Origin of the sequence: Pseudomonas sp. CC120222-01a (assembly GCF_003097235.1) — a bacterium.
Lineage (GTDB): Bacteria > Pseudomonadota > Gammaproteobacteria > Pseudomonadales > Pseudomonadaceae > Aquipseudomonas.
In genome coordinates this window covers 1-54,519 of sequence record NZ_QEQQ01000026.1, presented here as the reverse complement: position 1 = coordinate 54,519, position 54,519 = coordinate 1, and the positions used below count along the sequence as shown (strand labels likewise).

General features: G+C 63.5%; 57 protein-coding genes (1 of these 57 only partly in view). 28 read left to right on the top strand and 29 right to left on the bottom strand.

Annotated elements, in window-relative coordinates:
• On the top strand, positions 1-1,473 hold the 3' portion of the coding sequence (gene ggt, locus N430_RS24935) for a gamma-glutamyltransferase (protein WP_110639464.1). The gene continues 195 nt to the left of window position 1, outside the view; 1,473 of the gene's 1,668 nt are visible here — the last part of the coding sequence; its start codon lies beyond the left edge, outside the window; its stop codon occupies positions 1,471-1,473.
• Between the two features lie 130 nt (positions 1,474-1,603).
• On the opposite strand, the gene N430_RS24930 is transcribed toward ggt, so the two are convergent.
• Both N430_RS24930 and N430_RS24925 read right to left on the bottom strand, forming a co-directional pair.
• Complete coding sequence (locus N430_RS24930; protein WP_110639463.1) at positions 1,604-3,523, bottom strand: methyl-accepting chemotaxis protein; 1,920 nt, start codon at positions 3,521-3,523, stop codon at positions 1,604-1,606.
• Positions 3,524-3,721: 198 nt separating this feature from the next.
• On the bottom strand, positions 3,722-4,615 hold the full coding sequence (locus N430_RS24925) for a neutral zinc metallopeptidase (RefSeq protein WP_110639462.1): 894 nt from the start codon (positions 4,613-4,615) through the stop codon (positions 3,722-3,724).
• A gap of 187 nt (positions 4,616-4,802) precedes the next feature.
• Here N430_RS24925 and pcaH point away from each other — a divergent pair, with 187 nt between their 5' ends.
• Together pcaH and pcaG are read left to right on the top strand one after the other, a co-directional pair.
• Entirely contained in the window at positions 4,803-5,522 is a 720-nt protein-coding gene (gene pcaH, locus N430_RS24920) for a protocatechuate 3,4-dioxygenase subunit beta (RefSeq protein WP_051100860.1), read from the top strand.
• 10 nt (positions 5,523-5,532) lie between these two features.
• Entirely contained in the window at positions 5,533-6,138 is a 606-nt protein-coding gene (gene pcaG / locus N430_RS24915) for a protocatechuate 3,4-dioxygenase subunit alpha (protein ID WP_110639461.1), read from the top strand.
• A 41-nt stretch (positions 6,139-6,179) separates the two neighbouring features.
• Here pcaG and trmA read toward each other — a convergent pair whose 3' ends face one another.
• The 3 genes from trmA to N430_RS24895 all read right to left on the bottom strand — a co-directional run bounded on the left by trmA (position 6,180) and on the right by N430_RS24895 (position 10,047).
• Positions 6,180-7,265, bottom strand: coding sequence for a tRNA (uridine(54)-C5)-methyltransferase TrmA (gene trmA / locus N430_RS24910; protein WP_110639460.1), 1,086 nt, complete (start codon positions 7,263-7,265; stop codon positions 6,180-6,182).
• Positions 7,262-8,557: an NCS2 family permease gene (locus N430_RS24905; RefSeq protein WP_110639459.1), complete on the bottom strand. Its 1,296-nt coding sequence runs from the start codon at positions 8,555-8,557 to the stop codon at positions 7,262-7,264. Before N430_RS24905 ends, trmA begins: the two co-directional genes overlap by 4 nt.
• Positions 8,558-8,826: 269 nt before the next feature.
• Entirely contained in the window at positions 8,827-10,047 is a 1,221-nt protein-coding gene (locus N430_RS24895) for an MFS transporter (RefSeq protein ID WP_110639458.1), read from the bottom strand.
• A gap of 345 nt (positions 10,048-10,392) precedes the next feature.
• Between N430_RS24895 and N430_RS24890 the strand changes: the two genes are divergently transcribed.
• The 3 genes from N430_RS24890 to N430_RS24880 are packed head-to-tail and all read left to right on the top strand — an operon-like array spanning position 10,393 to position 13,005.
• Positions 10,393-11,829 (top strand): cytochrome ubiquinol oxidase subunit I, encoded by a 1,437-nt coding sequence (locus N430_RS24890; protein ID WP_110639457.1) that lies wholly within the window; start codon positions 10,393-10,395, stop codon positions 11,827-11,829.
• Positions 11,830-11,832: 3 nt separating this feature from the next.
• Positions 11,833-12,840 carry a cytochrome d ubiquinol oxidase subunit II gene (gene cydB, locus N430_RS24885; protein WP_079226526.1) on the top strand — a complete coding sequence of 336 codons (1,008 nt, stop codon included), beginning with the start codon at positions 11,833-11,835 and terminating at the stop codon, positions 12,838-12,840.
• Positions 12,841-12,849: 9 nt separating this feature from the next.
• A complete protein-coding gene (locus N430_RS24880) occupies positions 12,850-13,005 on the top strand; it encodes a DUF2474 domain-containing protein (RefSeq protein ID WP_060508707.1) in 156 nt (51 codons plus the stop codon).
• Between the two features lie 31 nt (positions 13,006-13,036).
• Here N430_RS24880 and N430_RS24875 read toward each other — a convergent pair whose 3' ends face one another.
• Positions 13,037-14,161 carry a methyltransferase gene (locus tag N430_RS24875; protein WP_110639456.1) on the bottom strand — a complete coding sequence of 375 codons (1,125 nt, stop codon included), beginning with the start codon at positions 14,159-14,161 and terminating at the stop codon, positions 13,037-13,039.
• A gap of 93 nt (positions 14,162-14,254) precedes the next feature.
• Entirely contained in the window at positions 14,255-14,965 is a 711-nt protein-coding gene (locus tag N430_RS24870; RefSeq protein ID WP_110639455.1) for an autoinducer binding domain-containing protein, read from the bottom strand.
• A gap of 213 nt (positions 14,966-15,178) precedes the next feature.
• On the opposite strand from N430_RS24870, the gene N430_RS24865 reads away from it, so the two are divergent.
• Entirely contained in the window at positions 15,179-15,955 is a 777-nt protein-coding gene (locus tag N430_RS24865) for a ferredoxin--NADP reductase (protein WP_110639454.1), read from the top strand.
• Between the two features lie 32 nt (positions 15,956-15,987).
• On the opposite strand, the gene mscL is transcribed toward N430_RS24865, so the two are convergent.
• The gene (gene mscL / locus N430_RS24860) at positions 15,988-16,407 is read right to left on the bottom strand and encodes a large-conductance mechanosensitive channel protein MscL (RefSeq protein ID WP_110639453.1); all 420 of its coding nucleotides are present in this window, start codon (positions 16,405-16,407) and stop codon (positions 15,988-15,990) included.
• 176 nt (positions 16,408-16,583) lie between these two features.
• On the opposite strand from mscL, the gene radA reads away from it, so the two are divergent.
• Positions 16,584-17,951, top strand: coding sequence for a DNA repair protein RadA (radA, locus tag N430_RS24855; protein WP_060485566.1), 1,368 nt, complete (start codon positions 16,584-16,586; stop codon positions 17,949-17,951).
• Positions 17,952-18,128: 177 nt separating this feature from the next.
• On the opposite strand, the gene N430_RS24850 is transcribed toward radA, so the two are convergent.
• Together N430_RS24850 and N430_RS24845 are read right to left on the bottom strand one after the other, a co-directional pair.
• Entirely contained in the window at positions 18,129-19,646 is a 1,518-nt protein-coding gene (locus N430_RS24850; protein WP_110639452.1) for a nucleobase:cation symporter-2 family protein, read from the bottom strand.
• A 260-nt stretch (positions 19,647-19,906) separates the two neighbouring features.
• Positions 19,907-20,272: a PilZ domain-containing protein gene (locus N430_RS24845; protein ID WP_110639451.1), complete on the bottom strand. Its 366-nt coding sequence runs from the start codon at positions 20,270-20,272 to the stop codon at positions 19,907-19,909.
• A 166-nt stretch (positions 20,273-20,438) separates the two neighbouring features.
• On the opposite strand from N430_RS24845, the gene N430_RS24840 reads away from it, so the two are divergent.
• The 3 genes from N430_RS24840 to yjiA all read left to right on the top strand — a co-directional run bounded on the left by N430_RS24840 (position 20,439) and on the right by yjiA (position 23,772).
• Positions 20,439-22,505 (top strand): carbon starvation CstA family protein, encoded by a 2,067-nt coding sequence (locus N430_RS24840; RefSeq protein ID WP_110639450.1) that lies wholly within the window; start codon positions 20,439-20,441, stop codon positions 22,503-22,505.
• A 13-nt stretch (positions 22,506-22,518) separates the two neighbouring features.
• Positions 22,519-22,716, top strand: a complete 198-nt coding sequence (locus tag N430_RS24835; RefSeq protein WP_054887128.1) for a YbdD/YjiX family protein — start codon at positions 22,519-22,521, stop codon at positions 22,714-22,716.
• A 78-nt stretch (positions 22,717-22,794) separates the two neighbouring features.
• Positions 22,795-23,772, top strand: a complete 978-nt coding sequence (yjiA, locus tag N430_RS24830; RefSeq protein ID WP_110639449.1) for a GTPase — start codon at positions 22,795-22,797, stop codon at positions 23,770-23,772.
• Here yjiA and N430_RS24825 read toward each other — a convergent pair.
• Positions 23,732-25,219: a methylenetetrahydrofolate reductase C-terminal domain-containing protein gene (locus N430_RS24825; protein ID WP_110639448.1), complete on the bottom strand. Its 1,488-nt coding sequence runs from the start codon at positions 25,217-25,219 to the stop codon at positions 23,732-23,734. The two genes, yjiA and N430_RS24825, sit on opposite strands and share 41 nt — an antisense overlap.
• Before the next feature lie 229 nt (positions 25,220-25,448).
• Between N430_RS24825 and N430_RS24820 the strand changes: the two genes are divergently transcribed.
• Entirely contained in the window at positions 25,449-26,258 is an 810-nt protein-coding gene (locus N430_RS24820; RefSeq protein ID WP_110639447.1) for a 5-methyltetrahydropteroyltriglutamate--homocysteine methyltransferase, read from the top strand.
• On the opposite strand, the gene N430_RS24815 is transcribed toward N430_RS24820, so the two are convergent.
• Complete coding sequence (locus N430_RS24815) at positions 26,259-27,437, bottom strand: acetyl-CoA C-acetyltransferase (protein ID WP_110639446.1); 1,179 nt, start codon at positions 27,435-27,437, stop codon at positions 26,259-26,261.
• Positions 27,438-27,614: 177 nt separating this feature from the next.
• Between N430_RS24815 and N430_RS24810 the strand changes: the two genes are divergently transcribed.
• The gene (locus N430_RS24810; RefSeq protein WP_110639445.1) at positions 27,615-27,881 is read left to right on the top strand and encodes a PepSY domain-containing protein; all 267 of its coding nucleotides are present in this window, start codon (positions 27,615-27,617) and stop codon (positions 27,879-27,881) included.
• Between the two features lie 116 nt (positions 27,882-27,997).
• Here N430_RS24810 and N430_RS24805 read toward each other — a convergent pair whose 3' ends face one another.
• The 4 genes from N430_RS24805 to N430_RS24790 are packed head-to-tail and all read right to left on the bottom strand — an operon-like array spanning position 27,998 to position 32,132.
• On the bottom strand, positions 27,998-29,107 hold the full coding sequence (locus tag N430_RS24805) for an agmatine/peptidylarginine deiminase (protein ID WP_110639444.1): 1,110 nt from the start codon (positions 29,105-29,107) through the stop codon (positions 27,998-28,000).
• 3 nt (positions 29,108-29,110) lie between these two features.
• The gene (locus N430_RS24800) at positions 29,111-30,196 is read right to left on the bottom strand and encodes an extracellular solute-binding protein (protein WP_110639443.1); all 1,086 of its coding nucleotides are present in this window, start codon (positions 30,194-30,196) and stop codon (positions 29,111-29,113) included.
• Between the two features lie 2 nt (positions 30,197-30,198).
• On the bottom strand, positions 30,199-31,095 hold the full coding sequence (aguB, locus tag N430_RS24795) for an N-carbamoylputrescine amidase (RefSeq protein WP_110639442.1): 897 nt from the start codon (positions 31,093-31,095) through the stop codon (positions 30,199-30,201).
• Positions 31,092-32,132, bottom strand: a complete 1,041-nt coding sequence (locus N430_RS24790) for an agmatine/peptidylarginine deiminase (protein WP_110639441.1) — start codon at positions 32,130-32,132, stop codon at positions 31,092-31,094. Before N430_RS24790 ends, aguB begins: the two co-directional genes overlap by 4 nt.
• Before the next feature lie 135 nt (positions 32,133-32,267).
• Between N430_RS24790 and N430_RS24785 the strand changes: the two genes are divergently transcribed.
• From N430_RS24785 to N430_RS24770, 3 genes are all read left to right on the top strand, one after another.
• Positions 32,268-33,128, top strand: coding sequence for a LysR substrate-binding domain-containing protein (locus N430_RS24785; protein WP_110639440.1), 861 nt, complete (start codon positions 32,268-32,270; stop codon positions 33,126-33,128).
• A gap of 249 nt (positions 33,129-33,377) precedes the next feature.
• The gene (gene fabV, locus N430_RS24775; RefSeq protein WP_110639439.1) at positions 33,378-34,589 is read left to right on the top strand and encodes an enoyl-ACP reductase FabV; all 1,212 of its coding nucleotides are present in this window, start codon (positions 33,378-33,380) and stop codon (positions 34,587-34,589) included.
• Between the two features lie 78 nt (positions 34,590-34,667).
• A complete protein-coding gene (locus tag N430_RS24770; protein ID WP_110639438.1) occupies positions 34,668-35,576 on the top strand; it encodes an alpha/beta fold hydrolase in 909 nt (302 codons plus the stop codon).
• A gap of 45 nt (positions 35,577-35,621) precedes the next feature.
• Here the strand turns inward: N430_RS24770 and N430_RS24765 are convergent, their stop codons facing one another.
• The 4 genes from N430_RS24765 to N430_RS24750 form a co-directional block, all read right to left on the bottom strand.
• Positions 35,622-35,963 carry a HopJ type III effector protein gene (locus N430_RS24765; protein WP_165837383.1) on the bottom strand — a complete coding sequence of 114 codons (342 nt, stop codon included), beginning with the start codon at positions 35,961-35,963 and terminating at the stop codon, positions 35,622-35,624.
• On the bottom strand, positions 35,956-36,252 hold the full coding sequence (locus N430_RS24760) for a DUF1244 domain-containing protein (protein ID WP_054884724.1): 297 nt from the start codon (positions 36,250-36,252) through the stop codon (positions 35,956-35,958). Before N430_RS24760 ends, N430_RS24765 begins: the two co-directional genes overlap by 8 nt.
• A gap of 9 nt (positions 36,253-36,261) precedes the next feature.
• Positions 36,262-36,954 (bottom strand): dihydromonapterin reductase, encoded by a 693-nt coding sequence (folM, locus tag N430_RS24755; RefSeq protein WP_110639436.1) that lies wholly within the window; start codon positions 36,952-36,954, stop codon positions 36,262-36,264.
• 76 nt (positions 36,955-37,030) lie between these two features.
• Positions 37,031-37,591, bottom strand: coding sequence for an antibiotic biosynthesis monooxygenase (locus tag N430_RS24750; RefSeq protein ID WP_110639435.1), 561 nt, complete (start codon positions 37,589-37,591; stop codon positions 37,031-37,033).
• Between the two features lie 199 nt (positions 37,592-37,790).
• On the opposite strand from N430_RS24750, the gene N430_RS24745 reads away from it, so the two are divergent.
• Complete coding sequence (locus N430_RS24745) at positions 37,791-38,723, top strand: MerR family transcriptional regulator (protein WP_110639434.1); 933 nt, start codon at positions 37,791-37,793, stop codon at positions 38,721-38,723.
• Here the strand turns inward: N430_RS24745 and N430_RS24740 are convergent.
• Both N430_RS24740 and N430_RS24735 read right to left on the bottom strand, forming a co-directional pair.
• Positions 38,708-39,328 carry a hypothetical protein gene (locus N430_RS24740; protein WP_110639433.1) on the bottom strand — a complete coding sequence of 207 codons (621 nt, stop codon included), beginning with the start codon at positions 39,326-39,328 and terminating at the stop codon, positions 38,708-38,710. The two genes, N430_RS24745 and N430_RS24740, sit on opposite strands and share 16 nt — an antisense overlap.
• A 60-nt stretch (positions 39,329-39,388) precedes the next feature.
• The gene (locus N430_RS24735) at positions 39,389-39,817 is read right to left on the bottom strand and encodes a PAS domain S-box protein (protein ID WP_110639432.1); all 429 of its coding nucleotides are present in this window, start codon (positions 39,815-39,817) and stop codon (positions 39,389-39,391) included.
• 105 nt (positions 39,818-39,922) lie between these two features.
• On the opposite strand from N430_RS24735, the gene N430_RS24730 reads away from it, so the two are divergent.
• Positions 39,923-40,378 carry a flavodoxin gene (locus N430_RS24730; protein ID WP_110639431.1) on the top strand — a complete coding sequence of 152 codons (456 nt, stop codon included), beginning with the start codon at positions 39,923-39,925 and terminating at the stop codon, positions 40,376-40,378.
• A gap of 66 nt (positions 40,379-40,444) precedes the next feature.
• Here N430_RS24730 and N430_RS24725 read toward each other — a convergent pair whose 3' ends face one another.
• Positions 40,445-41,323 carry a LysR family transcriptional regulator gene (locus tag N430_RS24725; protein WP_110639430.1) on the bottom strand — a complete coding sequence of 293 codons (879 nt, stop codon included), beginning with the start codon at positions 41,321-41,323 and terminating at the stop codon, positions 40,445-40,447.
• A 99-nt stretch (positions 41,324-41,422) separates the two neighbouring features.
• Between N430_RS24725 and N430_RS24720 the strand changes: the two genes are divergently transcribed.
• The 4 genes from N430_RS24720 (at position 41,423) to N430_RS24705 (ending at position 44,585) form a co-directional block, all read left to right on the top strand.
• The gene (locus tag N430_RS24720) at positions 41,423-41,809 is read left to right on the top strand and encodes a CidA/LrgA family protein (RefSeq protein ID WP_110639429.1); all 387 of its coding nucleotides are present in this window, start codon (positions 41,423-41,425) and stop codon (positions 41,807-41,809) included.
• On the top strand, positions 41,799-42,485 hold the full coding sequence (locus N430_RS24715) for an LrgB family protein (protein ID WP_110639428.1): 687 nt from the start codon (positions 41,799-41,801) through the stop codon (positions 42,483-42,485). The genes N430_RS24720 and N430_RS24715 overlap by 11 nt, the downstream gene beginning before the upstream one ends.
• 176 nt (positions 42,486-42,661) lie before the next feature.
• Entirely contained in the window at positions 42,662-43,567 is a 906-nt protein-coding gene (locus N430_RS24710; RefSeq protein WP_110639427.1) for an alpha/beta fold hydrolase, read from the top strand.
• Positions 43,568-43,682: 115 nt separating this feature from the next.
• Positions 43,683-44,585: an SDR family oxidoreductase gene (locus N430_RS24705; protein ID WP_110639426.1), complete on the top strand. Its 903-nt coding sequence runs from the start codon at positions 43,683-43,685 to the stop codon at positions 44,583-44,585.
• A gap of 209 nt (positions 44,586-44,794) precedes the next feature.
• Here the strand turns inward: N430_RS24705 and N430_RS24700 are convergent, their stop codons facing one another.
• Positions 44,795-45,577, bottom strand: a complete 783-nt coding sequence (locus tag N430_RS24700; protein WP_110639425.1) for an IclR family transcriptional regulator — start codon at positions 45,575-45,577, stop codon at positions 44,795-44,797.
• A 114-nt stretch (positions 45,578-45,691) separates the two neighbouring features.
• Here N430_RS24700 and hmgA point away from each other — a divergent pair, with 114 nt between their 5' ends.
• The 3 genes from hmgA to maiA are packed head-to-tail and all read left to right on the top strand — an operon-like array spanning position 45,692 to position 48,932.
• A complete protein-coding gene (hmgA, locus tag N430_RS24695; RefSeq protein WP_110639424.1) occupies positions 45,692-46,993 on the top strand; it encodes a homogentisate 1,2-dioxygenase in 1,302 nt (433 codons plus the stop codon).
• A 2-nt stretch (positions 46,994-46,995) separates the two neighbouring features.
• Positions 46,996-48,288 carry a fumarylacetoacetase gene (fahA, locus tag N430_RS24690; protein WP_110639423.1) on the top strand — a complete coding sequence of 431 codons (1,293 nt, stop codon included), beginning with the start codon at positions 46,996-46,998 and terminating at the stop codon, positions 48,286-48,288.
• 11 nt (positions 48,289-48,299) lie between these two features.
• Positions 48,300-48,932, top strand: a complete 633-nt coding sequence (gene maiA / locus N430_RS24685; RefSeq protein WP_110639422.1) for a maleylacetoacetate isomerase — start codon at positions 48,300-48,302, stop codon at positions 48,930-48,932.
• Here maiA and N430_RS24680 read toward each other — a convergent pair.
• Positions 48,926-49,732: a SirB1 family protein gene (locus N430_RS24680; RefSeq protein WP_110639421.1), complete on the bottom strand. Its 807-nt coding sequence runs from the start codon at positions 49,730-49,732 to the stop codon at positions 48,926-48,928. The genes maiA and N430_RS24680 overlap by 7 nt on opposite strands.
• Positions 49,733-49,856: 124 nt before the next feature.
• Here N430_RS24680 and N430_RS24675 point away from each other — a divergent pair, with 124 nt between their 5' ends.
• Positions 49,857-50,876, top strand: coding sequence for a Glu/Leu/Phe/Val dehydrogenase dimerization domain-containing protein (locus N430_RS24675; RefSeq protein WP_110639420.1), 1,020 nt, complete (start codon positions 49,857-49,859; stop codon positions 50,874-50,876).
• 18 nt (positions 50,877-50,894) lie between these two features.
• On the opposite strand, the gene N430_RS24670 is transcribed toward N430_RS24675, so the two are convergent.
• On the bottom strand, positions 50,895-51,770 hold the full coding sequence (locus tag N430_RS24670) for a WYL domain-containing protein (RefSeq protein ID WP_110639419.1): 876 nt from the start codon (positions 51,768-51,770) through the stop codon (positions 50,895-50,897).
• 332 nt (positions 51,771-52,102) lie between these two features.
• Between N430_RS24670 and N430_RS24665 the strand changes: the two genes are divergently transcribed.
• Positions 52,103-52,360: a hypothetical protein gene (locus N430_RS24665; protein ID WP_110639418.1), complete on the top strand. Its 258-nt coding sequence runs from the start codon at positions 52,103-52,105 to the stop codon at positions 52,358-52,360.
• Between the two features lie 85 nt (positions 52,361-52,445).
• Here the strand turns inward: N430_RS24665 and N430_RS24660 are convergent, their stop codons facing one another.
• Positions 52,446-52,712, bottom strand: a complete 267-nt coding sequence (locus N430_RS24660; protein WP_110639417.1) for a YebG family protein — start codon at positions 52,710-52,712, stop codon at positions 52,446-52,448.
• Between the two features lie 295 nt (positions 52,713-53,007).
• Between N430_RS24660 and N430_RS24655 the strand changes: the two genes are divergently transcribed.
• Positions 53,008-53,478: a phosphate-starvation-inducible protein PsiE gene (locus tag N430_RS24655; protein ID WP_054884705.1), complete on the top strand. Its 471-nt coding sequence runs from the start codon at positions 53,008-53,010 to the stop codon at positions 53,476-53,478.
• Positions 53,479-53,481: 3 nt separating this feature from the next.
• On the opposite strand, the gene N430_RS24650 is transcribed toward N430_RS24655, so the two are convergent.
• Entirely contained in the window at positions 53,482-53,772 is a 291-nt protein-coding gene (locus tag N430_RS24650; protein WP_110639485.1) for a DUF3509 domain-containing protein, read from the bottom strand.
• Positions 53,773-53,896: 124 nt separating this feature from the next.
• On the bottom strand, positions 53,897-54,244 hold the full coding sequence (locus N430_RS24645; RefSeq protein ID WP_110639416.1) for an HPF/RaiA family ribosome-associated protein: 348 nt from the start codon (positions 54,242-54,244) through the stop codon (positions 53,897-53,899).
• Positions 54,245-54,519: the final 275 nt, after the last annotated feature.

The following is a 54,519-nucleotide window of genomic DNA, read 5'->3' as shown; positions in this document are numbered from 1 at the left end:
ACCTACCCCGAGGCGGGCAACATCGGCGGCGGTGGCTTCATGACCCTGTTCGTCGACGGCAAACCATACTTCCTCGACTACCGCGAAGTGGCGCCCAAGGCCGCCTCGCGCAACATGTACCTGGATGACAAGGGCGAGGTGATCGAGAACCTGAGCCTGGTCGGCGTGCGCGCCGCAGGCGTACCTGGCACGGTGATGGGCCTGTGGGAAGCCCACCAGAAGTTCGGCAAGCTGCCCTGGAGCGAGTTGCTGACCCCGGCCATCGGTTACGCGAAAAACGGCTTCAAAGTTGCCGAAAAGCAGTACCAATATCGCAACGATGCCCAGGGCATGTTCAAGACTGCGACTAACTTCAACGACTATTTCGGCAACATGAAGGTCGGTGAACTGTTCAAACAACCGGAAATGGCCCAGACCCTCGAACGCATCGCCGACAAGGGCGTGAGCGAGTTCTACCAAGGCAAGACCGCCGACCTGCTGGTGGCGCAGATGCAAGCTGACAAGGGCCTGATCACCAAGGAAGACTTGAAAGACTACAAGGCCGTGTGGCGCGAACCGATCGCCATCAGCTGGCGCGGCAATGTGGTCTACACCGCGCCACCACCAAGCTCCGGCGGCGTGGCCCTGGCCCAGCTGCTGGGCATCAAGGAAGACCGAGCGGCGGATTTCAAGGGCGTGGCGCACAACTCGGCGCAGTACATCCACCTGCTTTCGGAGATTGAAAAGCGCGTGTTCGCCGACCGTGCCGACTACCTCGGCGACCCGGCGTTTACCAAGGTGCCGGTCGACCAGCTGGTGGCCAAGGACTACCTGGCCAAGCGCGCCGCGCAGGTCAACCCGAAAGCCATCTCCGAGACCGACAAGGTCAAGCCGGGCCTGGAACCGCATCAGACCACGCACTTCTCGATCGTCGACAAGCAGGGTAACGCCGTCAGCAACACCTACACCCTCAACCTCGATTACGGCAGCGGCGTGGTGGTCAAGGGCGCGGGCTTCCTGCTCAACGACGAGATGGACGACTTCAGCGCCAAGCCTGGCGCAGCGAATGCCTTTGGCGTGGTTGGCGGTGACGCCAACGCCATCGAGCCGGGCAAGCGCATGCTGTCGTCGATGAGCCCGAGCCTGATGACCCGCGATGGCAAGGTCGAACTGGTGATCGGTACCCCGGGTGGTTCGCGGATCTTCACCTCGATCTTCCAGGTGATGAACAACCTGTACGACTACGGCATGCCGCTGGAGAAGGCCGTGGCGGCGCAGCGTGTGCACCATCAGTTGCTGCCCAAGGACACCATCTACTTCGACAGCTACGCGCCGCTGACCGGGCCGGTGGCTGATGAACTGAAGAAGATGGGCTATGTGCTGGAGGATCAGGGCTGGGAGATGGGCGATATCCAGGCGATCCGGGTCAACGGCGCGCAGCTTGAGACCGCTTCGGATCCGCGTGGGCGCGGGGTGGGGATGATCGTCAAATAATATTCGAGATTGCCGGGAGGGCTTTGCCCTCCTTTCGCGACACAAGGCCGCTCCTACAGTGAAACGCGATTTCCTGTAGGAGCGGCCTTGTGTCGCGAAAGGGCCGCAAAGCGGCCCCAGGATCTGAAAGTCAGACGCGGAACTGGCTGACCAGCATCTGCAACTGACCACCCAGGCGCGCCAGCTCGACGCTGGACGCTGCCGTTTCATCACTGGCCGCTGCAGTCTGTTCGGACACATCCCGCACATTCAGGATGCTGCGGCTGATCTCTTCAGCCACCGCGCTCTGCTGCTCGGCCGCCGCCGCGATCTGCTGGTTCATCGACTGGATGCTCGATACCGTACCGGTGATGTTCTCCAGAGAGGCACCGGCCTTGCGCGCCAGCTCGACGCTGCTGTCGGTCAGCGTGCGGCTGCCCTGCATGGCATTGGCCACCTGCTGGGTGCCGTGCTGCAGGCTGGCCACCAGTTCTTCGATCTCTTCGGTGGACTTCTGCGTGCGCTGGGCCAGGCCACGCACTTCGTCGGCGACCACGGCGAAACCACGGCCGGCTTCACCGGCACGGGCCGCTTCGATCGCGGCGTTGAGCGCCAGCAGGTTGGTCTGCTCGGCCACCGACTTGATCACGTCCATCACGCTGCCGATCTTCTGGCTTTCCTGCTGCAGCAGGTTCATGGCTTCGGTGGAACGGTGCACTTCTTCGGCCAGGCGTTCGATCTGGCTGATCGCCTCGCCCACCACGCGGTCACCGGCACGGGCCTCGTCGTCGGCACCGGTGGCAGCATGCGAAGCCTGCTCGGCGTTGCGCGCCACTTCCTGAACGGTGGCCGCCATTTCGTGCATGGCGGTGGCCACCTGGTCGGTCTCGACCTTCTGGCTGTTGGCGCCGGCGCTGGTCTGTTCGGTCACCGCCGACAGCTCTTCGGCGGCGCTGGCGATCTGGGTGACGCCGTCATGGATGCCGCTGATCAGCTCGCGCAGGGTGGTGCCCATGCGCGCGATGCCTTGTTGCAGCACGCCGATTTCGTCGCGGCGGGTGACGCGCAGGTCGTGGGTCAGGTCGCCACCGGCGATGCGTTCCACGGCTTGCAGGGTATCGCGCAGCGGGCGGGTGATCTGGCGGGTGATGACCACGGCCGCAATCACGCCAGCCAGCAGTGCCAGCAGCGTGGCGATGGTCTGCAGGCTGCGGGCCTGAATGCTCTCGGCGTCACGGCGTTCCAGCTGGATGCTGTACAGCGCGTCACTGCGCTTGACGATATCGGCACCTTGCACGGTCATTTCCGCGCGGGCAACGGTGATGTCGGCAACCGCATCGCGGAATTGGCGCACGGCATCACGATAGGCCAGCACCGACTGCTCGAACTGCTGCACACGGGTAGCTTCGGCCGGCAGCTGGCGCTTGAGGGTTTCGATGTCGGTCAGGCTACCTTCCAGCTGGCGCAGGGCCGCCTGCTCGTTGGCGGCGGAGTTTTCGGCGATGTAGCCGCGCACGTCGATGCGCACCTGCAGCAGTTGCTGGCGCGCCTTGCTGATCAGCTGGTACTGGGCCAGGCGCACGCTGTCGCCCTCGGGGCGGGACATGACGTCCTGGCTGAGGACTTCCATGGCGTCATCGGCCTTGGCCGCCGACACGTTCATCGCATCACGGGCGGCCAGCGAACTCTTGTAGCCGGCGCGCATCTTGTTCAGCGACACCTTGTACTCGCTGATGGTCTGCCCCAGCTCCTTGAGCAGCGCGACGTTGGCCGGGCTGGTGAAGGTGGTGACCAGGTATTGCTGCTGCTTGCTGAACGCGTCGAGCTTGGCCTGGGTGTTGGCTGCGGCGGTTTCATCGCCGTTGGCGATCATGTACTGCAGGCGCGAGATGCGCAGGTCGGTCAGGTCCTTGTTGAGCTGGCCGATGTCGCCCATCCAGTTGCTGCGGTCGATCAGGCTGCCCAGGCTGGTCCAGCCAGTCAGGGCCAGCAGGCCGGTTAGAAACAGCACCAGGCCGAAGCCCAGGCCGAGTTTGAGGTTGACGCTGATATTGGCGAACCAGCTGTTCATGCACGCTCTCCAGAAAATTCATTCGCTCACTTGATCATCGATCGCAGGGCGTTGTTGTTCTGGGGAGCCCGCTGATTCGTGCAGGTGTTATCGGCACGAGGAAGGGAAAGCTGAATCGCTTTTTCAGCTGATTTGTAACTATGTGAAAACCTGTGGGAGCGGCATGCCCGCGAAGGGCCGCAAAGCGGCCCCATGCTCTCAAAGGCTACGCGCGCTGAAGGTATCGCAGCTGTTCACATTACCCTGGGCAAACCCGGCCTTGAACCAGCGCACCCGCTGCGCCGAGGTGCCATGGGTAAACGAATCGGGCACCACGCGCCCCTGGCCCTGCTGCTGCAGACGATCATCACCAATGGCATTGGCCGCATTCAGGGCCTCCTCGACATCGCCGGGCTCCAGCCAGTTCAACCGCTTCTGCGCCTGATACGCCCATACCCCGGCCAGGCAGTCAGCCTGCAGCTCCTGGCGCACCAGCAGGCCATTGTCGCCTTCCATGCGCTGGCCACTGCGCCGCGCGGCATCGACTTTGGCCGATACCCCCAGCAAGGTCTGCACGTGGTGGCCGATCTCGTGGGCGATCACATAGGCCTGGGCGAAGTCGCCGGCCGCAGCGAAGCGGGTTTCCATCTCGCGGAAGAACGACATGTCCAGGTAGACCCGCTGATCCGCCGGACAGTAGAACGGGCCGACCGCCGCAGAAGCAAAACCGCAGGCCGAATTCACCTGGCCGCTGAACAGCACCAGCTTGGGATCGCGGTACTGCTTGCCGGCCTGGGCGAACAAGGCCTTCCAGGTGTCTTCGGTGTCGCCGAGGATCGAGGCGACGAACTGCGCCTGTTCGTCATTGGCCGGCGGCGCCTTGCCACCGGCACCACTTGGCGCTGCCTGCTGTTGCTGTTGGTCCATCTGCCCGGCGAGCTGGCCAAGGATCTGCAGCGGGTCCTGGCCGGTCAGCCAGCCGATGCCGACGATCAGCAGCACTGCGCCGAGCCCCAGCCCCTTGCCGCCGCCAAAGCGCATGCCGCCACCGCCACCACCTTCGCCGCGGGCATCGACCACGTTGTCGCTGCGCCGGCCTTTTCGCCATTCCATGAGGTGCTCTCCAGAGCGTGAAACATGGGGATAAAGATTAGATCACCCCAGCCAAAGCCACTAATACATAACCATTTGGTTATGTAATGGACGGTTGATTTCAATATTCTTCCCGCGCGACCTATCTGAAACTGCAAGTCCGCCTGCCGTGACAGGCGTTCTCATAATTCCAAGAGAGGAATCCGGCATGCCCGCCCAGGACAACAGCCGCTTCGTGATCCGTGATCGCAACTGGCACCCCAAGGCCCTGACGCCCGACTACAAGACTTCCATTGCCCGCTCGCCGCGCCAGGCACTGGTCAGCATCCCGCAGTCGATCAGTGAAACCACTGGCCCGGACTTTTCCCACCTGGGCTTCGGTGCCCACGACCATGACCTGCTGCTGAACTTCAACAACGGTGGCCTGCCGATCGGCGAGCGCATCATCGTTGCCGGCCGCGTCGTCGACCAGTACGGCAAGCCTGTGCCGAACACCCTGGTGGAGATGTGGCAAGCCAACGCCGGCGGCCGCTACCGCCACAAGAACGACCGCTACCTGGCGCCGCTGGACCCGAACTTCGGTGGCGTTGGCCGTTGCCTGACCGACCGCGACGGCTACTACAGCTTCCGCACCATCAAGCCGGGCCCGTACCCATGGCGCAACGGCCCGAACGACTGGCGCCCGGCGCATATCCACTTCGCCATCAGCGGCCCGTCGATCGCCACCAAGCTGATCACCCAGTTGTATTTCGAAGGTGACCCGCTGATCCCGATGTGCCCGATCGTCAAGTCGATCGCCAACCCCGAAGCCGTACAGCAGTTGATCGCCAAGCTCGACATGAGCAACGCCAACCCGATGGACTGCCTGGCGTACCGCTTCGACATCGTGCTGCGCGGCCAGCGCAAGACCCACTTCGAAAACTGCTGAGGACCCCGCCATGCCAATCGAACTGCTGCCGGAAACCCCCTCGCAGACCGCCGGCCCCTACGTGCACATCGGCCTGGCCCTGGAAGCGGCCGGCAACCCGACCCGCGACCAGGAAATCTGGAACCGCCTGGCCAAGCCCGACGCTGCGGGCGAGCACATCCTGCTGATCGGCCAGGTGTATGACGGCAACGGCCACCTGGTGCGTGATTCGTTCCTGGAACTGTGGCAGGCCGACGCTAACGGCGATTACCAGGATGCCTACAACCTGGAAAACGCCTTCAACAGCTTCGGCCGCACCGCCACCACCTTCGATGCCGGTGAGTGGACCGTGCACACGGTCAAGCCGGGTGTGGTGAACAATGCTGCGGGTGTGCCAATGGCGCCGCACATCAACATCAGCCTGTTTGCCCGGGGGATCAACATCCACCTGCATACCCGTCTGTATTTCGATGATGAGGCCGAGGCCAATGCCAAGTGCCCGGTGCTCAACCTGATCGAGCAGCCGCAGCGCCGCGAGACCTTGATTGCCAAGCGTTGCGAGGTAGATGGGAAGACGGCGTATCGTTTCGATATCCGTATTCAGGGGGAAGGGGAGACGGTCTTCTTCGACTTCTGAGTGAATGCTGGGGCCTCAAAGAGGCCCCGGCGATCTGACAGTCAGCGCCGAACCAGCAGGACGCCGCTTTCCATGTGGTGGGTATAGGGGAACTGGTCGAACAACGCACAACGCTCGATGCGGTGCGTGTCCTGCAACTGGGCAATGTTCGCCGCCAGCGTCTCCGGGTTGCACGAGATGTACAGGATCCGCTCGAAGCGCCGGGTCAGCTCGCAGGTATCCGGGTCCATCCCCGCACGCGGTGGGTCGACGAACACGGTACCGAACTCATAGCTCTTCAGGTCGATCCCTTCCAGCCGGCGAAACGGCCGCACGTCGTTCAGCGCCTGGGTCAGCTCTTCCGCCGACAGGCGCACCAGCCGCACGTTATCCACAGCGTTCTCGTCGAGGTTGCTCAGTGCGGCATTGACCGAAGTCTTGCTGATTTCGGTGGCCAGCACCTGGCGCACGCGGGTGGCCAGCGGCAGGGTGAAGTTGCCGTTGCCGCAATACAGCTCCAGCAAGTCGTCCTCACGCTCGCCGATGGCCTCGAACGCCCAGCTCAGCATCTTCTGGTTCACTGCGCCGTTGGGCTGGGTGAACGCGCCTTCTGGCTGGCGGTAGCTGAAGACACGACCGGCGACATCGAGCTTTTCCACCGCATAGTCGCGGCCAATCACCAGGCGCTTGCCCTTCGAACGGCCGATGACGCTCACGCCCAGGTCGGCGGCGAGCTGGCGTGCAGCCACTTCCCAGGCCTCGTCCAGCGGGCGGTGGTAGCACAGGGTGACCATGGCATCGCCGGCGAGGGTGGTGAGGAACTCCACCTGGAACAGGCGATTGCCCAGTTCCTCGCTGTTCTGCCAGGCGGCCTTCAGGCGCGGCATCAGCTCATTGATGCGCTGGCTGGCGATGGGGAAGTCGTCGATCAGGATCGCCTTGTGCTTGTCGCCCGGGGCGAACATCGCGTAGTGGCGCTGGCCATCCTCGCGCCACAGGCGGAACTCGGCGCGCAGGCGGTAATGCTCGCGCGGTGAGTCGAAGACGGCCGGTTCCGGTGCGCCGAAGGGCGCCAGCAGCTCGCGCAGGCGGGCGACTTTGTCCTCCAGCTGGGTGTCGTAGGCGGAGGGATCGAAGACAGCACTCATGCGTTGAACCAGCCCAGCTTGATGACGAACAGGATGGAAAGGATCACCAGGGCCGGGTTCAGGTCGCGGTGGCGGCCAGAGATCAGCTTGACGGCGGTCCAGGAGATGAAGCCGAAGGCGATGCCGTTGGCGATCGAGTAGGTCAGCGGCATCGCCAGGGCGGTCACCACCACCGGTGCGGCCTCGGTGACGTCGTCCCAGTTGATTTCCGCCAGGCCCGAGGCCATCAGCACGGCGACGAACAGCAGCGCCGGGGCGGTGGCGAAGGCCGGCACGCTACCGGCCAGCGGGGCGAAGAACAGCGCCAGCAGGAACAGGATGGCGACCACGATGGCGGTCAGGCCGGTGCGGCCCCCGGCGCTCACGCCAGCAGCGGATTCGATGTAGCTGGTGGTGGTCGAGGTGCCCAGCAGGGAACCGGCCATGGCGGCGGTGCTGTCGGCGATCAGGGCACGGCCCATCTTCGGCATGTGGCCGTCCTTGCCCATCAGGCCGGCGCGCTTGGCCACGCCGATCAGGGTGCCGGAGTTGTCGAACAGGTCGACGAACAGGAAGGCGAAGATCACGCTGACCAGGCCCACGTCGAGGGCGCCCTTGATGTCCAGCTGGAGGAAGGTCGGCGCCAGCGATGGCGGCATCGAGACCACGCCGCCGAACGGCGTCACGCCCATCAGGATCGAGGCGATGGTCACGGCCAGAATGCCGATCAGCACCGCACCACGGACCTTCAGCGACTCGAGGCCGACGATCAGGAAGAAGCCCAGGGTGGCCAGGATCGGCGCCGGCTGCTTGAGGTCGCCAAGACCCACCAGGGTTGCCGGGTTATCGACGACGATGCCGGCGTTATGCAGGGCGATGAACGCCAGGAACAGGCCGATACCCGCAGCAATCGCCGAGCGCAGTGGCAGTGGGATGCTGTTCACGATCCATTCGCGGATGCGGAAGATCGACAACAGGAAGAACATCACCGCCGAGAGGAACACCGCGCCCAGTGCCACCTGCCAGGTGTGGCCCATGTGCAGGACCACCGTGTAGGTGAAGAACGCGTTCAGGCCCATGCCCGGCGCCAGGGCGATCGGGTAGTTGGCGATCAGGCCCATGGTGGTCGAGCCGATGGCAGCGGCCAGGCAGGTGGCGACGAAGATCGCGCCTTTGTCCATGCCGGTCTCGCCGAGGATGCTCGGGTTGACGAACAGGATGTAGGCCATGGCCAGGAAGGTGGTGACGCCCGCAAGAATCTCGGTACGCACATTGGTGTTGTGTGCTTTTAGTTGAAACAGCCTTTCCAGCATGCCCGCTCCCCAGGGCGCTCTCGCGCCGTGAATGTATCGACCCCATCAGCAAAGCACAGACCGTAGCGGATGCCGTGGTTTTGTGTGGGGCGGAAAAAAGCCGCGCATCATACCAGCATGCTCGGCGGGGGCCTATCGCCGTTGGGGAATGGGGGCTCTATAGCCTGTACCGGCCTCTTCGCGGGCAAGCCCGCTCCCACAGGTACAGCGCAAATCTGTGAACCTGTGGGAGCGGGCGTGCCCGCGAAGAGGCCGGCACAGGCGAACGATCAAGCGTCGTGCAAACGGTCCCGCTTGGCCAAGGTGGGGAACAGTTTTATCCACACCCCGGTCACCACCAGCGTGCCCACGCCGCCCAGCACCACTGCCGGCACCGTGCCAAACCAGTGCGCCGTCACCCCGGACTCGAACTCACCCAACTGGTTCGAGGCACCGATGAACAACCCGTTCACTGCGCTCACCCGCCCGCGCATCTCATCCGGCGTCTCCAACTGCACGAAGGCACCGCGGATCACCATGCTGATCATGTCCGCCGCGCCCAGCACCACCAGCACTGCCAGCGAAAACCAGAACGAGGTCGAAAGGCCGAAGGCGATAGTGGCCACGCCAAACAGGCCAACGGCGGTGAACATGGTGCGGCCGACCTTGCGCTCGACCGGGAAGCGCGCCAGCCACAGCGACATCAGCAGTGCCCCGACCGCCGGCGCCGAACGCAGCAGGCCCAGGCCCCACGGGCCGGTGAGCAGGATGTCCTTGGCGAACACCGGCAGCAGGGCGGTGGCGCCACCGAGCAACACGGCGAACAGGTCCAGCGAGATTGCCCCGAGGATGTCCGGCCGGCTGCGGATGAAGCGGATCCCGGCCATCAGCGACTCGATGCTGGCGCGGCCTTTCTGCGGCACCTGCTGGCGCGAGTCGAGGCTGAGCATCAACAGGCAGGCGATGGCGTACAGGGCGACGGTCGGGCCGTACACCCAGATGCTGCCAAAGGCGTACAGGAAGCCGCCCACGGCCGGGGCGACGATGGTGGCCGCCTGGGTCGCCGAGGCCGAGGCCGCCACCGCCCGCGGGAACAGCCCCGGCGGCACCACGTTGGGCAGCAACGCCTGGGTCGCCGGCATCTCGAACGAGCGGGTGGCACCGAGCAGGAAGGCCAGGGCGAAGATCAGCTCGCGGCTGACGTTGTCGGTGGCACTGCCCACCGCCAGCGCCAGGGCGATCAGCCCCTGCAGGCTCTGGCACAGCGCCGCGACCTTGCGCCGGTCATAGCGGTCGGCAACGTGCCCGGTGTGCAGCATGAACAGCACCCGCGGGGCGAACTCGACCAGGCCGACCAGGCCCAGGTCGAGCACGTTGCCGGTCAGCTGGTAGAGGTGCCAGCCAATGGCCACGGTGAGCATCTGGAAGCCGCTGGCGGTGAACACCCGGGCCAGCCAGAAGGCGATGAAAGGGCGGTGATGACGCAACAACTGCGGTGCGGAATCGGACATCGGAAACCTGTTGGCCTCGGCGCAGTAGAGGGGCCCGCAGCGTATCATCTGTTTGTAACAAACGGTTACTGTTTGCCGTGATCGGCACTTTTTCACGTGGCGTGAAAGAGGGTGGGGCAACGGGTCACGCGGCAATCAACCACACGGCCCAGCGGGCCATTCGGGACTATGCTTCCTAGCAATCGTTGATCTGGATCAATCGTTCCAGATCTAACGAATTGGCCCTTGGGCCGGAATCCCTGCGATCGAACAGAACAATTCCAATGTGCCGCACTCGACTACCGTGGGGGCAGTGGGCGACGGGGCCACAAGCCCGGACGCCGGATTATCTGAAGAGGAAGCACCATGTTCGGAATAGAGGCCTTAGAGCTCGCCCGAATGCAGTTTGCCTTTACCGTGTCGTTCCACATCCTGTTCCCGGCCATCACCATTGGCCTTGCGAGCTACCTGGCAGTCCTCGAAGGCCTCTGGCTACGGACCCACAACCAGGTCTACCGTGACCTCTACCACTTCTGGTCGAAGATCTTCGCCGTCAACTTCGGCATGGGCGTGGTCTCTGGCCTGGTCATGGCCTACCAGTTCGGCACCAACTGGAGCCGATTCTCCGACTTCGCCGGCGCCGTCACCGGCCCGTTGCTCACTTATGAAGTGCTCACCGCCTTCTTCCTCGAGGCCGGTTTCCTCGGCGTCATGCTGTTCGGCTGGAACCGCGTTGGCCGTGGCCTGCACTTCTTCTCCACGGTGATGGTCGCGCTCGGCACCCTGGTCTCAACCTTCTGGATTCTTGCTTCCAACAGCTGGATGCAAACCCCGCAGGGCCACGAGATCATCGATGGCCGGGTGGTGCCGGTGGACTGGCTGGCGGTGGTATTCAACCCGTCATTCCCCTATCGCCTGATGCACATGGCCACCGCTGCGTTCGTGTCCACGGCATTCTTCGTCGGCGCTTCGGCGGCCTGGCACCTGCTGCGCGGGCGTGACAACCCGGCCGTGCGCAAGATGTTGTCGATGGCCATGTGGATGGCCCTGATCGTGGCCCCGATCCAGGCGGTGATTGGTGACTTCCATGGGCTCAACACGCTCAAGCACCAGCCGGTGAAGATCGCTGCGATCGAAGGCCACTGGGAGAACGTGCCCGGTGAGCCGACTCCGCTGATCCTGTTCGGCATCCCCGACATGAAGGCCGAAACCACTCGCTTCAAGGTCGAGATCCCGGCGCTCGGCAGCCTGATCCTGACCCACAGCCTGGACAAGCAGGTGCCGGCGATGAAGGAATTCCCGCCTGAAGACCGGCCTAATTCGACCATTGTGTTCTGGTCGTTCCGGGTCATGGTCGGTCTCGGCTTCCTGATGATCTTCGTCGGCCTGTGGAGCCTGTGGCTGCGCAAGCGCGGCACCCTCTACACCTCGCGGCCGTTCCTGCTTGTTGCGCTGTGGATGGGCCCGTCCGGCCTGATCGCGCTGCTCGCCGGCTGGTTCACCACCGAAATCGGCCGCCAGCCGTGGGTGGTGTATGGCCTGATGCGCACCGCCGATGGCGTGTCCAACCACAGTTATGCACAGCTTGGCTTCACCCTGGTGGCGTTCGTGGTGGTGTACTTCGCCCTGTTCGGCACCGGCCTTGGCTACATGATGCGCCTGGTGCGCAAAGGCCCGCAGACCGGTGAGGGTGACGAGCACAACCCCGGTGGCCCCGGCACCACACGCACGCCGGCGCGGCCGCTGTCCGCCGCCGATGATGGCCACGAGGCCGAGTCCGTCAGCCTGAGCAAGGGGAACTGAGCCATGGGTATCGACCTTCCGCTGATCTGGGCCGTGATCATCATCTTCGGCGTCATGATGTACGTGGTGATGGATGGTTTCGACCTGGGGATCGGCATGCTCTTCCCCTTCGTCAAGGGCGAGCGTGACCGCGATGTGATGATGAATACCGTTGCCCCTGTCTGGGACGGCAACGAAACCTGGCTGGTGCTGGGCGGTGCCGGGCTGTTCGGGGCGTTCCCGATGGCCTATGCCGTGGTACTCGAAGCGCTGTACCTGCCGCTGATACTGATGCTGATCGGCCTGATCTTCCGTGGCGTGGCCTTCGAGTTCCGCTTCAAGGCCAAGGCCGACAAGCGTCATGTGTGGGACAAGGCGTTCATCGGCGGCTCGCTGGTCGCCACCTTCTTCCAGGGCGTGGCGCTGGGCGCCTTCCTCGAAGGCTTCAAGGTGGTCGACCGGCACTTCGCCGGTGGCACCCTCGACTGGCTGACACCGTTTAGCCTGTTCTGTGGCCTTGGCCTGATCGTCGCCTACACCCTGCTGGGCTGTACCTGGCTGATCATGAAGACCGAGGGCGACCTGCAGTTGAAGATGCACGACCTCGCCCGGCCGCTGGCGCTGGTGCTACTGGCGGTGATCGGCATCGTCAGCCTGTGGACCCCGATTGCTTATCCACAGATTGCCGACCGCTGGTTCAGCATGCCCAACCTGTTCTGGTTCATGCCGGTGCCGCTGCTGGTGCTGGTGACCTTCTACGGCCTGCTCAAGGCGGTGGCGCGCAATGCCCACTACACACCGTTCCTGCTCACCCTGGTGCTGATCTTCCTGGGTTACAGCGGGCTGGGCATCAGCTTGTGGCCGAACATCATCCCGCCGTCGATCTCGATCTGGGATGCCGCTGCGCCGCCGCAGAGCCAGGGCTTCATGCTGGTGGGCACGCTGTTCATCCTGCCGTTCATCCTCATGTACACCTTCTGGAGCTACTACGTGTTCCGCGGCAAGGTGACCCATGAAGATGGCTATCACTAGGAGCGCTGCATGATGACCGGTAAACATGGCCTGGAAGACAAGAAACCGCTGTGGCAGCGGCTGGGTTGGCTGGTGCTGATCTGGGCGATGAGCGTGGCGGCCCTGGGTGTGGCGGCCTGGGTGATGCGGCTGTTCATGGGGGCCGCTGGCCTGACCACCCATTGAGTGAAAGGGGGCGCCTGGCGCCCCCTTTTCATTACTTGCGGGCCTTGAGGATCACGAATTTCGGCGTTGCGGCTACCTGCTCCACCCCGCGGAACAGCCTCGCCAGCTTGCTGTGATAGCCCAGGTGACGGTTGCCGACGATATACAGCGCGCCGCCCACTACCAGCGCTTCGCGCGCCTGCTGGAACATGCGCCAGGCGAGAAAGTCACCCACCACCTGCTGCTGGTGGAAGGGTGGGTTGCACAGCACTACATCCAGCGACTGTTTTTCCACCCCGGCCAGGCCATCACCCGGCATGACCGTGACCGGCCGCTCACCCAGCGCTGCCTGCCAGTTCTCCCGCGCCGACTGCACTGCCATGTACGACTCATCGACCAGGGTGAACTGTGCGTCCGGGTTGCCCAGCGCGCTGGCTATGGCCAGCACGCCATTGCCGCAGCCCAGGTCGGCAACACGGGCGTTGCCCAGGTCGCGGGGCAGGTGGGGCAGGAAGGCGCGGGTGCCGATATCCAGGCCCTCGCGGCAGAACACATTGGCATGGTTGAGCAGTTCCAGTGGCGGTGTGTCGAGCTGGTAGCGGGTCGGGTAGGGCGACCTGGCGGCAGGGCGCTCGGCGACCGTAGCGGTCAGCAGGCGGGCCTTCTTCTGTGCCAGCGAGGCCTGCACCGGGCCGATGTACTTTTCCATCAGGTCGCCGGCCGCGCGCGGCAGGTGCTTGATCATGGCACCGGCAATTACCTGGGCGCCGGGTGCCAGCTGGCCTTGCAGGCGGATCAGTTGTTCTTCGAGCAGCGCCAGGGTCTTCGGCACGCGCAGCAGCACGCGGTCGAACGGGCCTTGCCAGTGCTCGCTGGCCGGTACGAAGGGCACGCTGTCGAACGCCTTGCCATTGCGCGCCAGGTTTTTTTCCAGCGCAATGTGCGCCAGGTGCGAGTCACCGCTGCTGGTTACCTGCAGATGATCGACCAGGCTGGCCGCCAGGGCGCCGAAGCTGTCGTTGAGCACCAGCACGCGGCTGCCAGCGTCCAGGCCCTGGGCATGCAGCTGCTCGAGCAGGTATTCGTCGGCGGCATCGAAGGCCTGCAGCGGGTCGTTGGCCTGGTCCGGCTGGCGGATCAGGTCGAGTTCGGCGTAAGGGGTGGTCAACAAAGGCATGGCGTCTGGCTCGGGTACGGATCTGCCCACGGCGGTTCGCCACGAGCTTTGCTGCGCGATTCTACAGGGCTTTGCCCGAGGCCGCAGGCCTGGCTATTGGTCGATCAGGCCACGCATCATGGCGATGGCGATGGCACCGGCCTTGTTGGCGGCGTTGGTCTTGGTGATGACGCTGCGGATATGGAAGTTCACCGTGCTCTGCGACAACGACAGGATGCAGGCGACGTCGGCGGCGGTCTTGCCGGCGGCCGACCACTTGAGCACTTCGATTTCGCGCTCGCTCATTTTCAGCGGCGCGCTGAGCTTGGCCAGGTGATATTCGCTGATGATCGCGTGCAGGGTGTGGCACAGCCACTGCACCTTGCCGGCTTTGTCGTAAAGCTCGGCAATACTCACTGCGTTGCTGGGCCTGCAGATGCTGACCTGGCTCTCATTGTGCTGAAGGTCATGCAAGGACTGCGTCCAGCCATGGCGTAGCCCGTGCGCGCAAGCCTGCTCGCGGAAGTCGGGTACTTCGTGGTACAGGTCGTCGGTCCACACTACCGGCATGGTCGTGGTGTGGCTTCGGGTCGCCGCAGCGTCCCGTTTGTAGAAGTCGTCACGCTGGTAGCGCTCGATCCACGCAACTGGATAGTTGCTGTAGAGGTACAGCCGTGGCGATTGCGCAGCCAGTTGAATGCGGACTTTCAGCCCCAGAAACATCATGTCCAGGTCTTGCGCCAGGTGCACTGCGAGGTCAAACACCTTTTGCGGCGTGCTTTCGCTGATCAGTTGATGGAGATGCTCATGATTCCACTGAAGCATCTGTCACACTCCGTTGGATGTTGTGGGTCCAATCCATTTGCATACCGGGAGAATTGTAGGAAAAGTCCGAGTGCTGTGTTGGGATTTTTTGTTATAGAAGCCGCATTTTTCATCAAACCTGACGCGATCCCCCTGTTGTGCCCCTACATTCCAGCGGTTTTTATCCAGGCCGCTTTGGGCGACACTGGGCGCATGCCTTACATGGAGCCCGACATGACCGCCAGTGCCGACAATTTCACCCGCCAGACCCTGCTCGACGTCCAGCCGCTCACGCCGAACCTGTTCAGCCTGCGGGTGACGCGTGATCCGGGGTTTCGCTTCCGGGCCGGCCAGTTTGCCCGGCTGGGCGTGACCAAGGCCGATGGTAGCGTGGTCTGGCGTGCCTATTCGATGGTCAGTGCCCCCCATGACGAATACCTCGACTTCTTCTCAATCGTGGTGCCGGGCGGCGAATTCACCAGCGAGCTGAGCCGCCTGGGCGAGGGCGATACCTTGTTGATCGACCGTCAGGCGTTCGGCTACCTGACCCTTGATCGCTTCGTCGGCGGGCGCGACCTGTGGATGCTGGCGACCGGCACTGGCATCGCACCTTTCATGTCGATCCTTCAGGACTTTGAAGCCTGGGAGCGTTTCGACAACATCAAGCTGGTGTATTCGGTGCGCGAGGCGAAAGAGCTGGCGTATGTAGACGACATCGCCGGGCTGGAGCAGCGTGATTACCTGGCCGAATTCGCGGGCAAGCTGCAGTTCATTCCTGTCGTGACCCGTGAGCAGCACCCAGGGGCATTGAATGCGCGAATCACCACGCTGATCGAGAATGGCGAGCTGGAAAAGGCGGCGGGGCTGGAGTTGTCGCCCGAGCATTCGCGGATCATGCTCTGCGGCAACCCGGACATGATCGACGAGACACGCAAGGTACTCAAGGCGCGTGACCTGCAGCTGAGCCTGAGCAAGCGGCCGGGGCAGGTGGCGGTGGAAAACTACTGGTGATGCAAAGGGGCCGCGATGCGGCCCCAGGCATTTCAGGGCAACCGATTCTGGTTCTGCGCCTTGAGCAGGTCGCGGATTTCGGTCAGCAGGGTTTCCTGCGGGGTGGGGACTGGCGGTGTGGTCGGTGCCACGGCCTCTTCGCGCTTGAGGCGGTTGATCGCCTTCACGCCCATGAAGATGGCGAAGGCGACGATGACGAAGTCGATCACGGTCTGAATGAACTTGCCATAGGCCAGTACCACGGCCGGTACATCACCTTCGGCAGCCTTCAGGGTGATTGCCAGGTCGCTGAAGTCGACGCCGCCGATCAGCAGCCCCAGTGGTGGCATGACCACGTCCCCGACGAACGAGGAGACGATCTTGCCGAAGGCCGCGCCGATGATGATACCGACCGCCATGTCGACGACATTGCCTTTGACCGCGAAGGCCTTGAACTCACTGAGCATGCCCATGTTTGATTCCTTGTAACAAATGGTGAGGTTAACGCAGTGTAAGCCAGTTAAACGCTTCATGCGTTGGCTTCAGGGGTAGTGACTGCGGTTAGAACGAATAGTTTTGTCGCATCTCGATCGGTTCGAGACACGTCAGCCTCGGCTATCATGGCGGTTTTTTCCAGGAGACCCTGCCCATGGCCAAGGCCAAGCGCTTGTATGGCTGCACCGAGTGCGGCGCGACCTTCCCCAAATGGGCCGGCCAGTGCGCCGACTGCGGGGCCTGGAACACCCTGGTCGAAACCATGATCGAAAGCGGCGGCGCGGCAGCCCCCAGCGGCCGCGCCGGCTGGACCGGGCAACAGGCGCAGATCAAGACCCTGGCCGAAGTCAGTGTCGAAGAGATCCCGCGCTTCACCACCAGTAGCACCGAACTCGACCGGGTGCTCGGCGGTGGCCTGGTCGATGGCTCGGTGGTATTGATCGGCGGCGACCCGGGGATCGGCAAGTCGACCATCCTGCTGCAGACGTTGTGCAACATCGCCGTGGGCCTGCCCGCGTTGTACGTCACCGGTGAAGAGTCGCAGCAGCAGGTGGCCATGCGCTCGCGGCGCCTGGGCCTGCCCCAGGACCAGCTCAAGGTGATGACCGAGACCTGCATCGAAACCATCATTGCCACGGCGCGGGTGGAAAAACCCCGGGTCATGGTGATCGACTCGATTCAGACCATCTTCACCGAGCAGTTGCAGTCCGCCCCCGGCGGCGTGGCCCAGGTGCGCGAGAGCACGGCGCTGCTGGTGCGTTATGCCAAGCAGAGTGGTACGGCGATCTTCCTGGTTGGCCATGTCACCAAGGAAGGCTCGCTGGCCGGGCCGCGGGTGCTGGAGCACATGGTCGATACCGTGTTGTATTTCGAGGGCGAGTCCGATGGCCGCCTGCGCCTGTTGCGGGCGGTGAAGAACCGCTTTGGCGCGGTCAACGAACTGGGCGTGTTCGGCATGACCGACCGCGGCTTGAAAGAGGTGTCCAACCCGTCGGCAATCTTCCTCAACCGTACCCAGGAAGAAGTGCCCGGCAGCGTGGTCATGGCAACCTGGGAAGGCACCCGGCCGATGCTGGTCGAGGTGCAGGCGCTGGTCGATGACAGCCACCTGGCCAACCCGCGGCGGGTCACCCTGGGCCTGGACCAGAACCGCCTGGCCATGTTGTTGGCAGTACTGCACCGGCATGGCGGCATTCCCACCCACGACCAGGATGTGTTCCTCAACGTGGTCGGTGGGGTGAAAGTGCTGGAAACGGCCTCGGACCTGGCGTTGCTGGCAGCGGTGATGTCCAGCCTGCGCAACCGGCCATTGGCCCATGGGTTGCTGGTGTTCGGTGAGATCGGCTTGTCGGGCGAGGTGCGGCCAGTGCCCAGTGGCCAGGAGCGCCTGAAAGAGGCGGCCAAGCATGGCTTCAAGCGAGCCATCGTGCCCAAGGGCAATGCGCCGAAGGAGCCGCCAGCAGGGCTGCAGGTAATTGCTGTGACCCGTCTGGAACAGGCCCTGGATGCCTTGTTCGAGTAATTTGTAACCTGTCCCGGCCTCTTCGCGGGCAAGCCCGCTCCCACAGGGATCGCACACGTCTTGAAATTTGTGCAAGACCTGTGGGAGCGGGCTTGCCCGCGAAAGGGCCGGGACAGGAACGAAAAAGGGGAGCCGACGATGCGCATCGGCTCCCCCACCTCACCGCTCAGTCAGCGGTCAATGCTCGGCAACTGCACTGCGCCTGGGCGCCTGGTTGCCGTGCTCGTCCAGCTCCATCACCGGCACTTCGTTGCCCTCGGCATCGAACAGCTTGCCATCCTTGAAGAAGTCACCATCACGCAGGCACGAGATGTCCGAATACTGGATGGTGCGTTCGTAGGCTGCAGCGAATACCGACTGGTTCTCCGAGTTGCCCGTCTTGAAGTGGTTGAACAGCAGGTTCAGCAAGATGGCCATGATTGCCGCCGAGCTGATGCCCGAGTGGAAGATGGTTTCGAACCAGTTCGGGAAGTTGTGGTAGAAGGTCGGCGCGGCGATCGGGATCATGCCAAAGCCCAGCGAAGCAGCGACGATGATCAGGTTGACGTTGTTCTTGTAGTTGACCTTCGACAGGGTACGGATGCCGCTGGCGGCCACGGTGCCGAACAACACGATGCCAGCGCCACCCAGTACCGGGGTCGGTACTGCGGCAATTACCCGGCCCATCACCGGCAGCAGGCCGAGCACTACCAGGATCACGCCACCGGTGGCCACCACGTAGCGGCTCTTGACCCCGGTCACGGCCACCAGGCCGACGTTCTGGGCGAAGGCACTCTGGGTGAACGAGCCGAAGATCGGCGCCAGGATGCTCGACGCCATGTCGGCACGCAGGCCGTTGCCCAGGCGCTTGGAGTCGACCTTGGTGTCGATGATCTCACCCACGGCGAGGATGTCGGCCGAGGTTTCCACCAAGGTCACCATGATCACGATGCACATCGACAGGATCGCGGCGATGTGGAACTCCGGCATGCCGAAGTGGAACGGGGTGGGGAAGGCGAACATCGGGCCTTGGCCGACCTTGCTGAAGTCGGTCATGCCCAGCGCCCAGGCGATCAGCGTGCCGACCACCATGGCCAGCAGGATCGACAGCCGCGAGATGGTTGCGCTACCGAGTTTGCTCAGCACCAGGACGATGGCGAAGGTCAGTGCCGCCAGGCCGATGTTGGCCACGCTGCCGAACTCTGGCGAGGCGCTGTTGCCGCCCATCACCCAGCGCGCGGCAACCGGCATCAGGGTCAGGCCGATGGTGGTGATGACGATGCCGGTCACCAGCGGCGGGAAGAACTTGGTGATGCGCGAGAACACCGGGGTGATCAGTAAACCGATCACCGACGCTGCCATGACCGCGCCGAGCACGCCCGGCAGGCCACCACCGCCCTCGCTGCTGAGAATGGCGCCCATGGTCGCCACGCCAGCGAACGATACGCCCTGCACCAGCGGCAGCTGGCAACCGAAGAACGGGATGCCCAGCGTCTGCAGCAAGGTCGCCAGGCCACCGGCAAACAGCGAAGCGGCAATCAGCATGCCGATCTCGGCACCGTTGAGGCCGGCTGCCTGACCCAGGATCAGGGGTACCGCGACGATCCCGCCATACATGGTCAGCACATGCTGCAGACCATAGGCCAGGTTGGCACCCAGCCCGAGGTTTTCGTCCTCGGGGCGCTGGGCGGGAGACGTGCTAGGGGACGTAGTCATGGAGCAGGCTCTCTGTTTATTGTTGTGGCACTACTGTAGACATTTCCTACAAATGATTGCTACATAAATTGTATACAAGTTTTTGATCGGAGCGCGAACAGTAGGCCTTGCAGTGTGTGCAAAACTGCAATGCAGAAGCCGTACCAAGTTGTTTAATGCGGTGCTAGAGGGGTGTGTACAAAGCGCTGCTACCCAGGCAGAAAGCTGTCTGGGTAGACAAGAAACAGAAGGTGGGAAGGCTGTTAGCCAGCTAACAGATTCTATTCTTCGATGAGTTCGCGCAGCTCGCGCATCATTTCGGTGCCATCTGCCAGGTTCAATTCCACAAGACGGTGCAAATGGGTCATGGAGTCGACGTCGATGTACAGGCAGACGAAGCCCAGGCGGGTGGGCTCCTCATGGCGCAGTTCCACCTGCATTTGTACCCGCACCTCGGGGTTCAGGTGGATGACCGCATCGAAGTCCTGGGTCAGGTCGGCGTCCCAGGGTTCGGGGCATTTGACCAGCATGCCCTTGAGCGACACATCCAACAGTTTTACCGGCCAGCGGCGGTCGCCCTGGCGCAGCTCGGTGGGGGCATCGAAATCGATGCGCTGGAAGCGGCGGCGTTCGTCGTGATCGCTCATGGGGTAGGTCCTCGGGTGACATCCTGACTATAGTTAACTGGATATGTGCATCAGGTACCGCAATCTGGCCGCAGAGGCTCTAGACCAAAGCAAGTGTGGCAATGCGCGATGACACGCCCTAGACTCGATGGGCGGTCTTTTCCAATCCACCAGCTGGAAGCAAACCATGAACAACAATAATAGCCTGCTACGCCACATTCCGTGGCTGGCGCTGGCAGTCATAGGGGCCTGCGCGCTGGGTGTGGTTGCCCTGCGTCGCGGCGAGGCGATCAATGCCTTGTGGATCGTGGTCGCCGCGGTGGCCATCTACCTGGTCGCCTACCGTTACTACAGCCTGTTCATCGCCACCAAGGTGATGCAACTCGACCCTCGCCGAGCCACCCCGGCGGTGCTCAACAACGACGGTCTGGACTACGTTCCTACCAACAAACACATTCTCTTCGGTCACCACTTTGCCGCCATTGCTGGCGCCGGCCCCTTGGTTGGCCCGGTACTCGCCGCGCAAATGGGCTACCTGCCCGGCACGCTGTGGCTGATCGCCGGCGTGGTGCTGGCCGGTGCGGTACAGGACTTCATGGTCCTGTTCCTGTCCACCCGCCGCAACGGCCGCTCGCTGGGCGACATGGTGCGTGAGGAGATGGGCCGCATCCCGGGGACCATCGCCCTGTTCGGCTGCTTCCTGATCATGATCATCATCCTCGCGGTGCTGGCGCTGATCGTGGTCAAGGCCCTGGCCGAGAGCCCATGGGGCATGTTCACGGTGATGGCGACCATCCCGATCGCGATGTTCATGGGCGTCTACATGCGCTACATCCGCCCGGGCCGCATCGGCGAGATCTCGGTGGTTGGCGTGGTGCTGCTGCTGGCGTCGATCTGGCTGGGGGGCCAGATTGCTGCTGATCCGGTCTGGGGCCCGGCATTCACCTTCACGGGCGTGCAGATCACCTGGATGCTGGTCGGCTACGGCTTCGTTGCCGCCGTGCTGCCGGTCTGGCTGGTACTGGCGCCGCGTGACTACCTGTCGACCTTCCTCAAGATCGGTACCATCATCGCCCTGGCCATCGGCATCCTGGTGACCATGCCCGAGCTGAAAATGCCAGCGCTGACCCAGTTCACCGACGGCACCGGCCCGGTGTGGAAGGGTACCCTGTTCCCGTTCCTGTTCATCACCATCGCCTGCGGCGCGGTGTCCGGCTTCCATGCGCTGATCTCCTCGGGGACCACGCCGAAGCTGTTGGACAACGAAGCCAACGCCCGTTACATCGGCTACGGCGGCATGCTGATGGAATCGTTCGTCGCCATCATGGCCATGGTCGCCGCTTCGGTGATCGAGCCGGGCGTGTACTTCGCCATGAACAGCCCGGCCGCCGTGGTGGGCGCCGACGTGGCTTCGGTGGCGCAAACGGTCAGCAGCTGGGGCTTCATGATCACCCCTGAGCAGCTCGAAGCGGTGGCCCGCGACATCGGCGAGCACACCGTACTCGCCCGTGCCGGTGGTGCACCGACCCTGGCGGTGGGTATCGCGCAGATCCTGCACCAGGTGCTGCCGGGTGAAAACACCATGGCCTTCTGGTACCACTTCGCGATCCTGTTCGAGGCGCTATTCATCCTCACCGCAGTGGACGCCGGTACCCGTGCCGGCCGCTTCATGCTGCAAGACCTGCTGGGCAGCTTCGTGCCGGCGCTCAAGCGCACCGAGTCGTGGACTGCCAACCTCATTGGCACTGCCGGCTGCGTGGCGCTGTGGGGCTACCTGCTGTACCAGGGCGTGATCGACCCACTGGGCGGCATCAACACCCTGTGGCCGCTGTTCGGTATCTCCAACCAGATGCTGGCCGGTATCGCGCTGATGCTCGGCACCGTGGTACTGATCAAGATGAAGCGCGAGCGCTACATCTGGGTCACCCTGCTGCCGGCTGCCTGGCTGCTGATCTGCACCACTGCGGCGGGCCTGATCAAGCTGTTCGACCCGAACCCGGCCGTCGGCTTCCTGGCCTTGGCCAAGAAGTACAGCACCGCGCTGGACGCCGGTCAGGTACTGGCTCCGGCCAAGGACATCGACCAGATGCAGCACGTGATCTTCAACGCCTACACCAACGCCGGCCTGACCATTCTGTTCCTGCTGGTGGTGTTCAGTGTGCTGTTCTTCGCCCTCAAGGTCGGCTACGCCGCCCTCGGTCGCAAAGAGCGCACCGACAAGGAAACCCCGTTCCAGGCCCTGCCTGACGCTTGAGAGGACTGCAGTGATGTTCAACGACCTGGGTCGACTGGGTAAGTACCTGGGGCAGGCAGCCCGCCTGATGGTCGGCATGCCCGACTACGACAACTACGTCGAGCACATGCGCAACAAGCACCCGGACAAGCCGGTGATGACGTACGAGGCGTTCTTCCGCGAACGTCAGGAAGCACGGTACGGTGGCAAGTCCGGGCCCAAGTGCTGTTGAACCTGCATCTTGCGTGAACCTGTGGGAGGCCGGGCAACCGGCCTCCCACAATCTTTTTCAGCTTCAGGAGATTTTTGCGTGCAGACGCCCATTCCCGTTACCGTCCTGACCGGCTTTCTCGGTGCCGGCAAGACCACGCTGCTCAAGCACATGCTCAAGGCTGAACACGGCCTGAAGATCGCCGTGATCGAGAACGAGTTCAGCGAGGCCGGCATCGACAGCCAGTTGCTTGGCGACGAGCCAGTACAGGTCATGACCCTGGCCAATGGCTGCGTGTGCTGCAGCATCCACGGCGACCTGACCCGTGCCCTGTACCTGCTGCTCGAGCGCCTGGACGCTGGCGAGATCACCTTCGACCGCCTGGTGATCGAATGCACCGGCCTGGCTGACCCGGCACCCGTGGCGCAGACCTTTTTCATCGATGAAGAACTGCGCGATCGCTACATCCTCGACGGCATCATCACCTTGGTCGATGCTGCCCACGCCGAGGTGCACCTGACCCAGACCATCGCCCAGGCCCAGGTCGGTTTTGCCGATCGCCTGCTGCTGAGCAAGACCGACCTGGTCGAACCGGCTGCAGTTGAGGCCCTGCGCGAGCGCCTGGCGCGGATCAATGGAAGGGCGGCGATCCGAGTGGTCGAACATGGCCGCATCGACCTCGCCGAGCTGCTCGATGTGCGCGGTTTCAACCTGAACCCGGACCTGGGCGCCAACCTCAAGCCAAGCCTGCGCCCGGTGCTCAAGCCGGCCACGCCGGACCGGATTTCCACCCTGGTGTTGCGTACCGAGACCGCACTGGACATCGACCGCCTCAGCGACTTCATGAACGAATTGCTGGAAGAGCACGGCAAGCAGCTGCTGCGCTACAAAGGCGTGCTGAACATCGCTGGCGAGGAGCGTCGCCTGGTGTTCCAGGGCGTGCTCAAGCTCTATGGCTTCGACTGGGATGCCGAATGGGCGGCAGGCGAGCAGCGCGAGAGCGTGATGGTGTTCATCGCAGATGAACTGCCCGAAGCTAAGATTCGGGCTGGGTTCGAGGCGCTGGCTGCGGGCTGAGTTGGCGCGGCGGCTGAGTCTCGAACCACTGCGGCCAGGAGCTGCGGTGGCGTGTCTCGACCTCGATGCACGGGATCAGTCGCTCAGTGAGCACGGCGGTTTGCCGCACGGCCTTGGCGGTGCGGTACTTGACGCTGTGGATGCACTCGCGGTCGCCAAACTCGCAGCGGTTCAGCGCGGTGCCACCGCAAGGGCCGTTGGCCAGGCCTTTGGGGCAGGTTTCCGGGCAGGTGTAGAGGGTGTCTTCCAGGCGGCAGCGGCCGCAGGTGTCGCAGCCAATCAACGGGCGTTTGACCGCCCGTTCCAGCCCGTGCAGCACCCGGGCCCCACGTTTGGTTACCCACAGTGGCTGGCGCACGACCCAGCCGAACGCCTTGCTGAGCCAGTTGGTGCGGCTGAACAGTAGCGAATGGGCGCTGTGCAACAGGTGATAGCGGACTTTCTCCTTGGCTGAGGCGCTGACGGTCGATTCACCTTGGCGCCAGTTGCCCTGTGGCGGATGGAAAGCCACGATGGGCAGGCCTGGCATCTGCCAGCTGTCGGCCCAGGCGGGCGCCCAGTGCTCCAGCGAATGGATCTGCGCTTGCCAGTGTTCCAGGCGCTCTTCCAGTGCCAGCAGCTGCTTGAGTTCGTGAATTCCCGACAGGTGCACGCCTGCATACCCCATCAGCTTTACACCGATGATCTGCAAGGCCAGGCGGTCGACGCTGCGCGCCTGGGCGAAAGCCTTGGACACCTTGCTTTCGGCTTCGAGCAGGTCGCACATCGAAGGCGAGACGGTTACCCCTGCCACATGCTCGAGCATCGTCGCGCGGCCGTGGGTCAGGCTCATCAGGCAGGCCAGCATCGGTTTGGGCGAGGCCTGGCGCTGCATCCAGTGCATGGCTTCCTGGTGCTTGCTGGCATCGAAGCCCAGTTGCAGGGTAAGGAAGTCGGCGCCGGCGGCGAGTTTCTTCTCGGCCTTGAAGTACTGTGCGCCGCCTTCCTCCTCGTGGTACTTGAACGGGTTCAGTGCCGCGCCGAGCAACCAGTGCGGGCAGGCCTGGCGGGCAATCAGCAAGGCCGCGACCGACTCCAGGTAGCGCACCGGGCGTTCACCGGGCTGGTGGCCGGGCAGGCGGTCGCCGGTTAGCAGCAGCAACTGATCGAGGCCGGCGGCGTCCATGCGTTGTAACTGAGCCAACAGATGATGGCGTTCGCGGTCCTTGCCGGAGAAATGCGGCAAGGCGGGAAGTGGCGTGTTGAAAGAGGCGAGGGCGTCCAGCGGCGACATGTCCAGCGGGCTGCCCACGCGGTCGCCGATGGCGACGGTCATGGGCCAGCCGCACAACTGCCCGCGGGCCATGATCGCCTCCATTGCGGCGAAGCGTTCCGCCGAGGGCTTGGGGACGAATTCCATGACGCAGACGAAGTGTTTTTCGCGCAGCGCGGCTTTCAGCAGACTCATGGCTCGAGGGCACCTGGAGTATTCAGGTTGGCATTGTGCGGCAGGTTATCGGTCGGGCTCATGTCTCAATACGTAGGCTGCTGCTCTGAACAAGACATTCAGGTTCATGGGCATCATGAGCATTTCTTGAGTTCATCTCAAATTTAATGAGTTTGTCTCAGGTGCTCGCGGGCCGGAAAATCCCCTCATTCATTTCGGTACTCATTTTCAGAACTCTGAGGGACAAGACATGGCACTGGCACACAACCTGGGCTTTCCACGCTTTGGCAGTGACCGCGAGCTGCGTGCCCGCCACTGGCAAGTGCAGAAAGACGCCGGCATCGAGCTGCTGCCAGTGGGTGATTTCGCCTGGTGCGACCAGCCGTTTGCCCAATGCTGGGAGCAACTGTTCGACGAAGTGACCGAAGCCAAGGCTTTGGGCCATGCAGTCAAACCGGTGGTGATCGGCCCTTTGACCTATCTGTGGCAGGCCAGCAATGGCAACGCCGACCTCGACGAGCTGGAACACCTGCTGCCGCTGTATGACCTGGGCCTGAACCGTCTGGCTGCCCTGGGGGCCGAATGGGTGCAGATCGATGAGCCGATCCTGGCCCAGGAACTGCCGCAGGATTGGAAAAACGCTTTCGAACGGGTCTACAACATCCTTCAGCGTGCACCGTTGAAGAAGCTGATCGCCACCTACCTTGGTGGCCTGGAAGGCAACCTCGGCCTGGCCGTCAGCCTGCCGGTCGATGGCTTGCACGTCGACCTGGTGCAGGCCCCCGAGCAGTACCAGACCATCCTCGACCGGCTACCGGCCTACAAGGTGCTGTCGCTCGGCCTGGTCGACGGCCGCAACGCCTCGCCCTGCGACCTGGAAAATACCCTGGAGCTGCTGCGCGATGCCCATGACCGTCTGGGCGATCGGCTGTGGCTGGCCACAGCCTGCCCGTTACTGCACAGCCCGGTGGAGCAGGCTGTGCACAAGTGCCAGGAAGCCGCGCTGCTGGCCAGGGCCGTCAACGAAGCGGCTGCCCGCGAGTTGCGCGCTACCGCCTGATCAACGCTCGATCGCCAGTGCGACCCCTTGGCCACCACCAATGCACAAGGTGGCCAGCCCCTTCCTCGCATCCCGCTTGATCATTTCGTGCAGCAAGGTCACCAGCACGCGGCACCCGGAAGCACCGATCGGGTGCCCCAGGGCAATCGCGCCGCCATTGACGTTGACCTTGCTGGCATCCCACTCCAGCGCCTTGCCCACCGCCAGTGCCTGCGCGGCAAAGGCCTCGTTGGCTTCGATCAGGTCAAGGTCGGCCAGCTGCCAGCCCGCCTTGTCCAGGCAGCGCTGGGTCGCCGATACCGGGCCGATGCCCATGATCGCCGGGTCCACGCCGGCACTGGCATAACCGGCAATCTTCGCCAGCACCGGCAGCCCCAGGGCCTTGGCTTTGCTGGCGCTCATCAGCAGCACCGCGGCGGCGCCGTCGTTGAGGCTGGAGGCATTGCCGGCGGTGACGCTGCCGTCCTTCTTGAAGGCCGGGCGCAGCTTGGCCAGCGACTCGGCGGTGGTGTCCGGGCGGGGTTGTTCATCACGGTCGAAGACTTTCGGCTCGCCTTTTTTCTGCGGCATCACGATCGGGGTGATCTCGTCCTTGAAGCGGCCTGCTTCGATCGCCGCCACGGCCTTGCGCTGTGACTCGGCGGCGAAGGCGTCCTGCTGCTCACGGCTGAGGCCGTATTTGTCCACCAGGTTCTCGGCGGTGATGCCCATGTGGTAGTCGTTGAAGGCATCCCACAGGCCGTCAGTGATCATGCTGTCGATCAGCTGGCCATGGCCCATGCGCTGGCCGGTGCGGGCAGATGGCATCACATAGGGGGCCAGGCTCATGTTCTCCTGGCCACCGGCGATCACCACCTCGGCGTCACCGCAACGGATCGCCTGCGCCGCCAGGTGCAGGGCCTTCAGGCCCGAACCGCAGACCTTGTTCAGGGTCAGTGCCGGCACGCTGTAGGGTAGGCCGGCCTTGATCGCGGCCTGGCGCGCCGGGTTCTGCCCGGCACCGGCGGTGAGCACCTGGCCGAGGATCACTTCATCGACCTGGGCCGGGTCCAGCCGGGTCTGCCCCAGCAGCTGCCTGATCACTGCTGCACCGAGGTCGACGGCCGGCACATTGGCCAGGGCACCCTGGAAGCTGCCGATGGCGGTACGGGTTGCGGCGACGATGACCACGTCGTTCATGTTGTTGTTCTCCGGGCAATGGGCGTAGTGCTGCCAGCATCGGCGGGTTGGGTTGATTTGTTAAGTTTGTTTTTCTTTGTGATTGATGTGAAAAGCCAATCAATCCGCTGTGAGCTACGCTCAATGGGTTGCATCTCGCACTGTGCTGTTCCTCTCATCAGATTGGAGCTTATCGCCATGCGTATTCTCGTTGCCCTCGCACTCTCCATTGCCAGCGACGCCACCTTCGCCGCCACCCAATGCACCAGCGCCGACAGAAGTACCTGGCAAGACCCGGACAAGTTCCAGGCCCAGCTCGAGGAGCAGGGTTACACGATCAAGAAGTTCAAGGTCACCAAAGGCAACTGTTATGAGATCTATGGCTTGGACAAGGAGGGCAGGAAAGTCGAGATCTACCATGACCCGGTTACTGGCAAGGTGGTCAAGAGTGAGATCGAAGATTGATGGTTGGGTGTTCGCCTTGAGTGTTTCAGCGCCTTTGAGACCGAGCGCCGCGCGGGCGGCGCTCGGTCTCATAGGCGCTGTATTCCTTTCGACAGGCACCCCGCAGGCAACACAGATCAAACAGCCGGGCACTGGTGGGTCACACAATGAATTCCCCCGCCACCCGCCGCAATCGCATCGATGTCCAGCTGCACGATATCCCGCCCTGGGTACAACACGGCCAGTAGCGCCCGGGCTTTTTCATCGGCCTGCGCATCCCCGAACTGCGGTGCGATGATCGCGCCGTTGATCACGAAGTAGTTGATGTACCCCGCCGCAAAGTCGTCATTGCCTCGGCTGAACCTGTTGCGCCGCCCGCGCATGGGCGGCGATACCACATGCACCTGCAGGCGCCTGCCTTCGGCATCGGTGGCTTTCTTGAGTATCTCCAGGTGCTTGCGGGTCACCGCGTGGTCATAGGAGTCCGGGTCGTTGTCCAGGTTGGCGATCACTACCCCCGGGCGGACGAAGCGGGCATAGAAGTCCACATGCCCGTCGGTGATGTCTTCCCCGGCGATGCCTGGCAGCCAGATGACCTTGCTCAACCCCAGGCGTGCCTTGAGTTCGGCCTCGACGTCGGCCTTGCTCCAGTCCGGGTTGCGGTTGGCATTGATCCAGCTGCTCTCGGTCATGATGCCGGTGCCGTGGCCGTCCACCTCGATGGCACCGCCTTCGCCCACCAGTTCGCTGCGCTGGTAACGGGCGTTGGCCAGAGTGGCCACACGCTTGGCCAGCTGCGCGTCGTTCTGGTGGCGTTGCTTGTTGCCCCAGCCGTTGAAGTTGAAATCCACCGCAGCGAGGGCGCCATCGTCGTCGACGACGAAGTTGGCGCCGATGTCGCGCATCCAGATGTCGTCCAGATTGCATTCGACAAAGGAGGTGTTGTGGCTGGCGCAGTGCCGCTCGGCCAGTTCGCGTTCGCCGGGGCGGCAGAACACGGTCACTGGCTGATAGCGGGCGATGGCCTGGGCGATACGGCCCAAGGCGGCTTGCACGTCGGCAGTGAAGTCCTCCCAGATGGCTTTCTGGGCACCGAAGGCGATGAACGCGCGCTGCTGTGGTTCGCCTTCGTCGGGCATGAACCAGCGCCCGGGCTCCTCGGCGCGGGCCAGGCCCAGCGGCAGGCCAAGGCTGGCACCGACGCCTGTGACCAGTGAAAGTTGCAGGAAGGTTCTACGGCTGGGCATGGGTCAGTCCTGTGCAGTCTTGAAGCGGGTCCACACGCGCATGCGCGCTCGCATGTCGGCCTGTGGAATGTCCCGGCCCGGGATCAGCCGGGCGTAGGTGGCTTCGTCGAGGTAGATGTCGGGATTGTCGCGCATGCGCGGGTCCACCGCCTGGCGTGCCTTGGCGCTGGCCGTGGGGTAGCCGGTGAAGTTGCTGATGGCAGCCATGTTCGCCGGGCGCATGACGAAGTTGATGAAACGATAGGCGTATTCCGGGTGCTGGGCATCCGCCGGTATGGCCATGGTGTCCATCCATACCGTGGTGCCCTGGCGCGGTACGCGGTACTGGAAGTCGAGGTGCTTGCCGGCAGCGTCGGCGGCGCGCTGGGCCTGGATCACGTCGCCGCTGTAGCCAAGCGACAGGCACAGGTTCTCGTTGACCAGCTCGGTCACCGGTTGCGACTGGAACTTGCGGATGTACGGGCGTACCGCCTTGAGCAGTTCGCTGGCGGCCGCCAGGTCTTCACGCTTGGCGCTGCGCGGTTCGCGGCCCAGGTAATGGAGCACCACGGCCAGCACTTCGTCAGGCGAGTCGATGACCGAGATGCCGCAATCGGCGAACTTGGCCGCCAGCTCCGGCTTGAACAGCAGGTCGAGGTTGTCCAGCGGCGCATCGGGCATGCGCTGGCGGATTTTCTCGGCATTCGCGGTCAGGCCGATGGTGCCCCAGGTGTAGGGCACGGTCGCCTGGCTGGCTTTCGGATACTGGGCGTGCAGCTTGCGCAGGCCGGGCTCGATGTCGTCGAGGGCCTCCAGGCGGCTGTGGTCGAGTGGCTGCAGGCTGCCGGCACGCATCAGTCGTTCAGCCACGGTGTCTCCGGGGAACACCAGGTCGTAGCCACTGCGCCCGGACATCAACTTGGCTTCGAGTACCTCGCTGCCGTCCATCACGTCGTAGATCACCTGGATACCGGTTTCGGCAGTGAATTGCTTGAGGGTGTCTTCGGCAAAGTAATCAGCCCAGTTGTACAGGCGCAGGGTGGGCTGGTCGGCCTGGGCCTGGCTGGCGCAGAGGGCCAGGGCCAGTGCGGCGATAACGTGGCGTTTCATGCTCAGGCCCTCGGGTTGTGTGGGTGCTTGCCGTCCAGGGTCAGCAGCGGCGCGTACATTTCCGGGCGGCGGTCGCGGTAGATGCCCCAGCTCAGGCGGTCATCGCGCATGCGTGCCAGGTCCAGGTCGTGCAGCCAGACGCCGCTGCTGTTGCGGTCGGCTTCGGCGAGCATCGCGCCCTTGTGGTCGCAGATGAACGACGAGCCGTAGAAACGCATGCTCAGTGATTCATCGCTATCGGCCACTTCCACACCGACGCGGTTGGCGGCCACCACGGGCACCAAGTTGGCGGCGGCATGACCGCGCATGGCGACCTGCCAATGGTCGCGCGAGTCCAGCTCGGCACAGCCAGGCTCGGAGCCGATGGCGGTGGGGAACAGCAGCACCTCGGCGCCCATCAGGGCCAGGCAGCGGGCCGTTTCCGGGAACCACTGGTCCCAGCAGATGCCGATGCCGAGGCGGCCAAAGGCGGTGTCCCAGACCTTGAAACCAGTATCGCCGGGGCTGAAGTACTCCTTCTCCTGGTAGCCGATGGCGTTGGGGATGTGGGTCTTGCGGTAGACGCCCAGCAGCTGGCCGTCGGCATCGGCCACGGTCAGCGAGTTGAAGAACGCATTGCCAGCGCGCTCGTACCAGCTCAACGGCAGCACCACGCCCAGCTCGCCGGCCAGGGCCGCGAAGCGTTGCAGGATCGGGCTGCTCGGGTAGGGCTCGGCCAGCGCCTGGTGCTTGTGGTCCTGCTCGATGCAGAAGTAGGGCGTGGCGAACAGCTCTTGCAGCAGGATCACCTGCGCGCCATCGGCGGCAGCCTGGCGTACCAGTTGCTCGGCGCGGTCCAGGTTATCGGGCAGGTTCCAGCTGCAAGGCATCTGGGTAGTGGCGATGCGCAGCAGGCTCATGGCTGCACCTCCGGCTGCTGCTGGGTGATGCAATGGATGCCGCCGCCGCCGTGGGCGATGGCATCGATGCGCACCGGCACGATTTCGCGGCCAGGGAAGGCGTGGGCGAGTTGCTCGGCGGCGTCCTGGTCGGCGGCGATGCCGTAGGCCGGCATGATGATCGCGCCGTTGGCGATGTAGAAGTTGGTGTAGGACGCGCAGAACACTTCGGCGTCCTGGTCGACTGCGGCGCTGGCTTCATAGAGGTCGAGCAGTTCGAAATGGCGGCCTCGAGCATCAGTGGCGAGTTCCAGGGCGCGACGGTTTTCGCGGACCACTTCGGCGTAGACCGAGCCGTGATCGTGGGTGGCATCGACCAGCAGCACGCCTGGGCGGGCGAAGGCACACACGCCATCGACATGGCCATCGGTCATGTCGCCGGTGACATACTGCGGGTCGCCAGGCAGCCAGATGGTCTTGCTGATGCCCAGGTAGCGGGCGAAGCAGGCTTCGAACTCAGCTTTGTCGATACCGGGGTTGCGGTTGGGATTGAGCAGCACCGATTCGGTGGTGATCAGCGTACCTTCACCGTCGACATGAATCGCGCCGCCTTCGTTGCACAGGAAGGTGCTGAAACCGTCCAGGCCCAGCTGGTCGAGGATACGGCGGCCGAGGCTGCGGTCGTGGCCGTGTTGCGATTTGCCGCCCCAGGCATTGAAGCGCCAGCTCAGCCCGGCCAGGCCATGCTGCGGGTGGCAGACGAAACTCGGGCCGCTGTCACGGCACCAGCTGTCGTCCACGGCCAGTTCGATCAGTTCGATGTTGGCGCCGCACAGGGCGCGGGCGCTTTGCAGGGCTGAAGGGTCGACGACCATCTTCACCGGCTCGAAGCGGGCAATGGCTGCCGCTACACGGGCATAGTCGCGCTGCACATCGGCCAGGCTGACGCGCCAACTGCTTTCCCACAGCGCCTGATTGTGTGGCCAGACCATCCAGGTTGCCGCGTGGCGGGCCCATTCGGCAGGCATACGCCAGCCGCTGTCGAGGGACAGGTGCATAGTGAACTCCGATCAATTAAGGATTTTTATCAACGAAGCCCGCCGTCGCGGGTGTTGGTGTCCATGCTATGGCTATGAAGTGGTGGCGACAAACGATAGATTTAGCCGATATCTGATTAGCAGGGCTTATCGATCATGCTCAAACACTGGCCACCGCTCAATGCCCTCAGGGGCTTCGAAGCCGCCGCACGGCTTGGCAGCTTCCACAAGGCTGCCGAGGCCCTGAATCTCACACAGTCGGCGATCAGTCAGCAGATCCGCAGCCTGGAAAATTACCTGGAACAGCCTCTGTTCTACCGCAGTGGCCGCAGCGTCAGCCTGACCGATGCCGGGCATGACCTGCTCAGCACCACTCAGTCCATGCTGCAGCACCTGGCCGTGGGCATTCGCCGTCTGGAGCAATATCGCAAGCCGAATCAACTGGTGGTCAATACCAGCCCGGCCTTCGCCCGGCACTGGTTGCTGCCGCGCCTGGCCGACTTCCATCAGCGCTGCCCGCAGGTCGACCTGTGGTTGTTTACCAGCTTCGATGTGCCGGACATGGCCAGCGAAACCATCGACCTGGCCATCCGCGACGACCTCAGTGCCCAGGCTGAGTGCAGCTTTACCGTGCTGCATCACGACCAGCTGTATCCCGCTTGCCACCCTTCGTTGCTGCAAACGCCTGCGCAGCAGCGCACCACCCTGCATGGCGAGCGCGAAATGGACTGGAGCCATTGGCAACTGGAAGGTGGCGAGGATGTGGGGCAGCAGGGCAAGGGGCTGAATTTTTCCGACCCCGGGCTGCTGCTGGATGCCGCGAGCGAAGGGCTGGGCGTTGCCCTGGTCAGCCAGTTGCTGGCGCAGCGGGCGGTGGGCGAGGGGCGCCTGCAGGCGCTGTCTGCGCAGCGGGTGCGGGGGCCGGCCTGGGCCTGCCTGGTGCACCGGGACAGCCAGGATGATCCGCTGGCCCGGCAGTTCCTCGGGTGGTTGAAAGGGGCTCTGGCGGTAGATTGATGCCGCCTGTTCCGGCCTCTTCGCGGGCAAGCCCGCTCCCACAGAGACCGCGCAAATCCTGAATGTTCCACTGTACCTGTGGGAGCGGGCTTGCCCGCGAAGAGGCCGGAACAGGCAAACCCCGGTTTTGCATCACCCGGATCACCCCGTAATATGTGTCGGATAACCTGCGGGGGTAGTCTCACCCTCTGATCAATCGGAATCGCCCCTGCGGCGGTTCCCCGGCATAAACCTGACGAGGTACAGACATTGGCCATCATTCATCCTAAGGTTCGCGGTTTCATCTGCACCACGACTCACCCGAAGGGCTGCGAGCTCAACGTCCGTGACCAGATCGAAGCCACCCGCAAGCTGGGCGTGCGCGAGGATGGCCCGAAGAAGGTCCTGGTCATCGGCGCTTCCAGCGGCTACGGCCTGGCAGCCCGCATCACCGCGGCTTTCGGCTTCAAGGCCGACACCCTGGGCGTGTTCTTCGAAAAGCCAGGTACCGAGACCAAGGCCGGTACCGCCGGCTGGTACAACGCTGCCGCCTTCGACAAGTTCGCCAAGGCCGAAGGCCTGTACAGCAAGTCGATCAATGGTGACGCCTTCTCCGACGAAGCCCGCGCCAAGGTCATCGAGCTGATCAAGAACGAAATGGGCGGCAAGGTCGACCTGGTCATCTACTCGCTGGCTTCGCCTGTGCGCAAGCTGCCGCAGACCGGTGAACTGATCCGTTCCGCACTGAAGCCGATCGGCCAGCCGTACAAGTCGACTGCCATTGACACCAACAAAGACACCATCATCGAGGCCAGCATCGAGCCGGCCACCGAGCAGGAAATCGCCGACACCGTCACCGTCATGGGTGGCCAGGACTGGCAGCTGTGGATCGACGCCCTGGCAGGCGCCAACGTGCTGGCCGAAGGCGCACGCACCGTGGCCTTCAGCTACATCGGCACCGAGATCACCTGGCCGATCTACTGGCACGGCGCCCTGGGCCAGGCCAAGCAGGACCTGGACGAAACCGCACTGCGCCTGGACAAGAAACTGGCCGGCGAAGTGAAAGGCGGCGCCAACGTGGCGGTGCTGAAGTCGGTGGTCACCCAGGCCAGCTCGGCCATCCCGGTGATGCCGCTGTACCTGTCGATGGTCTTCAAGATCATGCAGGAAAAGGGTGTGCACGAAGGCACCCAGGACCAGCTGGACCGCATGTTCCGCGATCGCATGTACCGCGCCGATGGCGCTCCGGCCGAAGTGGACGAGAAAGCCCGCCTGCGCCTGGACGACTGGGAGCTGCGCGACGACGTACAGGACGCGTGCAAGGCCATGTGGCCACAAGTGACCACCGAGAACCTGTTCGAGCTGACCGACTACGCCGGTTATAAGAAGCAGTTCCTCAACCTGTTCGGCTTCGAGCGCGCTGACGTCAACTACGACGAAGACGTAGCGACCGATGTGAAGTTCGACTGCATCGAGCTGTAAGTCGATGTAAAAGATGGGGGCCGATACAGGCCCCCATTTTTTTTGCTAGTTTTGGCGCACAACAACAGGAAGTGCGCCATGAGCAGCCTCACCCAACCCGCCACCGCCTTTCGCCAGGCCACGGTCGACGGCTATAGCCTCGGCGGCTTCTGCTGGCGCCACGCCGACCCCGACACCACACGCCCGCTGGTGATCATCAACGCGGCCACTTCGGTACGCTGCCGCTACTACTCGCGTTTTGCCGACTACCTGTTCGCCCAAGGCTGCGATGTGCTTACCTACGACTATCGCGGGATCGGCGAATCACGGCCGCACACGCTGCGCGGCTTCCAGGCGTCGTGGAGCGATTGGGGCCGGCTGGATTTCGAGGCCATGCTGGCCCACGCCGCCGCGCATTTTCCCGGTCAGCCAGTGGACGTGGTGGGCCACAGTTTCGGAGGTTGCGCCGTGGGCCTGGCGCCGTCGGCCGGGCAGGTGCGGCGGGTGGTGATGGTCGGTGCGCAGTTCGCCTACTGGCGCGACTATGCCGCCGACCAGCGCTGGCGGCTGTTCGGCAAATGGCATGTGGTGATGCCGTTGCTGACCCGTGCCTTTGGTTACTTCCCCGGCAAGCGCCTTGGCTGGCTTGAGGATACGCCTGCCGGCGTGGTGCATGACTGGACCACTCGCACACCGCGCTATGAACAGCGCCCGAGCGGGCGCGGCCTGACGGTACTACCGTTCGCCCAGGTGCAGGCTGCGACCTTGGCCATCAGCCTGACCGACGATCCGTTTGGCACGGTGGCTGCGACCGAGCGTTTGCTGGGATATCTGCCTGCGTCGCAGCGGCGGCATTTGCGGATTGCGCCTGTGGATATCTCGGTCGATGAGATTGGCCACTTCGCGTTCTTCCATGACCGGTTTCGCGAGAGCCTGTGGCCGATTGCGTTGCGGTGGTTGCAGCAGGGGGGATTGGAAGGCGGGGAGCCCGGAAGGATCATGAGCTGACGCTGCCTGCACCGGCGATAGGGCCGCACAGCGGCCCCGGCATTCTCAAGCGTTGCGCGAGAGAGGCAGCTCGGCGAACTTCACGCCGGCCAGCCCATGCTTGATCAGCGCACGGATATTGCCATGGTCACTGCCTTCCGGCGTGGCAAGCACATCACGGTAGTGCTCGCCGAAGGCCAGCAGCGCTTCCTGGTCGCTCAGGCCTTCCAGCAGGGCCAGGCCGAGGGTCTTGCACGAGCCTTCGTTCTGCCCGGCGGCATTTTCCACGCCACCGTTGTTGAAGGCCTGGGGCTGGTAGCTGTAGTTGCCGGCGATGAACGCCAGGGTATCGGCAAAGACGTGTTGGCCGCTGGCCAGGCTGGTGCGCAGGGTGTTCAGATCAGTCACGAGGTTTTCCTTGTTCAAACGCCGCTTGCTGCTCGGCGCTGGCTTCTTTCTGGTATTGGGCTTTCCACTCGGCGTAGGGCATGCCGTACACCGCTTCACGGGCGTCATCCAGGCTGATGTCGACCTGGCGCTCGTCGGCGGCGGCCTTGTACCACTTGGACAGGCAGTTGCGGCAGAAGCCGGAGAGGTTCATCAGGTCGATGTTCTGCACGTCGGTGCGTTTCTGCAGGTGTTCGACCAGGCGCCGGAACGCGGCGGCTTCGAGTTCGAGCTGTTGTTGCTCAGTCATGGCAGTCTCTCAGATCATGCGGTTCTTCAGGTGGCGGCCACCGTTGATGACCACCTGGCTGCCGGTGCTGTACTGGCTGGCGAGCAGGTATTTCACTGTCTCGATCAGTGGCCCGGCGCCGGGTTCGAATTCCAGCAGGGCCTTTTTCAGGGTCTGCTGGCGGTAGGCCTCGTCACCGCCTTCCTTGAGGATCAGCAGGCCCGGCAAAATACCGTTGACGTGCACCTTGGGCGCGTATTTTTCGGCAAACGACAGCACCATGTTCTGCAGCGCGGCCTTGGTCGCGGCGTAGCCGATGTGGCCTTTGCTGCCACGCGAGGAGGTTTCGTCGCAGATGTGGATGATGTCGGCCTTGTCGACCTTGTTCAGCATCTCGCCGAGCGCCAGGTTCAGGTGGTACGGCGCTTCGACGTGCAGGCGGAACATGGTCTCGAGGTTGTCGAGGTCGTCGTCGAGCCACAGCGAGGCGTTGTGAATGATTGCCCGCAAGCCGTCGTAGTTGCGCTGCAGGTGGTCGATCAACGCTTCACGGTCGGCTCTGATGCAGAGGTCGGCCTGGAACTGCACGATGTTCGGGTGCGCGGACTGCGGTTGCAGGCTGCGGCTGGCACTGACCACCGTATGGCCGGCCTGAGCCAGTTCGAGGGCCAGGGCCAGCCCGACGCGCTGGCTGGCGCCGGTGACGAGAATAGGGCTGTTCATGTGCGGGCGGTCAACTTGTCTGTCCTGTCGTTGCCGCCCAGCATACCCGAACTGTTGCCGCTTGTATGACCCCGCCTCAGCGGCTGCGCAGCGCCGGGCTGGCGGCTGGCGTGGCATGCAGCCAGTTGGCCAGCAGGCGGGTGGACAGCGGAATGAAGAGGTAGACCATGACCGGTGTCAGGGCCAGCGTGCTGAGCAAGACCCGGGGCACCAGCTCGAGCGTCGCCAGCCAATGCCCGAACAACACGTTGAACAGCAGTGAGACCGGGAAGAAGGCTAGCCAGATGGCCACGGCCTGTTTCCAGCGTGGCGGCTTTTGCACCATATTGGTGCCAAACCAGTCGTCAATGCCGCTGACGCGCCTCTCTTTGGGGCGTTCGAACAGGCCGTTACCGCGAGCCAGCCAGGCCCGGCGCGAGGCGGAATGCTCCCAGGCGTGCAGGGTAGGTTCGTCGCTGAAGCGGAAAATGATCTGGAATTCGTCATTGTCGCGGGGCGGCGCAAGGATGCCCGAGCCGAGGTAACCGGGGAAGTCGGTGGCCAGTTGCTCGCCTTCGTGCAGCCAGGCCAGCAGGTCCTGGTAGCGGCCATGGGCGGCGCGGCGCGACACCATCAAGGTGACGGGTGGGGTAGACATCGTGTATCTCCTGGCGACGGGGCTGGCGGGTAGCCGGCCCCTTGGCTGCGTGGCCCGGGGTGGTGGGCAACGGCAACTTGCATGCAAGAATCGGGCGCATGCTGTGTTAACAATTGTTCGCAAACGGTTGCTGGCTTGCGGCCTAAGCTGTCGTAGTAGAATGCCCGTTCAACTTCCGCACACAGGTTACTCAGTGCAGATGAACAAACAGGGACGTAGCTCGGAGATCGAGACAGGCCTGCAGCACCAGGACCTGTTCCCCATCCGTGAGGTTTCCCGCCTGACTGGCGTCAACGCCGTGACCCTGCGTGCATGGGAACGCCGCTACGGGCTGATTCAGCCGACACGCACCGACAGCGGTCACCGGCTGTATTCCCAGGCGGATATCGAACAGGTCCGCAGCATCCTGGGTTGGCTTGAACGTGGCGTTGCGGTCAGCAAGGTCGGGGGTATTCTCGCCCGCGGTCAGGCAGTCGCCCAGGGTGTGATTTCAGCTGACAACAGAACGCGCTGGCAGGCCCAGGTGCGCAAGGCTGTGAATCGCTTCGATGCGCCGAGCCTGGATCGGCTGTTCGACCAGGTGTTCGCGGCAATCGCCCTGGACCAGGTATTTGGCGAAGTGTTCTTGCCCGTCTGGCATGATCTGGCGGCGGGGCAGGGGGCATTCGGCCAGGCCAGCGAGTGGTTGTTCCTCGATCAGTTCTTGCGTGGCCGGGTGTTCTCCCGTTTGCAGCTTTCGCGTCAGCCGCGCGCCCGCCATGTGCTGCTGGCTCCACTTCCCGGGCTGTGCCACGAGCTGGAACTGCTGATAACCGGCTTGCTTCTGGGGGGCGATGACATAGGCGTGAGTCTGCTCATGCCCGGCCAGTCGCTGGAAGAATTGCCGCTGGTGTGTGAGCGCCTGCGGCCGGATGCACTGGTTCTGTTTGCCAACCATTCGCCGACACTGGAATTGAACAAGCGCCTGAGGCGCCTGGCAGCAGGTCTGGAATGCCCATTGCTGTTGGCCGGCGAGGCGGCCGAGAATGCCCAGGACAGCCTTGCGGGCAGCCCGGTTGCATGCCTGGGTGCGGAAGGTGAGCTGATGCGGCGCCGCTTGCGACAGTATCTGGCCGGTCAGCTCGATACCTGATCGTGCAGTTCGGGGTGGGCCTGACGATGGGCCTGGAGGATGTACTCACGCAGCCGGTCGATTTCTTCGGCGGGGCTGCGGCTGAGGTCGTAGGCGGCCAGGTCCGGGCCGATACGCCGGCGCAGCCTGCCATGCAGGCCGATCGGGTTGATGCCATCGGGGGCGAAAAACAGGTCGAAACGGGATGGGGCCTTCGCCTGGCCACGCACCTCGAGCAGCGCACCCTTGAACGAAATGTCCCGCACCAGCAGGCCACTGGCCTTGCCCTTGGCATCCCGCAATGCGCTGGGCTGCTCCATCGACAGGCGCCAGGGGCGCAGCATGGGGCCGTCGTCTTCGTAGATTTCCGGTGAGCCGATCTGCAGGTGCACGGCATGGAACTCGTCTTCGACCAATTGCAGCGGGAAGCTGATCTGCTGGTTGTTGAACTGTGCCTGCAGGGTCACCTGCTCGTTGGCCACCAGGCGGGCGAGCAGGGACTGGATACGGCGGTCGCCATTGACCAGCAGGCTCGACATGGGGTCGGCCAGGTTCAATTGCGGGGAATGCTGCATGTCCTGGATGAAATCCAGTTCGTCCTGAGTCAGGAGCGCGTCTGCTTGCATGATCGAACTCGGTGATGACGATTTCTTCAACGGGAATTGACCGTGCTCAGGGCGCTTGGTTCAGCCGCGTTCGTCGGAATTCCGACGAGCGTGCATTTCGGCCAGTTCGCGCTCAAGTTCGACCTGGCGGCTGACGTCTTTCTGGATACCGATGAAATAGGTGCGCTGATCGGCATCGTGCTTCACCGGGGTGATCGACAGTTCGTTCCAGAACGCGCTGCCATCCTTGCGGTAGTTGCGCAGTATTTCACGGCAGGGACGGCCTTCGGCCAAGGCTTTGCGAATGCGTGCCCGGCCCAGCTGGTCGCGATCATCGGCCTGCAGGAAGCGACAATCCTGATAGAGGATTTCGTCTCGGCTATAGCCGGTCAGGCGTTCGAAGGCCGCATTCACGTAGATCAGGATGGTGTCGTCGCCTTCCTGTTCGGCGACCACGATCCCGTCGTTGGAGGCGTCGACCATCGATTGCAGCAGCTGCGCGTTGATCATGTCCGGACCATGGGTCAATGAGGGGGACTTTGGTAGAGGCGGCCTTTTGCCAGCTCCGAATGCTAGTATCCTACGTTTTCACTCAGTTTCGGAATCCTCTTCCTGATGAAAGTCGCCATTATTTCCGGCTCGGTGTACGGCACCGCCGAAGAAGTTGCCCGCCATGCCGCGTCGTTGCTCAAGGCTGCAGGCTTTGAAGCCTGGCATGCTGCCCGTGCTACCCAGCAGGATCTCGAGGGTTTTGCCCCTGAAGCGTTGCTCGCGGTGACGTCGACCACTGGCATGGGTGAATTACCGGATAACCTGATGCCGCTGTTCAGCAGCATTCGCGACACCCTGCCAGCGGCCTGGCGTGGGCTGCCGGGCGCGGTGATTGCCCTGGGTGACTCCAGCTATGGCGATACCTACTGCGGCGGCGGCGAGCAGATGCGCGAACTGTTCGCCGAGCTGGGGGTACGGGAAGTGCTGCCGATGCTGAAGCTGGATGCCAGCGAGACCGTGACCCCAGAGGCTGATGCCGAGCCTTGGCTGGCCGAGCTGGCTCAAGCACTGAAAGCCTGAGGTATTTCTTCAGCCTGTGCTGGCCTCTTCGCGGGCTTGCCCGCGAAGAGGCCGGGACAGGTCGACTCACTCTGCCTCCCGCAGCAACTCCAGCCAGGCCTGCGCCGCACGCGACAGGTAAGCTCCACGCCGCCAGATGAAGGCGATATCCCAGCGTAGATCCGTCGGCGCTTTCAGCGGCAAGCGCACCACCCCGGGGCGCTCCAGCGCTTTTGCCACCACTCGGGGCAGCAGCACTACGCCCTGGCCGGCTGCGACCAGCGCCACCAGGAAGTCTGCCTGGCCGCTGCGGCCACCTTCCTTCGGCGTGAAGCCTTGCTGCTGGCAAGCCTTGAGCAAGCGGTCGTTGAGCACGAAGCTGCGTTGGTACAGCAGGAACGGCGTATCCGCCAGCTGCTTCAGACTCACCTGGTCCAGCGCGGCCAGCGCATGTCCAGCCGGGAGCAGGGCATCCAGCGGTTCATTGCAGAACGGCTGGTACTCGAACGCCGGGTCGCTCGGGGTGAGGCTGCCACCCAGCTCCAGTTCGCCAGTCCTCACCGCCTGCTCGACGCTACGGCTGCCGCCTTCAAGCAGCTGAATGGCGATGTTCGGATGACGCCTGCGGTATTCGGCGAACAGCCCGGCGAACAAGGTATCGCTGCCCAGCATCGGCAAGCCCAGGCGCAACTCGCCGCGTGCCATCTGGCTGAGGTCATCCAGCTCGCTGAGTAGCTCCTGACGCTGACGCAGCAGCGCTTCGCCGCGCTCCAGCACAATGCGCCCGGCCGCCGTCAGATGCAGCTGCGAGGCCTGCCGCTCGAGCAGTGGCTGGCCCACATCTTGCTCCAGCTGGGCGACCTGCTTGCTCACGGCGGACTGGCTGATATGCAGGGTCTGGGCGGCTTGGGTAAAGCCGCCGCGATGGACCACTTCGATGAAGCTGCGCAGCTGTTTGAATTCCATGGTCTCGATTCCATTGTGGAATGGCTGCAAGTCTAACAATTCGCTTTTGGCCTAGGCAGCCGAATCTTAAAATGAGGGCCTGTCGAGGAACCCCCGCCCATGAAACCCGCATTACTGAAAAAGCCCCTGCGCCTGCTCGCCGAGCTGGCGGTCCTGCTGGCCTTGTTCCTGTTCGGTGGCCAACTGGCCGCCTGGCTGGGCTGGCCGATCCCCGGCGGGGTGATGGGCCTGGGCCTGCTGTTGCTGCTGTTCGCCTGTGGTGTGCTCAAGCCGGCTACCTTGCAACTGGGCGCTGGCTGGCTGATGGCGGAAATGCTGCTGTTCTTCATCCCGGCGCTGATGAGCCTGCTCGATTACGGCAGCCTGGTGCGCAGCGAAGGCTGGCGCATCCTGCTGGTCATCGCCGTGAGTACCTTGATGGTCATGGTGGTGACCGCCGTGACTGTGGAACTGGTGTGCCGCTGGAGGTTGCGACATGAGCCTTGAACCCATGCCGCTGTTCTGGCTGGCGCTGACCTTGGCGGCCTATCTGGCCAGCCGCTGGCTCTATCGGCGTACCGGGCGCTACTTGATGTCGCCACTGATTCTGGTCCCGGTATTGCTGCTGGCGGTGGCCGTGCCGCTGCACACGGCCTACGCCGAATATTCGCGCAACACCCATTGGCTGATGAGCGTGCTGGGCCCGGTGACCGTGGCTTTCGCCGTGCCGATCTGGCAACAGCGGGCGATGCTGGCGCGGCACTGGCCGGCGCTGTTGGTGGGCATGGTGGCGGGCAGCGCGGCGTCGATCGCCAGTTCCTGGAGCCTGGCCCACCTGTTGGCGCTGGATGACGCGATCAGCCTGTCGCTGGTGCCGCGTTCGATTACCACGCCATTCGCCATGCCGCTGGCCCATGACCTGGGTGGCGTACCGGAACTGACAGCAGTGTTCGTGATGTTCACCGGAGTGTTGGGGGCCATGTTCGGCGGCGTGCTGCTGCGCTGGCTGCCCTTGCGCACACCGCTGGCGCGGGGTGCACTGTTCGGTGTGGGCGCGCATGGTGCCGGGGTCAGCCGGGCCCAGGAAGTGGGCCGCGAAGAGGGCTCGGTGGCCGGCCTGGTCATGGTCCTCACTGGCCTGCTCAACCTGTTCGCCGCGCCGTTGCTGGCGATGCTGCTGTGACCATACGTGCCACTGACTCGCTCGGTCATCAAGCTGGCTGGTAACGCAATTTTCACATGACGGGCTGCTGATTAAACTCAACCTCGACATAGAGAGCACATGAAAGTGCCGAGGTGACATGCAATGACCGCAGCCTTGCCCTATTCCGGCAACACCACTCCACCGGGACAACCCTGATGCCTATCGCCGAGATTCCATTGCGCGTCTGGCGTACCCGGGGACAAAGTTTTTCATTCCGGGGCCAGAGCATCCGCTACTGGACCGCAGGGCAAGGAGAGCCTCTGCTTCTGTTGCATGGATTTCCCACCGCGAGCTGGGATTGGCATTACCTGTGGGCGCCGCTGGCCCAACGCTTCCGGGTGATTGCCTGCGACATGCTCGGCTTCGGCGATTCCGCCAAGCCGCTCAACCACCGCTACAGCCTGATGGAACAAGCGGACCTGCAACAGGCACTGCTGGCGCATCTGGACATTGACCAGCCGGTGCACCTGCTGGCGCACGACTACGGTGGCAGCGTGGCTCAGGAGCTGCTGTCGCGGCACCACGAGCAACGCGCCAACATGGCCAGCTGCGTGTTTCTCAACAGCGGGCTGTTCCCGGAAAGCTGCCAGATACCCCTGGTCCAGAAGCTGCTGCTCAGCCGCCTGGGCTGGCTGGTGGGGCGTTCGTTCGGGCGCGACGACCTGGTGCGCAACGTGACCCATATCTACGGCCCGTGTACCCACCCCAGTGAAAGCGCGCTGGACGATTGCTGGAGCCTGATCTCTGCCAACTACGGTACGCGCATCCTCCACAAACTGGTGGGCTACCAGCCTGAGCGCAGACAGCATCGCGAGCGCTGGGTCGGGGCATTGCAGCGCGATGGCGTGCCACTGCGGTTCATAAACGGCACCGCCGACCCGTTGTCCGGTGCGGCTATGGTCGAGCGCTATCGGCAACTGGTGCCTGACCCCGATACCGTGCAACTGCAAGGCATCGGCCATTACCCACACACCGAAGCGCCGGTGCAGGTACTGCGCCACTACCTGGCCTTTCGCGAACAGCGGCTGACCTTTGTGCCGCAGAAAGTCGCCTGGTCCTGAACCCGCGATCATCTCCTGCCGTTATCGCCTGGCATTCAGCCAGGGTGAGCTTGATTGTCCCCCTGCCCGGGCTGGCGGACACTCGATGCATTCAACCTGACCTGGAGCCTTGAGCATGAGCGAGCCGGTACGTCTGCAAGACCGTGTAGTGATCGTCACCGGAGCCGGTGGTGGCCTGGGTCGTGCCCATGCCTTGCTGTTCGCTGCACGTGGCGCCAGGGTCGTGGTCAACGACCTGGGCGGCTCGACCCATGGCGAGGGTGCCAATGCCTCGGCTGCCGACAAGGTCGTGGCCGAGATCCGCGCTGCCGGGGGCACGGCAGTGGCCAACCACGATTCGGTGGGCGACGGTGCGCGCATCGTCGAACAGGCGCTGGACAGTTTCGGCAGGGTCGATGTGCTGGTGAACAACGCCGGCATCCTGCGCGACAAGGCCTTCCACAAGATGGACGACAGCGATTGGGAGCTGGTCTACAAGGTCCACGTCGAAGGTGCCTACAAGGTCACCCGGGCTGCCTGGCCACACCTGCGTGAGCAGAACTGGGGGCGGGTGATCTTCACGGCCTCCACCTCGGGTATCTACGGCAACTTCGGCCAGGCCAACTACGGCATGGCCAAACTGGGGCTGTATGGCCTGACCCGGACCTTGGCCATCGAAGGGCGCAAGCATGGCGTACTGGTCAATGCCATCGCCCCGACCGGTGGCACGCGCATGACCGAAGGGCTGATACCGCCGCAGGTGTTCGAGCGGCTCAGGCCCGAGTTGATCAGCCCGCTCGTGGTGTACCTGGGCAGTGAGCAGTGTCAGGACAGCGGCGAGTTGTTCGAGGTGGGCGGTGGCTGGGTAGGCAAGGTGCGCTGGGAGCGTAGCCTGGGTGTCGGTTTCGATCCTGAGCAAGGGTTTACCCCTGAGCAGGTCGCGGAACACTGGGCGCAGATTGGTGATTTCGACGGGGCAGTTCACCCGCGGGACAACCTGCAGGCGTTGCAGCAGATGATGGCCAACCTGCAGAAATAAAAAAGGCCGCTGCAAAACGCAGCGGCCAATCGAGACGTTAGATCAAGGAGCTTCAAAATCAACGTCGGTGAACCTCGCGGGCCTGAAAGGCGGGGGGTAGAGCCCTTCATGCCGGCCAGTGAGGTAAGAATAAGCGCTTGATCCTGTGGGAAAAATAGCCGCTTGTGACATTCACCTTTACGTTTCGGGCAACAGTGCCAGGCAGGTGTTCAGGCCGCTGGCGAGTAGCCCATGCGCCAGCTGGTGTCCCGCGCTGCCGCCAGCAAGCGCATTGCTGCCGGGCCGTGTTCATCGGCATGGAAGATCGAGGTCGGGCCGACCACCGTCATCACCGCCGCGATCTGCCCCATGGCGTTGAACACTGGCGCAGACAACGCATCCACACCCGGCATCAGCAGGCCGTGTACATGGTGCAAGCCCTGCTCGCGGATCCCTGCCAGCAAGCCTTGGTAATCGCTGGCGCTCTGCTGCAGCACGGCCAGCTCGCGGTCGCGCAGTTCCACGGTCTCGCGCTCGGGCAGGTGGGCGGCAAATACCAGCCCGGTGGAGGAGCTGAGCAGCGGCAGCACCGAGCCGATCTGGGTCACCACCGTGACCGCCCGCACCGCGGGCTCGATGCTCACGACCGTGGCGCCCTGGTTGCCCCACACCGCCAGGAAGCAACTCTCGTTCAGCTCATCGCGCAGTTGCGACAGTGGCAGTGCCGCCACTTTCAGCACATCGATGCTGCCCAGCGCTGCCAGCCCCACACGCAATGCCTCGCGTCCCAGGCCATAGTGGTTGGTGGCGGCATCCTGCTCGGCGAAACCACTGGCGATCAGCGCCTGCAGGTAGCGGTGCACCTTGCTCGCCGGCATCTGCACATGCTCGGCCAGGCGCGACAGCGAGGTGGAGGGGGAGAGTTCGGCGAGGGCCTTGAGGATGTCGGTGCCGACTTCCGCCGAGCGGACTTTCTGCTTGCCGTTGTCGGCGGGGGAGCTGGCTTTGGCCATGGGTAGGAAGCTTCCGGATTTTTCGCGTCGCGCCTTTATAGCTTGACGCCTGGCGGGTAGCAAATTACGTTATTCGTAATCAGATTACGATAAAAACAAAATCCGGAGGCTTCGATGAACCGCGACACGTCCCCCGATCTCCAGTACCTGAGCGGTTTCGGCAACGAATTCGCCAGCGAAGCCCTGCCTGGCGCCCTGCCGGTCGGGCAGAACTCGCCACAGAAGGCCCCCTACGGTTTGTATGCCGAGTTGCTGTCGGGCACGGCGTTCACCATGGCCCGCAGCGAACTTCGCCGCACCTGGCTGTACCGCATCCGCCCGTCGGCCTTGCACCCGCGCTTCGAGCGCTTGCAGCGCCAGCCATTGAACGGCCCGCTGGGCGCGGTCACGCCCAACCGCCTGCGCTGGAATCCACAGCCCATCCCCAGCGAGCCGACCGATTTCATCGAAGGTTGGCTGCCGATGGTGGCCAACTCGGCCGCGGAAAAGCCGGCCGGGGTCAGCATCTACATCTATCGTGCCAATCGTTCAATGGAGCGGGTGTTCTTCAACGCCGACGGTGAACTGCTGCTGGTGCCGGAACAGGGCCGCCTGCGTATCGCCACCGAACTGGGGGTGATGGAGGTCGAGCCACAGGAAATCGCCGTGATCCCACGGGGCATGAAGTTCCGTGTCGAATTGCCCGATGGCCAGGCCCGCGGCTACATCGCCGAAAACCACGGCGCCCCGCTGCGCCTGCCTGACCTGGGGCCGATCGGCAGCAATGGCCTGGCCAACCCGCGTGATTTCCTCACCCCGGTGGCGCACTACGAAGAAGTTGATGGCCCGGTGCAACTGGTGCAGAAGTTCCTCGGCGAGCATTGGGCCTGCCAGCTGCAGCACTCGCCGCTGGACGTGGTCGCCTGGCACGGCAGCAACGTGCCCTACAAGTATGACCTGCGCCGTTTCAACACCATCGGCACGGTCAGCTTCGACCATCCGGACCCGTCGATCTTCACCGTGCTGACTTCGCCGACCAGCGTGCACGGCATGGCCAACATGGACTTCGTGATCTTCCCGCCGCGCTGGATGGTGGCCGAGAACACCTTCCGTCCACCGTGGTTCCACCGCAACCTGATGAACGAATTCATGGGCCTGATCAACGGTGCCTACGACGCCAAGGCCGAAGGCTTCCTGCCGGGTGGTGCCTCGTTGCACGGGGTGATGAGTGCCCACGGGCCGGACGCCGAAACCTGCGAGAAGGCCATCGCCGCCGAGCTGGCACCGCACAAGATCGACAACACCATGGCTTTCATGTTCGAGACCAGCCAGGTGCTGCGCCCGAGCCTGCAGGCACTCGACAGCCCGCAATTGCAGGCCGACTACGATAGTTGCTGGGCCACCTTGCCGAGCACCTTCAACCCGAACCGGAGATAACCATGAACCAGACCGCCATTGCCCGTAGCTGGGTCGAGCACGCCAACGGGCACAGCGACTTCCCGCTGCAGAACCTGCCGCTGGGCGTCTTCAGCCGCCCGGGTGAAGCACTGCGCTGTGGCGTCGCCATCGGCGATGCCATCCTTGACCTGGAAGCCGCGCTGGCCGGGGGCCTGTTCGCTGGCCAGGCCAAGGCAGCGGTGGAAGCCACCCGTGGCGGTGCGCTGAACGGCTTCTTCGCCCTGGGCCGTGATGCCCGGGTGGCACTGCGTGAACGTCTGCTGGAGCTGTTGGGCGAACACAGCGAACACCAGGCCGTGCTCAAGGCTGCGCTGTATCCGGCCAGTGAGTGCCAGCTGCACCTGCCGGCCAAGGTCGGCGACTACACCGACTTCTACGTCGGTATCCAGCACGCCACCAACGTCGGCAAGCTGTTCCGCCCCGACAACCCGCTGCTGCCCAACTACAAGTACGTACCGATCGGCTACCACGGCCGCGCCTCGACCTTGCGCCCATCGGGCACCGAGGTCCGTCGCCCGAAAGGCCAGACCCTGCCGGCCGGCCACACCGAGCCGAGCTTCGGCCCCTGCGCGCGGCTGGACTACGAGCTGGAGCTGGGCATCTGGATCGGCCAGGGCAACGACATGGGCCAGGCCATTCCAATTGCCGAGGCTGAGCAGCACCTTGCCGGCCTGTGCCTGCTCAACGACTGGTCGGCGCGGGATATCCAGGCCTGGGAATACCAGCCACTGGGCCCGTTCCTGTCGAAGAGTTTCATCACCAGCATTTCGCCGTGGGTAGTCACCGCCGAAGCCCTGGAGCCCTTCCGCTGTGCTCAGCCGGCCCGCCCGGAAGGCGACCCGCAGCCGCTGCCTTACCTGCTCGATCAGCGAGACCAGGCCAATGGCGCCTTCGATATCGAACTGGAAGTGCTGCTGCTCACCGAGCGCATGCGCGAGCAGGGTATGCCGGCGCACCGCCTGGCCTTGAGCAACACCTTGAACATGTACTGGACCGTAGCCCAGCTGATCGCCCATCACAGCGTCAACGGCTGCCAGCTGCAGCCTGGCGACCTGTTCGGTTCCGGCACCCTGTCCGGCGCCACGCCAGACGCCTACGGCAGCCTGTTGGAAACCACCGTGGGCGGCAAGCAGCCGGTAGAACTGGCCAGTGGCGAAATCCGCAAGTTCCTCGAAGACGGTGACGAAATCATCCTGCGCGCCCGCTGCAAGCGTGAGGGCGTGGCCAGCATCGGCTTCGGCGAATGCCGCGGCAAGATCATCGCAGCCAACTGAGGGAGCAGGCCATGGAGCTGTATACCTATTACCGTTCCACCTCTTCCTATCGGGTGCGCATTGCCCTGGCGCTGAAGGGCCTGGACTACCAGGCCCTGCCGGTCAATTTGCTCAAGGGCGACCAGCGCGGTGATGCCTACGTCGCGGTGAACCCGCAAGGCCGGGTGCCGGCCTTGCGCACCGACGGCGGTGAATTGCTGGTGCAGTCGCCAGCGATCATCGAGTACCTGGAAGAGGTTTATCCACAGCCCGCGTTGCTGCCGGCTGGCGCTGCACTGCGGGCCAAGGTGCGTGGCGTGGCGGCGATCATCGGTTGCGATGTGCACCCGCTGCACAATGTCAGCGTGCTCAACCAGCTGCGCCAGTTGGGTCATGACGAGGCGCAGGTCAATCAGTGGATCGCCCACTGGATCGGTCAGGGGCTGGCCGCCGTGGAGCAGTTGATTGGCGCTCACGGTTATTGCTTTGGTGATGAGCCGGGGCTGGCGGATATCTACCTGATTCCGCAGTTGTACGCGGCCGAGCGCTTCAACATCGACCTCAGCGGCTACCCGCGCATCGCCCGGGTCGCTGCACTGGCCAAGGGGCATCCGGCGTTCGCCAAGGCGCATCCATCCTGCCAGGTGGACACGCCGGCTCAATGAATCGAACGGTTCACCGTCGGTAGCTTGCCGATACGTTCGGAGAGTTTCAGTCGCTGGACCGGGTCGTCGGTCAGCAGCAGGGCATGCTCCAGGTCGAAGCGTTCGGCCTGGGGGCAGTCCAGCTGTTGATACAGCGTGGCGCGGGTCATGTAGTCACTGACCTGCGCCGGGCCCAGTTGCATGACCCGTTCGGCGTCGATCAGCGCGGCCAGGTGGTTGTCGTTGCTCATATGCAATTGGCGCAGGTTGCGCGAAAGGCGCTGCAGCATCTGCGTGGCGCTGGCGCTGTGCAGGTGTTCGGCAGTCAGCGGCACATGCGGGCCGAACTGGCGCGCCAGCAGCTCGCGGCAATCATTGGGGTACAGGCGCCGCCCCCCGCAAGGGTCGAGCAGGTGATCGGCACCGGGCACGCGCAGCAGGAAGTGCCCAGGGAATGCCACGCCCTCCAGGGGTATGGACAGGCGCCGGGCCAGTTCCAGGGTGATGATTGCCAGTGCCAGGGGCTGGCCGCGTCGGCGCTGCAATACCTTGTCCAGCAGCGCCGCTTGCGGGCGCAGCGGGTGGAATTCGTCCTGCTGGAAACCCAGTGCGTTGAGCTGGCGCAGCAGCGGCTGGGCCAGTTCGGATAACGGCAGCATGGGCAGGCAGGCACTGATCTGCCCTTGCAGGTTCTGCAGTGTGGCAAGGCTGGCCGCAGGCTCGACCTTGCGATCATGCTCGACGGCGATCCACAACGCAGCTTCCAGCAGGGCGACCGGCTCGCGCTCCAGGCAGGCCAGGCAGGCTTGACGTGGCTTCATGGGGGCTCTCCACACACGCTTGAGTATTAGCCGGGGGGCGTGGATTCGTCCAGTGGTCCGCCCGCAGCGCTGGCCTTTGGCGCGTGCCTATACTGGTAGGAGCACCTCGTTGGGGAGCCCGTCGATGTTCGCGCTGATGCAAAGCACCCGTACCCAGTCGCTGCACCTGTTCATTGACCCGCCCACCGGCCTCAAGGCCGTCGTGGCGATTCACAGCGAGAAACTGGGCCCGGCGGTGGGCGGTTGCCGCTACCTGCCCTATGCCGATGACGAAAGTGCCATGACCGACGCCATTCGCCTGGCCCAGGGCATGAGCTACAAGGCGGCGCTGGCAGGGTTGCCCTTGGGGGGCGGCAAGGCGGTGATCATGCGCAACCCGCATGTGGAAAACCGCGCGGCGCTGTTTGAGGCGTTTGGCCGCTTCATCGATACCCTGCAAGGGCGTTTCATCATTGCCGTGGACAGCGGCACCTCGACCCTGGACATGGACTGCATCGCCCAGAGCACACCACATGTCACCAGTACCACGGCCTCCGGCGACCCGTCACCGCATGCCGCCATGGGCGTGTTCGCCGGTATCCGTGCCACCTCTCAGGCACGCCTGGGTAGCAGCAACCTCGAAGGCCTGCGCGTCGCCGTGCAGGGGCTTGGCAATGTCGGTTATGCCCTGGCCGAGCAGCTGCACGCGGCGGGCGCGGAGTTGCTGGTCAGCGACCTGGACCCAGGCCGGGTACGCCTGGCGGTGGAGCAGTTCAATGCTCATCCGGTGACCAATGACGCCCTGATCAGCACCCCCTGCGATATTTTTGCGCCCTGTGGTGTAGGGCCGGTGCTCAATGGCCAGACGGTGATGCAGCTGCGTTGCGCGGCGGTGGCGGGGGCGGCAAACAACCAGCTGACCACGTTGCAGGTGGCTGACCAGTTGGAGTCGCGCGGCATCCTGTATGCCCCCGACTATGTGATCAATGCAGGCGGCTTGATCTACGTGGCGCTGAAGCATCGCGGGGGCGACCTGGGCACCATTACCGCGCACCTGGCGCGGATACCGACGCGGCTGACCGAGGTGTTCGGCCATGCCCAGGCGGAAAAGCGTTCGCCGGCCAGGGTGGCGCAGATGCTGGCCGAGCGTTTGCTTTACGGTTGAGGCCGGGCGCCGGTTGCCTCAGTCATGCATCAGCCACGGCCTCAGTTCCTTGAGGTTGGCGACCACGATCTGTTGCGCTTCAGGGCTGGTCGCCACATTGCGCGGGTCGATCTGATAACGCTGCAGCACATATTTCACCAGCGCCCTGCGGCTTGGCACGACCAACTGCCCTGCGATCATGCCGAAGTCGGCTTCGATGATCGCTTTCTGCGCCTCATTCAAACGCCCGTCAGGCTCGAAGATCACCGGAATCTCGGCATTCCAGTCTTCGTCCTGGTCCCGGGTGTTCGCTGACTCGTCCAGCAGGTCCGGCTGCCCGCGCAAGCGGCTGAGCACGAAGTCGCGGTACTGGCCGTTCTTTTCACAGTACGCCCGCACATGCCAGCGCATGCCGGTGTAGACCAGCGTGTGCGGCGCGATGAGGCGTACCTCGACGTTCGGCGTGTTGAGTGACACGTACTCGGTCTCCAGGCGCAGGCCTTCACGGCAGGCCTTGAGCAGGGGCCGCAGCACCTCCGGCCGGATAGGCCGGTCCGGCACTTCCAGCACTTTGGTATGGGCGTAGGCCAGCGCCAGGCCGTCAATGTGCGGGGCGCGTTCACCGTTCTGGTACAGCAGGTGCAGGTAAGCGCTGGCGCTGTCCTCGATGAACCTGGGCTTGAAATGCTTGCTGGGTACGTAACCCTTGAGCTGCTTGTCATAGGCCAGGTTCTTCGGCGCATGCTCGGTGATGTAGGTGTTGATGTCCTTGGATGCCTGCTGCCGGCTGATGCCGAAACTCTGCATCAGATGGCCGGTGGTCAGGCGACCTTCCCACCAGGCGACGGTCTCGATCAGCTTGTAGCGCAGTGCCAGGTCCCAACGTACCTGCTCGACGGCTTGCTTGCGTTTCATGGCCTCTCCTGAGAACGCATGCCTGGGTGGCATGTCGAAAGCGTGATTATGTGTAAAGTTTAGAGTCATGTATAGCGCAAGGTCTTGTCGTGATCTTGACGTTACGCATTGCAAGGGCCATTGGCCGTCAAGCGCCGTGCTGACGGGGGCGGTGTCACTTGGAGGGTGATGTCAAATGGCTACTTGTGGCCTGAATGCCTTGCTTCAAAACGGCTGCCTTGGGGCATTCCAATGTGCATGAGTAGTTTACCTGTATAAGTCTACATTCTAGATCTGTCGTCAAACTCTACATATATTTTCCTGGCCTTCAAGGAACACTCAAGGAAAAGGAAATGGACATGTGGGAAGTGATTGCGACAGGTGCAGTTGTGGTGATGGGCATCATTCTGCTGGTGCTGCTCTACCAGACTTTGAGGCTGCACGAGCTGTGGAAGCTCGGCCTTGCCTGCCAGAAGAATGCGCGTTGGGCGAAGATCTGGGAGGCAGAGAACCGCGAATTGCGCTCGGCGCTGCGCGCAGAGCAGGCACAGATCGAACAGCTGCAGAGGAAGGTGGTGCTCTTGCAGGAGTTGATCCCAGTGCAAGGATAATGGCGGGGGAGGAGTGGCTTGCAAAGCCGCTGCTGGCGATGCATTCACTCGGGGTGGCCTGTTTGCCACCCCTGCGAAGGGACGGTTACTCGCCGCTATCGGCTGGCGTGTCCAGATCAGCCAATGCCGCCGCATTGTTCTTGAACGCCGCCGCAAACACCGTTCTGTTCTTGGCCATGAAGATGCTGGCCTCTTCGGCAAGGTTTTCATCCAGCCCCGGTACATGTTTCACCAGAACCTGAGTAAGCACCTCGGCCAGTTCCAGCATCTGGTCATGGGCGTCTGCGAGTTTGCGGTCCAAGAACGTGGTCTCCAAATCGCGCGTGCTGCGGTAAAGAATCTCAACAGCCATACGAGGCCTCTCGGTCAGTGGTAGCAGGGGGCGGTCGTGCGCCTTCTGCGTTGCGGTTCAGTTGCTATCCAGGCAGTCGGGCAGATTGCCGTTACCGAATACTGTATCGATGTACAGTAATGGCAATGCGGTCGTTTCGCAACCAGAAATTGTAGCTGTGCTGAATTCGCATGCCGCCCGTGCCTTGCGGCAATCGGTCGCCTTCCAAGGCAGGGGCCTGGCCCTTTAACTGCATGGCACAAGCGTCACAGGCGTGACGCATCATCCTTCATGTCGTATCGGGGAATCGCACATCGTGGATATCAAATGGGCTGAAAAACTGCGCAAGGGCCTGCACGGCTCGGCCGACGCGCTGGGCAACCTGTGTGTGGAAGCGTTCCACTACCTGGCGCTGTTCGGCATCGGCGCGATTACCGCCTACGCGGCGGTGGTGACTTTCCTGGACATGCTCGGCAAGGGTGGGGTCAGCGTCGATGACATCCTGCTGCTGTTCATCTACCTGGAGCTCGGGGCGATGGTGGGCATCTACTTCAAGACCAACCACATGCCGATCCGCTTCCTGCTGTATGTGGCGATCACTGCGTTGACGCGTCTGCTGATCGGCGATGTGTCGCATCACAAGGCGCCGGACGAAGGGCTGCTGTATGTGTGCGGAGGCATCCTGCTGCTGGCGTTCTCGATCCTGGTGGTGCGCTACGCCTCGTACCGCTACCCCTCGACCAAGGTGCTGGACGCCAGCGGCAAGGAAGTGGAGGAGGGCAAGTAGCTCTCAGTTGGCCACGCCGACTGAGGCGCACGATCGTGAATCACGGGTCAGGGCGGCAAGGACCTGCAACGGGTTCTGCCCCAGTTCGATCGCAAGGCCCAGGCGGATGCTGTCGATGACCCGTTGCAGGCGCACCGGGTCGTTGCGCTGGGCCTGGCTGATCAGGCGCTTGGCGACCATCCCGGCGTCGTCGGAAAGGGTCAGCATGATGCTGCCGTCCAGCCGTTCGATACTCAGGTTGACCCGGTATTCAGGGGCGAAAGCGGCGCTGATCTGTTCGAAGGGGTTGTTCATGGTCGGGGCCTGCAATGAATGACTGCAGGAGTTGACCGGGTAACCTGCAGGTTGGTTCAGGCCCATTGATCGCTGCAAACGAAAACGCCCGGCTCAGGCCGGGCGTTGTTGTCCTTGCAGTTGATCAGGCCTCGGGATCACTCAGTTCCAGTGCACCGCGCTTGCTGCGCAGCTTGCCGTAGAAGTGTTCCAGCGCATTGTTCAGCTTGCTGGCGGCACCGTCGACCGCCTGGTCCAGTGAAGCGGCGGTATGGGTCACGGAAATCGGCTGATGGCCTTTCGGGCGAGCCTCCAACTGGCAGCGTTTGTCATGCGGGCCGGGCTTGGCGCCATTCTCGTCACGCAGATGCACCTCAATGCGGGTGAGGTCATCGTCATAGCGTTCGAGGGTGGCTTCCAGCGTATTGCGGACCCACTCGTTGAGACGGATGTTGCCTTCGATATGGTTGCTGCTGTTGACCTGGATTTGCATGATTCCAATCCTTATTCAGCTTGCTCGCATGGAGGCGTGCCTAGGCCATTGAGGGCCTTGGAAATTCTGCGCCTCTTGACTCTAAGGTCAGGCAACGGCGAAGCGAATTCAACCCCTTTTTGAAAATAAATTTTCTGTTGCAAATTGGGTTCGCCGCGAGCCTTGCAGCGCCAGTGAGACCGAGCGCCGCCCGCGCGGCGCATCGCGGGCAAGCCCGCTTGTATGGTTAGACTTGAAGGGGTGGTGGGACTAAATGCCCGATTCTGACTGTTCGC

Bases quoted from the DNA above. Each gene is read 5' to 3' on its own strand.
- pcaH (WP_051100860.1), top strand. From the start codon at position 4,803: ATGCCCGCCCAGGACAACAGCCGCTTCGTGATCCGTGATCGCAACTGG.
- N430_RS24805 (WP_110639444.1), bottom strand. From the start codon at position 29,107: ATGCCCAGCCGTAGAACCTTCCTGCAACTTTCACTGGTCACAGGCGTC.
- N430_RS24740 (WP_110639433.1), bottom strand. From the start codon at position 39,328: ATGCAAGCAGACGCGCTCCTGACTCAGGACGAACTGGATTTCATCCAG.
- radA (WP_060485566.1), top strand. From the start codon at position 16,584: ATGGCCAAGGCCAAGCGCTTGTATGGCTGCACCGAGTGCGGCGCGACC.
- N430_RS24650 (WP_110639485.1), bottom strand. From the start codon at position 53,772: ATGAACAACCCCTTCGAACAGATCAGCGCCGCTTTCGCCCCTGAATAC.
- pcaG (WP_110639461.1), top strand. From the start codon at position 5,533: ATGCCAATCGAACTGCTGCCGGAAACCCCCTCGCAGACCGCCGGCCCC.
- folM (WP_110639436.1), bottom strand. From the start codon at position 36,954: ATGAACAGCCCTATTCTCGTCACCGGCGCCAGCCAGCGCGTCGGGCTG.
- N430_RS24750 (WP_110639435.1), bottom strand. From the start codon at position 37,591: ATGTCTACCCCACCCGTCACCTTGATGGTGTCGCGCCGCGCCGCCCAT.
- N430_RS24670 (WP_110639419.1), bottom strand. From the start codon at position 51,770: ATGAAACGCAAGCAAGCCGTCGAGCAGGTACGTTGGGACCTGGCACTG.
- maiA (WP_110639422.1), top strand. From the start codon at position 48,300: ATGGAGCTGTATACCTATTACCGTTCCACCTCTTCCTATCGGGTGCGC.
- N430_RS24895 (WP_110639458.1), bottom strand. From the start codon at position 10,047: ATGTCCGATTCCGCACCGCAGTTGTTGCGTCATCACCGCCCTTTCATC.
- N430_RS24645 (WP_110639416.1), bottom strand. From the start codon at position 54,244: ATGCAAATCCAGGTCAACAGCAGCAACCATATCGAAGGCAACATCCGT.
- mscL (WP_110639453.1), bottom strand. From the start codon at position 16,407: ATGGGCATGCTCAGTGAGTTCAAGGCCTTCGCGGTCAAAGGCAATGTC.
- N430_RS24725 (WP_110639430.1), bottom strand. From the start codon at position 41,323: ATGGAATTCAAACAGCTGCGCAGCTTCATCGAAGTGGTCCATCGCGGC.
- N430_RS24760 (WP_054884724.1), bottom strand. From the start codon at position 36,252: ATGACTGAGCAACAACAGCTCGAACTCGAAGCCGCCGCGTTCCGGCGC.
- N430_RS24880 (WP_060508707.1), top strand. From the start codon at position 12,850: ATGATGACCGGTAAACATGGCCTGGAAGACAAGAAACCGCTGTGGCAG.
- N430_RS24825 (WP_110639448.1), bottom strand. From the start codon at position 25,219: ATGAGTCTGCTGAAAGCCGCGCTGCGCGAAAAACACTTCGTCTGCGTC.
- N430_RS24810 (WP_110639445.1), top strand. From the start codon at position 27,615: ATGCGTATTCTCGTTGCCCTCGCACTCTCCATTGCCAGCGACGCCACC.
- N430_RS24870 (WP_110639455.1), bottom strand. From the start codon at position 14,965: ATGCTTCAGTGGAATCATGAGCATCTCCATCAACTGATCAGCGAAAGC.
- N430_RS24710 (WP_110639427.1), top strand. From the start codon at position 42,662: ATGCCTATCGCCGAGATTCCATTGCGCGTCTGGCGTACCCGGGGACAA.
- N430_RS24800 (WP_110639443.1), bottom strand. From the start codon at position 30,196: ATGAAACGCCACGTTATCGCCGCACTGGCCCTGGCCCTCTGCGCCAGC.
- cydB (WP_079226526.1), top strand. From the start codon at position 11,833: ATGGGTATCGACCTTCCGCTGATCTGGGCCGTGATCATCATCTTCGGC.
- N430_RS24850 (WP_110639452.1), bottom strand. From the start codon at position 19,646: ATGACTACGTCCCCTAGCACGTCTCCCGCCCAGCGCCCCGAGGACGAA.
- N430_RS24680 (WP_110639421.1), bottom strand. From the start codon at position 49,732: ATGAAGCCACGTCAAGCCTGCCTGGCCTGCCTGGAGCGCGAGCCGGTC.
- N430_RS24875 (WP_110639456.1), bottom strand. From the start codon at position 14,161: ATGCCTTTGTTGACCACCCCTTACGCCGAACTCGACCTGATCCGCCAG.
- N430_RS24865 (WP_110639454.1), top strand. From the start codon at position 15,179: ATGACCGCCAGTGCCGACAATTTCACCCGCCAGACCCTGCTCGACGTC.
- N430_RS24770 (WP_110639438.1), top strand. From the start codon at position 34,668: ATGAGCAGCCTCACCCAACCCGCCACCGCCTTTCGCCAGGCCACGGTC.
- N430_RS24790 (WP_110639441.1), bottom strand. From the start codon at position 32,132: ATGCACCTGTCCCTCGACAGCGGCTGGCGTATGCCTGCCGAATGGGCC.
- N430_RS24890 (WP_110639457.1), top strand. From the start codon at position 10,393: ATGTTCGGAATAGAGGCCTTAGAGCTCGCCCGAATGCAGTTTGCCTTT.
- N430_RS24785 (WP_110639440.1), top strand. From the start codon at position 32,268: ATGCTCAAACACTGGCCACCGCTCAATGCCCTCAGGGGCTTCGAAGCC.
- aguB (WP_110639442.1), bottom strand. From the start codon at position 31,095: ATGAGCCTGCTGCGCATCGCCACTACCCAGATGCCTTGCAGCTGGAAC.
- N430_RS24675 (WP_110639420.1), top strand. From the start codon at position 49,857: ATGTTCGCGCTGATGCAAAGCACCCGTACCCAGTCGCTGCACCTGTTC.
- trmA (WP_110639460.1), bottom strand. From the start codon at position 7,265: ATGAGTGCTGTCTTCGATCCCTCCGCCTACGACACCCAGCTGGAGGAC.
- N430_RS24715 (WP_110639428.1), top strand. From the start codon at position 41,799: ATGAGCCTTGAACCCATGCCGCTGTTCTGGCTGGCGCTGACCTTGGCG.
- N430_RS24660 (WP_110639417.1), bottom strand. From the start codon at position 52,712: ATGGCTGTTGAGATTCTTTACCGCAGCACGCGCGATTTGGAGACCACG.
- N430_RS24925 (WP_110639462.1), bottom strand. From the start codon at position 4,615: ATGGAATGGCGAAAAGGCCGGCGCAGCGACAACGTGGTCGATGCCCGC.
- hmgA (WP_110639424.1), top strand. From the start codon at position 45,692: ATGAACCGCGACACGTCCCCCGATCTCCAGTACCTGAGCGGTTTCGGC.
- N430_RS24815 (WP_110639446.1), bottom strand. From the start codon at position 27,437: ATGAACGACGTGGTCATCGTCGCCGCAACCCGTACCGCCATCGGCAGC.
- N430_RS24835 (WP_054887128.1), top strand. From the start codon at position 22,519: ATGTTCAACGACCTGGGTCGACTGGGTAAGTACCTGGGGCAGGCAGCC.
- N430_RS24735 (WP_110639432.1), bottom strand. From the start codon at position 39,817: ATGATCAACGCGCAGCTGCTGCAATCGATGGTCGACGCCTCCAACGAC.
- N430_RS24665 (WP_110639418.1), top strand. From the start codon at position 52,103: ATGGACATGTGGGAAGTGATTGCGACAGGTGCAGTTGTGGTGATGGGC.
- N430_RS24700 (WP_110639425.1), bottom strand. From the start codon at position 45,577: ATGGCCAAAGCCAGCTCCCCCGCCGACAACGGCAAGCAGAAAGTCCGC.
- N430_RS24840 (WP_110639450.1), top strand. From the start codon at position 20,439: ATGAACAACAATAATAGCCTGCTACGCCACATTCCGTGGCTGGCGCTG.
- N430_RS24905 (WP_110639459.1), bottom strand. From the start codon at position 8,557: ATGCTGGAAAGGCTGTTTCAACTAAAAGCACACAACACCAATGTGCGT.
- fahA (WP_110639423.1), top strand. From the start codon at position 46,996: ATGAACCAGACCGCCATTGCCCGTAGCTGGGTCGAGCACGCCAACGGG.
- N430_RS24745 (WP_110639434.1), top strand. From the start codon at position 37,791: ATGAACAAACAGGGACGTAGCTCGGAGATCGAGACAGGCCTGCAGCAC.
- N430_RS24820 (WP_110639447.1), top strand. From the start codon at position 25,449: ATGGCACTGGCACACAACCTGGGCTTTCCACGCTTTGGCAGTGACCGC.
- N430_RS24930 (WP_110639463.1), bottom strand. From the start codon at position 3,523: ATGAACAGCTGGTTCGCCAATATCAGCGTCAACCTCAAACTCGGCCTG.
- N430_RS24720 (WP_110639429.1), top strand. From the start codon at position 41,423: ATGAAACCCGCATTACTGAAAAAGCCCCTGCGCCTGCTCGCCGAGCTG.
- N430_RS24730 (WP_110639431.1), top strand. From the start codon at position 39,923: ATGAAAGTCGCCATTATTTCCGGCTCGGTGTACGGCACCGCCGAAGAA.
- N430_RS24845 (WP_110639451.1), bottom strand. From the start codon at position 20,272: ATGAGCGATCACGACGAACGCCGCCGCTTCCAGCGCATCGATTTCGAT.
- N430_RS24705 (WP_110639426.1), top strand. From the start codon at position 43,683: ATGAGCGAGCCGGTACGTCTGCAAGACCGTGTAGTGATCGTCACCGGA.